At 49.0% G+C, this 55,342-nt stretch carries 57 protein-coding genes, 6 tRNA genes and 1 other annotated feature (1 of these 64 cut by a window edge); of the genes, 33 read left to right on the forward strand and 30 right to left on the reverse strand.

Going from position 1 to position 55,342, the window contains the following annotated elements; all coding sequences use genetic code 11:
- Positions 1 to 868: extracellular solute-binding protein (locus tag QM657_RS10300; RefSeq protein ID WP_415066560.1), on the forward strand; the 868-nt coding region annotated here is incomplete at its 5' end.
- Between the two features lie 25 nt (positions 869 to 893).
- The gene (locus tag QM657_RS10305) at positions 894 to 1,292 is read left to right on the forward strand and encodes a VOC family protein (RefSeq protein ID WP_415066561.1); all 399 of its coding nucleotides are present in this window, start codon (positions 894 to 896) and stop codon (positions 1,290 to 1,292) included.
- Between the two features lie 91 nt (positions 1,293 to 1,383).
- Here QM657_RS10305 and QM657_RS10310 read toward each other — a convergent pair.
- From QM657_RS10310 to QM657_RS10335, 6 genes are all read right to left on the reverse strand, one after another.
- A tRNA-Lys gene (locus QM657_RS10310) sits at positions 1,384 to 1,456 on the reverse strand.
- A gap of 3 nt (positions 1,457 to 1,459) precedes the next feature.
- Positions 1,460 to 1,531 (reverse strand) — tRNA-Gln (locus QM657_RS10315).
- Positions 1,532 to 1,570: 39 nt separating this feature from the next.
- Positions 1,571 to 1,646 (reverse strand) — tRNA-His (locus tag QM657_RS10320).
- 32 nt (positions 1,647 to 1,678) lie between these two features.
- A tRNA-Arg gene (locus QM657_RS10325) sits at positions 1,679 to 1,752 on the reverse strand.
- A gap of 3 nt (positions 1,753 to 1,755) precedes the next feature.
- Positions 1,756 to 1,826 (reverse strand) — tRNA-Gly (locus QM657_RS10330).
- A gap of 43 nt (positions 1,827 to 1,869) precedes the next feature.
- Positions 1,870 to 1,944 (reverse strand) — tRNA-Pro (locus QM657_RS10335).
- A gap of 407 nt (positions 1,945 to 2,351) precedes the next feature.
- On the opposite strand from QM657_RS10335, the gene QM657_RS10340 reads away from it, so the two are divergent.
- Positions 2,352 to 2,819 carry a methylated-DNA--[protein]-cysteine S-methyltransferase gene (locus tag QM657_RS10340; protein WP_415066562.1) on the forward strand — a complete coding sequence of 156 codons (468 nt, stop codon included), beginning with the start codon at positions 2,352 to 2,354 and terminating at the stop codon, positions 2,817 to 2,819.
- A 122-nt stretch (positions 2,820 to 2,941) separates the two neighbouring features.
- Complete coding sequence (locus QM657_RS10345; protein ID WP_415066563.1) at positions 2,942 to 3,649, forward strand: hypothetical protein; 708 nt, start codon at positions 2,942 to 2,944, stop codon at positions 3,647 to 3,649.
- A gap of 60 nt (positions 3,650 to 3,709) precedes the next feature.
- On the opposite strand, the gene QM657_RS10350 is transcribed toward QM657_RS10345, so the two are convergent.
- The 3 genes from QM657_RS10350 to QM657_RS10360 are packed head-to-tail and all read right to left on the reverse strand — an operon-like array spanning position 3,710 to position 6,172.
- On the reverse strand, positions 3,710 to 4,288 hold the full coding sequence (locus QM657_RS10350) for an ATP-binding cassette domain-containing protein (RefSeq protein ID WP_415066564.1): 579 nt from the start codon (positions 4,286 to 4,288) through the stop codon (positions 3,710 to 3,712).
- Between the two features lie 3 nt (positions 4,289 to 4,291).
- Positions 4,292 to 5,065, reverse strand: a complete 774-nt coding sequence (locus tag QM657_RS10355; protein WP_415066565.1) for an ABC transporter permease — start codon at positions 5,063 to 5,065, stop codon at positions 4,292 to 4,294.
- A 36-nt stretch (positions 5,066 to 5,101) separates the two neighbouring features.
- On the reverse strand, positions 5,102 to 6,172 hold the full coding sequence (locus QM657_RS10360; protein WP_415066566.1) for an ABC transporter substrate-binding protein: 1,071 nt from the start codon (positions 6,170 to 6,172) through the stop codon (positions 5,102 to 5,104).
- 159 nt (positions 6,173 to 6,331) lie between these two features.
- On the opposite strand from QM657_RS10360, the gene QM657_RS10365 reads away from it, so the two are divergent.
- The 5 genes from QM657_RS10365 (at position 6,332) to QM657_RS10385 (ending at position 12,196) form a co-directional block, all read left to right on the forward strand.
- The gene (locus QM657_RS10365; RefSeq protein WP_415066567.1) at positions 6,332 to 7,162 is read left to right on the forward strand and encodes a purine-nucleoside phosphorylase; all 831 of its coding nucleotides are present in this window, start codon (positions 6,332 to 6,334) and stop codon (positions 7,160 to 7,162) included.
- A gap of 16 nt (positions 7,163 to 7,178) precedes the next feature.
- Entirely contained in the window at positions 7,179 to 8,951 is a 1,773-nt protein-coding gene (ade, locus tag QM657_RS10370) for an adenine deaminase (protein WP_415066568.1), read from the forward strand.
- Positions 8,952 to 9,039: 88 nt separating this feature from the next.
- Positions 9,040 to 9,279, forward strand: coding sequence for a (2Fe-2S) ferredoxin domain-containing protein (locus QM657_RS10375; RefSeq protein ID WP_415066569.1), 240 nt, complete (start codon positions 9,040 to 9,042; stop codon positions 9,277 to 9,279).
- 2 nt (positions 9,280 to 9,281) lie between these two features.
- Positions 9,282 to 11,015, forward strand: a complete 1,734-nt coding sequence (locus tag QM657_RS10380) for a [Fe-Fe] hydrogenase large subunit C-terminal domain-containing protein (protein ID WP_415066570.1) — start codon at positions 9,282 to 9,284, stop codon at positions 11,013 to 11,015.
- Positions 11,015 to 12,196, forward strand: coding sequence for a SpoIIE family protein phosphatase (locus QM657_RS10385; RefSeq protein WP_415066571.1), 1,182 nt, complete (start codon positions 11,015 to 11,017; stop codon positions 12,194 to 12,196). Before QM657_RS10380 ends, QM657_RS10385 begins: the two co-directional genes overlap by 1 nt.
- A 116-nt stretch (positions 12,197 to 12,312) precedes the next feature.
- On the opposite strand, the gene QM657_RS10390 is transcribed toward QM657_RS10385, so the two are convergent.
- The 7 genes from QM657_RS10390 to QM657_RS10420 all read right to left on the reverse strand — a co-directional run bounded on the left by QM657_RS10390 (position 12,313) and on the right by QM657_RS10420 (position 17,912).
- Positions 12,313 to 12,558 carry a spore coat protein gene (locus QM657_RS10390; protein WP_415066572.1) on the reverse strand — a complete coding sequence of 82 codons (246 nt, stop codon included), beginning with the start codon at positions 12,556 to 12,558 and terminating at the stop codon, positions 12,313 to 12,315.
- Positions 12,559 to 12,571: 13 nt separating this feature from the next.
- Positions 12,572 to 12,745 carry a hypothetical protein gene (locus QM657_RS10395; protein WP_415066574.1) on the reverse strand — a complete coding sequence of 58 codons (174 nt, stop codon included), beginning with the start codon at positions 12,743 to 12,745 and terminating at the stop codon, positions 12,572 to 12,574.
- 137 nt (positions 12,746 to 12,882) lie between these two features.
- On the reverse strand, positions 12,883 to 14,628 hold the full coding sequence (locus tag QM657_RS10400) for an NADH-dependent [FeFe] hydrogenase, group A6 (protein WP_415066575.1): 1,746 nt from the start codon (positions 14,626 to 14,628) through the stop codon (positions 12,883 to 12,885).
- A 17-nt stretch (positions 14,629 to 14,645) separates the two neighbouring features.
- On the reverse strand, positions 14,646 to 16,433 hold the full coding sequence (nuoF, locus tag QM657_RS10405; protein ID WP_415066576.1) for an NADH-quinone oxidoreductase subunit NuoF: 1,788 nt from the start codon (positions 16,431 to 16,433) through the stop codon (positions 14,646 to 14,648).
- 12 nt (positions 16,434 to 16,445) lie between these two features.
- The gene (locus QM657_RS10410; protein ID WP_415066577.1) at positions 16,446 to 16,823 is read right to left on the reverse strand and encodes a (2Fe-2S) ferredoxin domain-containing protein; all 378 of its coding nucleotides are present in this window, start codon (positions 16,821 to 16,823) and stop codon (positions 16,446 to 16,448) included.
- A 24-nt stretch (positions 16,824 to 16,847) separates the two neighbouring features.
- The gene (locus QM657_RS10415) at positions 16,848 to 17,405 is read right to left on the reverse strand and encodes an ATP-binding protein (protein ID WP_415066578.1); all 558 of its coding nucleotides are present in this window, start codon (positions 17,403 to 17,405) and stop codon (positions 16,848 to 16,850) included.
- A 12-nt stretch (positions 17,406 to 17,417) separates the two neighbouring features.
- Entirely contained in the window at positions 17,418 to 17,912 is a 495-nt protein-coding gene (locus QM657_RS10420) for an NAD(P)H-dependent oxidoreductase subunit E (RefSeq protein ID WP_367567355.1), read from the reverse strand.
- 212 nt (positions 17,913 to 18,124) lie between these two features.
- Here QM657_RS10420 and QM657_RS10425 point away from each other — a divergent pair, with 212 nt between their 5' ends.
- The 6 genes from QM657_RS10425 to QM657_RS10450 all read left to right on the forward strand — a co-directional run bounded on the left by QM657_RS10425 (position 18,125) and on the right by QM657_RS10450 (position 22,529).
- Positions 18,125 to 18,472: a DRTGG domain-containing protein gene (locus tag QM657_RS10425; RefSeq protein WP_415066708.1), complete on the forward strand. Its 348-nt coding sequence runs from the start codon at positions 18,125 to 18,127 to the stop codon at positions 18,470 to 18,472.
- A complete protein-coding gene (locus QM657_RS10430; RefSeq protein WP_415066709.1) occupies positions 18,472 to 18,894 on the forward strand; it encodes an ATP-binding protein in 423 nt (140 codons plus the stop codon). The genes QM657_RS10425 and QM657_RS10430 overlap by 1 nt, the downstream gene beginning before the upstream one ends.
- A gap of 192 nt (positions 18,895 to 19,086) precedes the next feature.
- Positions 19,087 to 20,499 carry a [Fe-Fe] hydrogenase large subunit C-terminal domain-containing protein gene (locus QM657_RS10435; protein WP_415066579.1) on the forward strand — a complete coding sequence of 471 codons (1,413 nt, stop codon included), beginning with the start codon at positions 19,087 to 19,089 and terminating at the stop codon, positions 20,497 to 20,499.
- Positions 20,477 to 20,809, forward strand: coding sequence for a hypothetical protein (locus tag QM657_RS10440; RefSeq protein ID WP_415066580.1), 333 nt, complete (start codon positions 20,477 to 20,479; stop codon positions 20,807 to 20,809). The genes QM657_RS10435 and QM657_RS10440 overlap by 23 nt, the downstream gene beginning before the upstream one ends.
- 1 nt (position 20,810) lies before the next feature.
- On the forward strand, positions 20,811 to 21,518 hold the full coding sequence (locus QM657_RS10445) for a PHP domain-containing protein (protein ID WP_415066581.1): 708 nt from the start codon (positions 20,811 to 20,813) through the stop codon (positions 21,516 to 21,518).
- 27 nt (positions 21,519 to 21,545) lie between these two features.
- On the forward strand, positions 21,546 to 22,529 hold the full coding sequence (locus QM657_RS10450; protein WP_415066582.1) for a polysaccharide deacetylase family protein: 984 nt from the start codon (positions 21,546 to 21,548) through the stop codon (positions 22,527 to 22,529).
- A 20-nt stretch (positions 22,530 to 22,549) separates the two neighbouring features.
- On the opposite strand, the gene QM657_RS10455 is transcribed toward QM657_RS10450, so the two are convergent.
- A complete protein-coding gene (locus QM657_RS10455; protein ID WP_415066583.1) occupies positions 22,550 to 22,939 on the reverse strand; it encodes a helix-turn-helix domain-containing protein in 390 nt (129 codons plus the stop codon).
- Positions 22,940 to 23,162: 223 nt separating this feature from the next.
- Between QM657_RS10455 and QM657_RS10460 the strand changes: the two genes are divergently transcribed.
- Both QM657_RS10460 and QM657_RS10465 read left to right on the forward strand, forming a co-directional pair.
- Positions 23,163 to 24,203 carry a diguanylate cyclase gene (locus QM657_RS10460; protein ID WP_415066584.1) on the forward strand — a complete coding sequence of 347 codons (1,041 nt, stop codon included), beginning with the start codon at positions 23,163 to 23,165 and terminating at the stop codon, positions 24,201 to 24,203.
- Between the two features lie 103 nt (positions 24,204 to 24,306).
- Positions 24,307 to 24,927, forward strand: a complete 621-nt coding sequence (locus tag QM657_RS10465; protein ID WP_415066585.1) for a peptidase C39 — start codon at positions 24,307 to 24,309, stop codon at positions 24,925 to 24,927.
- A 41-nt stretch (positions 24,928 to 24,968) separates the two neighbouring features.
- On the opposite strand, the gene QM657_RS10470 is transcribed toward QM657_RS10465, so the two are convergent.
- Positions 24,969 to 25,400: a DUF4430 domain-containing protein gene (locus tag QM657_RS10470; protein WP_415066586.1), complete on the reverse strand. Its 432-nt coding sequence runs from the start codon at positions 25,398 to 25,400 to the stop codon at positions 24,969 to 24,971.
- 148 nt (positions 25,401 to 25,548) lie between these two features.
- On the opposite strand from QM657_RS10470, the gene QM657_RS10475 reads away from it, so the two are divergent.
- The 5 genes from QM657_RS10475 (at position 25,549) to QM657_RS10495 (ending at position 29,175) form a co-directional block, all read left to right on the forward strand.
- Positions 25,549 to 26,166: a hypothetical protein gene (locus QM657_RS10475; protein ID WP_415066588.1), complete on the forward strand. Its 618-nt coding sequence runs from the start codon at positions 25,549 to 25,551 to the stop codon at positions 26,164 to 26,166.
- 71 nt (positions 26,167 to 26,237) lie between these two features.
- Complete coding sequence (gene hisH, locus QM657_RS10480) at positions 26,238 to 26,846, forward strand: imidazole glycerol phosphate synthase subunit HisH (RefSeq protein ID WP_415066589.1); 609 nt, start codon at positions 26,238 to 26,240, stop codon at positions 26,844 to 26,846.
- A gap of 12 nt (positions 26,847 to 26,858) precedes the next feature.
- Positions 26,859 to 27,620, forward strand: coding sequence for an imidazole glycerol phosphate synthase subunit HisF (gene hisF / locus QM657_RS10485; protein WP_415066590.1), 762 nt, complete (start codon positions 26,859 to 26,861; stop codon positions 27,618 to 27,620).
- Between the two features lie 28 nt (positions 27,621 to 27,648).
- Positions 27,649 to 28,323: a uracil-DNA glycosylase gene (locus QM657_RS10490; protein ID WP_415066591.1), complete on the forward strand. Its 675-nt coding sequence runs from the start codon at positions 27,649 to 27,651 to the stop codon at positions 28,321 to 28,323.
- Positions 28,324 to 28,341: 18 nt separating this feature from the next.
- The gene (locus tag QM657_RS10495; protein ID WP_415066592.1) at positions 28,342 to 29,175 is read left to right on the forward strand and encodes an undecaprenyl-diphosphate phosphatase; all 834 of its coding nucleotides are present in this window, start codon (positions 28,342 to 28,344) and stop codon (positions 29,173 to 29,175) included.
- Positions 29,176 to 29,266: 91 nt separating this feature from the next.
- Here QM657_RS10495 and QM657_RS10500 read toward each other — a convergent pair whose 3' ends face one another.
- The 6 genes from QM657_RS10500 to QM657_RS10525 form a co-directional block, all read right to left on the reverse strand.
- Entirely contained in the window at positions 29,267 to 29,512 is a 246-nt protein-coding gene (locus tag QM657_RS10500) for an HPr family phosphocarrier protein (RefSeq protein ID WP_415066593.1), read from the reverse strand.
- A 278-nt stretch (positions 29,513 to 29,790) separates the two neighbouring features.
- Positions 29,791 to 30,771 carry an ABC transporter permease gene (locus tag QM657_RS10505; RefSeq protein ID WP_415066594.1) on the reverse strand — a complete coding sequence of 327 codons (981 nt, stop codon included), beginning with the start codon at positions 30,769 to 30,771 and terminating at the stop codon, positions 29,791 to 29,793.
- Between the two features lie 16 nt (positions 30,772 to 30,787).
- Positions 30,788 to 31,888, reverse strand: a complete 1,101-nt coding sequence (locus QM657_RS10510; RefSeq protein WP_415066595.1) for an ABC transporter permease — start codon at positions 31,886 to 31,888, stop codon at positions 30,788 to 30,790.
- Entirely contained in the window at positions 31,885 to 33,414 is a 1,530-nt protein-coding gene (locus QM657_RS10515) for an ABC transporter ATP-binding protein (protein WP_415066596.1), read from the reverse strand. The genes QM657_RS10510 and QM657_RS10515 overlap by 4 nt, the downstream gene beginning before the upstream one ends.
- Positions 33,415 to 33,501: 87 nt before the next feature.
- Positions 33,502 to 34,785: a BMP family ABC transporter substrate-binding protein gene (locus tag QM657_RS10520; RefSeq protein ID WP_415066597.1), complete on the reverse strand. Its 1,284-nt coding sequence runs from the start codon at positions 34,783 to 34,785 to the stop codon at positions 33,502 to 33,504.
- 180 nt (positions 34,786 to 34,965) lie between these two features.
- Positions 34,966 to 35,994, reverse strand: coding sequence for a 3-deoxy-7-phosphoheptulonate synthase (locus tag QM657_RS10525; RefSeq protein WP_415066598.1), 1,029 nt, complete (start codon positions 35,992 to 35,994; stop codon positions 34,966 to 34,968).
- A gap of 169 nt (positions 35,995 to 36,163) precedes the next feature.
- Here QM657_RS10525 and QM657_RS10530 point away from each other — a divergent pair, with 169 nt between their 5' ends.
- The 5 genes from QM657_RS10530 to tyrS all read left to right on the forward strand — a co-directional run bounded on the left by QM657_RS10530 (position 36,164) and on the right by tyrS (position 42,000).
- The gene (locus QM657_RS10530) at positions 36,164 to 36,454 is read left to right on the forward strand and encodes a hypothetical protein (protein ID WP_415066599.1); all 291 of its coding nucleotides are present in this window, start codon (positions 36,164 to 36,166) and stop codon (positions 36,452 to 36,454) included.
- Between the two features lie 16 nt (positions 36,455 to 36,470).
- Complete coding sequence (locus tag QM657_RS10535) at positions 36,471 to 37,253, forward strand: MurR/RpiR family transcriptional regulator (protein ID WP_415066600.1); 783 nt, start codon at positions 36,471 to 36,473, stop codon at positions 37,251 to 37,253.
- A 189-nt stretch (positions 37,254 to 37,442) separates the two neighbouring features.
- The gene (locus QM657_RS10540) at positions 37,443 to 39,035 is read left to right on the forward strand and encodes a PTS transporter subunit EIIC (RefSeq protein WP_415066602.1); all 1,593 of its coding nucleotides are present in this window, start codon (positions 37,443 to 37,445) and stop codon (positions 39,033 to 39,035) included.
- 28 nt (positions 39,036 to 39,063) lie between these two features.
- Positions 39,064 to 40,389: a 6-phospho-alpha-glucosidase gene (locus QM657_RS10545; RefSeq protein ID WP_415066604.1), complete on the forward strand. Its 1,326-nt coding sequence runs from the start codon at positions 39,064 to 39,066 to the stop codon at positions 40,387 to 40,389.
- Positions 40,390 to 40,472: 83 nt separating this feature from the next.
- Positions 40,473 to 40,728: a binding site (T-box leader), on the forward strand.
- A 48-nt stretch (positions 40,729 to 40,776) separates the two neighbouring features.
- Positions 40,777 to 42,000, forward strand: a complete 1,224-nt coding sequence (gene tyrS / locus QM657_RS10550) for a tyrosine--tRNA ligase (RefSeq protein WP_415066606.1) — start codon at positions 40,777 to 40,779, stop codon at positions 41,998 to 42,000.
- 51 nt (positions 42,001 to 42,051) lie between these two features.
- Here tyrS and QM657_RS10555 read toward each other — a convergent pair whose 3' ends face one another.
- Entirely contained in the window at positions 42,052 to 43,383 is a 1,332-nt protein-coding gene (locus QM657_RS10555) for an HD domain-containing phosphohydrolase (RefSeq protein WP_415066607.1), read from the reverse strand.
- A gap of 294 nt (positions 43,384 to 43,677) precedes the next feature.
- On the opposite strand from QM657_RS10555, the gene QM657_RS10560 reads away from it, so the two are divergent.
- Entirely contained in the window at positions 43,678 to 44,796 is a 1,119-nt protein-coding gene (locus tag QM657_RS10560; protein ID WP_415066608.1) for a hypothetical protein, read from the forward strand.
- Positions 44,797 to 44,810: 14 nt separating this feature from the next.
- Here the strand turns inward: QM657_RS10560 and QM657_RS10565 are convergent, their stop codons facing one another.
- Genes QM657_RS10565 through QM657_RS10575 form a run of 3 tightly spaced genes read right to left on the reverse strand, consistent with a single transcriptional unit; the run spans position 44,811 to position 47,337 of the window.
- Positions 44,811 to 45,371, reverse strand: coding sequence for a manganese efflux pump MntP family protein (locus QM657_RS10565; RefSeq protein ID WP_415066609.1), 561 nt, complete (start codon positions 45,369 to 45,371; stop codon positions 44,811 to 44,813).
- Between the two features lie 53 nt (positions 45,372 to 45,424).
- Positions 45,425 to 45,946, reverse strand: a complete 522-nt coding sequence (locus QM657_RS10570; RefSeq protein ID WP_415066610.1) for an NYN domain-containing protein — start codon at positions 45,944 to 45,946, stop codon at positions 45,425 to 45,427.
- 8 nt (positions 45,947 to 45,954) lie between these two features.
- Positions 45,955 to 47,337, reverse strand: a complete 1,383-nt coding sequence (locus QM657_RS10575; RefSeq protein WP_415066611.1) for an MATE family efflux transporter — start codon at positions 47,335 to 47,337, stop codon at positions 45,955 to 45,957.
- Positions 47,338 to 47,896: 559 nt separating this feature from the next.
- Here QM657_RS10575 and aspS point away from each other — a divergent pair.
- Genes aspS through QM657_RS10600 form a run of 5 tightly spaced genes read left to right on the forward strand, consistent with a single transcriptional unit; the run spans position 47,897 to position 53,816 of the window.
- The gene (aspS, locus tag QM657_RS10580; protein WP_415066612.1) at positions 47,897 to 49,228 is read left to right on the forward strand and encodes an aspartate--tRNA(Asn) ligase; all 1,332 of its coding nucleotides are present in this window, start codon (positions 47,897 to 47,899) and stop codon (positions 49,226 to 49,228) included.
- Between the two features lie 16 nt (positions 49,229 to 49,244).
- Positions 49,245 to 49,538 carry an Asp-tRNA(Asn)/Glu-tRNA(Gln) amidotransferase subunit GatC gene (gatC, locus tag QM657_RS10585; protein ID WP_415066613.1) on the forward strand — a complete coding sequence of 98 codons (294 nt, stop codon included), beginning with the start codon at positions 49,245 to 49,247 and terminating at the stop codon, positions 49,536 to 49,538.
- An 11-nt stretch (positions 49,539 to 49,549) separates the two neighbouring features.
- The gene (gene gatA, locus QM657_RS10590) at positions 49,550 to 51,049 is read left to right on the forward strand and encodes an Asp-tRNA(Asn)/Glu-tRNA(Gln) amidotransferase subunit GatA (protein WP_415066614.1); all 1,500 of its coding nucleotides are present in this window, start codon (positions 49,550 to 49,552) and stop codon (positions 51,047 to 51,049) included.
- A complete protein-coding gene (gene gatB, locus QM657_RS10595; RefSeq protein ID WP_415066615.1) occupies positions 51,050 to 52,495 on the forward strand; it encodes an Asp-tRNA(Asn)/Glu-tRNA(Gln) amidotransferase subunit GatB in 1,446 nt (481 codons plus the stop codon).
- Positions 52,496 to 52,526: 31 nt separating this feature from the next.
- Positions 52,527 to 53,816: an aminotransferase class I/II-fold pyridoxal phosphate-dependent enzyme gene (locus QM657_RS10600; protein WP_415066616.1), complete on the forward strand. Its 1,290-nt coding sequence runs from the start codon at positions 52,527 to 52,529 to the stop codon at positions 53,814 to 53,816.
- A gap of 77 nt (positions 53,817 to 53,893) precedes the next feature.
- On the opposite strand, the gene QM657_RS10605 is transcribed toward QM657_RS10600, so the two are convergent.
- Both QM657_RS10605 and QM657_RS10610 read right to left on the reverse strand, forming a co-directional pair.
- The gene (locus QM657_RS10605) at positions 53,894 to 54,772 is read right to left on the reverse strand and encodes a LysR family transcriptional regulator (RefSeq protein WP_415066617.1); all 879 of its coding nucleotides are present in this window, start codon (positions 54,770 to 54,772) and stop codon (positions 53,894 to 53,896) included.
- 99 nt (positions 54,773 to 54,871) lie between these two features.
- Positions 54,872 to 55,342, reverse strand: the 3' portion of a protein-coding gene (locus QM657_RS10610; protein WP_415066618.1) for an NADP-dependent isocitrate dehydrogenase. It continues 726 nt past the right edge of the window; the window shows 471 of its 1,197 coding nt (coding positions 727-1,197); its start codon lies beyond the right edge, outside the window; its stop codon occupies positions 54,872 to 54,874.

Genomic DNA, 55,342 nt, shown 5'->3' on the forward strand with positions numbered 1-55,342 from the left:
GATATATTCTGTTCCCTACATGATGGACATTCTGATGCTTTGGGTCAATGACAGCTACTTAAAGGAGGCGGGGGTTGAGGATGTGAGCACCCCGGAGCGCCTGCGCCATTTTTTGTCCTATGATTTTGGAGAGGGACGCTATGCCTATGGAGGGGCATGGGAAAAGACATATGTTTACAACGAAATAGGGGAATTTATTAACTTATTCGGCGGGGATTACTACGATTGGAGCAACCCGAAAACGAGAGAAGCCATGGAGTTTTTAAAAAGCTGTGTGGAAAAGGGCTATTCCCCCATGGAGCAGCTGCTGGACCAATATGAGCAGACGGGGGAGAAATTTGTGGACGGGAAGTATGGGCTCGTATTCTTATACAGCGGCACCATGAATACTTTTGCGGACGCAGGAGTCTATGGAAAGGACCGGATTCATCTGACACCCCTTCCCGCCCTGGGGGGCCGCACCACATACGTTGCTACGTGGCAATACGTGCTGAACAAGGCCTCCCATCATAAGGATGCGGCACGAAGGTTTCTGGCCTATGCGGCCAGCCCGGAGGGGAGCAAAAGCTATGCGGAAAAGATGAAACGCATGCCTGCAAGAGAAGATGTAATCTGGGAAGAAAATTTTGACTTCCCGGGATACGAGGAAATGCGGAATTATTTAAGGTCAGCCAGCCTGCAGGCAAGGCCGATCCCTAAAAATCCGATGCAATATATTTCTGATCTGGGCACTCTGTTTCAGCGGTATGTCACCGGAGAAATGGAGCTGGAGGAGTTCTGCCAAAGGATGCAGCAGATGGTGGATGAGAATATGGGAGATGTGAAAGCGGAAAGCGCGGATAAAGAAGCGGCAAATAAGAAGCAGTAAATTAAGGAAGAAAGGGTGTAATGTTATGTCAGAATTATTTAAAAATGTTGATTGTATAGAACTATATGTTTCTGATTTGGATGACGGAATTAAATACTACTGCAACAGCATGGGATTGAAGCTATTGTGGCGGGCTGAAACCTCCGCTGGTCTGGGAATGGAAAACGATGTGGCAGAAATCGTTATACAAACAGACAGGAAAAACATGAATGTTGATTTTAAGGTAGAGTCAGTCGTTGATTCAATTGAAAGGATTAGGGATGCAGGCGGAAAGATAATTTATGGCCCGTTTGATATACCCATTGGAAAGTGTGCGGTAATACAGGATAAATGGGAAAATGAATATGTTATTTTAGATATGACCAAGGGAAAATATGTAACAGACGAATCAGGGAATGTTGTTGGCGTAAGCAAAAATCAATAGCCGGCATGGCAGCCGCCGGACAGCAGAGAGAAAAACAGCACAGAGCACAGCCGGTAATGACTGTGCTCTGTGCTGTTTTTAAATCCATTCATGAGACACCGGGGACTCGAACCCCGGACAACTTGATTAAAAGTCAAGTGCTCTACCACCTGAGCTAGTATCCCATACTGGGCTAGTTGGATTTGAACCAACGAATGCAGGAGTCAAAGTCCTGTGCCTTACCGCTTGGCGATAGCCCAATAAAAAATCCTGATAAAAAAAAATTCCCTAAAAGGGAAAGGTGAGTACAGGGATTCGAACCCTGGGCCTCCAGAGCCACAATCTGGCGCGATAACCAACTTCGCCATACCCACCATAATTTCACACCCTTGGTCTGAGATGTGAAATGAGCCTGAAGGGATTCGAACCCCCGACCCACGGCTTAGAAGGCCGTTGCTCTATCCAACTGAGCTACAGACTCAAGAGCGGGTGATGGGAATCGAACCCACGTATCTAGCTTGGAAGGCTAGTGTTCTACCATTGAACTACACCCGCGCGGAATGTCGAGAGAAATGATTATTAAATAATATTTTCTCAATCGGGGTGACAGGATTCGAACCTGCGACCCCCTGGTCCCAAACCAGGTACTCTAGCCAAACTGAGCCACACCCCGATGAATTGCTTTTCCGCAACGCAAGAGTTATTATATATGATGGATATAGTTTTGTCAACATTATTTTTAGAAAAAATTTCAAGGTTTCTTTCATGGCCTGTTTAAGCCGTTTTATGGGAGGATTAAGCCCTTGAAATGGAGGAACCGGCAGGCCATCAAAGATGTTCCTGCCGGTTTGAGTATGAAAAATAAAAAGTCAATATTAAAAGGGGGGAGTTCCTTACAAGACTTAGTATACGGGAAATTTGTGACGTAAGTTTGACCAGCCCATAAATAATTCATAAATAAAGTAAAAGAATTATGAGGAATTCGGGAAAGATATGGCTCTTTAAAAATTTGATGTGCTATAATGAAAAAACGGATATGACACAGTACAGCAAAACTCAGGAAGAAAGAAGGAATGGAATATGAAATTCTGGGAAACGTGTGAAACAGATATAGGAACACTTACCATAGTATGCAGTGAGGAAGAGCTCTTGGCTGTTGACTTCGGCGCGAGCGAGCCTTTGGACGGGGTCAGAAGGCATACGGAGCTGACGGAGAGGACAGTCGGGCAGTTAAAGGAATATTTCTTAGGAAAGAGACAGGAATTTGACCTTCCCTTAAAACCTGCGGGAACGGAATTTCAAAGAAAGGTATGGGAGGCTTTACGGGCCATTCCCTACGGACAGACCAGAACCTATGGAGAGATTGCGGCATCAATCGGAAATCCCAAGGCATGCCGGGCCGTTGGGATGGCGAATAACCGGAATCCCATTCCCATTATTATCCCCTGCCACAGAGTCATCGGGGCAGGAGGCAGTCTGGTAGGCTATGGCGGAGGCCTTGATAAAAAGGTAAAACTGCTTGAGCTGGAGCAGTCCGGACACGCCTGATTTAATTATTAAGAATTTTTAATGTTTCTTTCAGTTCCTTTAATCCCCTATACATTTCGATTCCAGAATGATATAATCCTCATCGTTACCAGAAATGAATGGCATAAGGAGGAATGGTTTATATGAGAAAAAACAAATTATTGGCAGCAGTGGTTGTTTCGATGGCAGTCATGATGGCGGCATCAGCCTGTGGCTCCAAAGATAATACAAAAGCAGGAACAGAGACAGAGACCTCTACAGAGGCAGGTTCCCAGGGTACAGCCAAAGGGTCTGAGGAAGAGACAGGAACAGAGGTTAGCGGAGAAGAGTCTGAGGGAGAAGACGCAGAGGCTTCTGCAACAGAGGCACCGAAGGGCGCGCCGGAAGCAGGCAGTTTAGATGCAGGCGTATTCACCTCCAAGTCAGGAAAATACCAGATCACACCGCCTCAGGGCTGGATCATTAATGAAGAAAGTGATGAGAATCTGGCAGTCTTTATCTCTCCTAACGACAGTGACTTCCTGGAGGTCACTTATGTGGAAGGCGACGATGCGGGAGATGCCCGTGAAGTTTATCCGGATACCATGGAAGAATATAAAGCGCAGATCAGCCGCGGAGAAGATATGGAGTTTGTCCGTTACAATGTGGAAAACGGCAGCGACGGAAGCCAGACCTTCCGTTATGCTATCCGCTATAAGACTCCTGATGACGGAGTCCGCTATTACGCCATCTCCGGTTCCTATGATGCAGCAGCCAAGAAGTACATCAGCGCAGCAGGAACCATTGAGTCCGAAGGCAGCGACGTAGAGAATCAGATTGAAGCAGCACTTGATTCCTTAAAATTGAAATAAGAAAAGAAAGCCCCTGAAGTTATGGAAACTGGTTTGGTTTCCTGGCTTCAGGGGCTTTTTTTACAGTCTTACCATGACTCCGTTTAAAAGTCCCACATCCTCTTCCTGATGGGTGCTCACAATGACCAGCTTCCCGGCAGACCGGTTTCGCATATACCGGATTACTGAGCCCTTGGTGGTTTCATCGAGGCCGGTAAAGGGTTCATCCATCAGCACCATGTCTGAAGGGGCAGATAAGGCCCTTACAATGGCCACACGGCGCTTCATGCCGCCGCTTAAGGTGGATACGGGCCGGGAAAGAGATTCCTCAGGAAGCAGGCTTAAAAGCTCTTCATAGGCCCCTTTCCGGTTCCGGGAAACAGAGCCGGGTAAAACCATGGCCACGTTGTCCACCGGGCTGAAGGCTTCGCACAGACGGTCCTCCTGGAATACGGCGGAGGCCCTTATACCCTTCAGACCTTCTATGATGCCGGAATCAGCTTCCTCAAGCCCCAGGAGAATCCGCAGGAACGTGGTTTTTCCTGAACCGGAGGGGCCCATAAGGCAGTGGATGGGGCCTGAGGGAAGGGTGAGACTTACCTGGTTTAACACTTCGAGATTTCCAAAGGACTTTGACAGCCCTTTTATCTTAAGCTCCATCCGTCAGACCTCCTTTCTTTTACGGCGTTCCGGCTCCGGGACAGCCAGTCCCAAAAGCCAAAGCACAAATTTTTCAAGAAATGCACTGATTACGATGATCACCAGAGTCCAGGCAAATAAATCCCCGGTACTCAAGTAAATTTTAGCCATATACAGTTTTTCTCCGATGGAATAGCCCGGCACTCCGATGACCTCTGCCGCGACGCCGGATTTCCAGCCCATGCCCAGTGCCGCCCGGCAGCCGCTGATGAGATAGGGTAAGAGAGCGGGGCGGTAGATGAAGAAGAGCTTTTTCCCGGCGGACATGTGAAAGACATTTGCCATTTCAAGGAGTCTGGGATCGGTGCTCATAAACCCTGCCCTGGTATTGATGTAGATCATGGGAAATACCACCAGGAAGGAGATGAAAACCGACAGGTTTTCAGAGCCGGTCCAGATCAGGGCCAGGATGACGAAGGAAGCCACAGGAACCGATTTCATTAAGGATACAGGCGGCTCCAGAAGGTCCTTGAAAAAAGGAAAACGGCAGGAGAGGCCTCCTGCCAGGATTGCTGAGGAAAAAGCCAGGAAAAATCCCAGGCTGATCTTTCCGAAAGAGAGAAATATGGTTTTCCAAAAGCCCGGCATGGCCGCCTGGGTCCATAAGGACTGACCCACCTCCAAGGGGCCCACCAGTATAATGCTGTTGTGCACAGCCAGACTGGCTGCCTGCCATACGATGAGCCAGAAAAGGATGATGACGGCCTTTTTAAAAGGCCGGGCTGTCAGTTTTATCATGGAAGTTTCCTCTTTCTAAATGCGTTTTTATCTGAATTACGGCAGATAATAGAAATCATCAGCCGGAAGTGCTCCTCCCACGGAAGCCGGGTCCATATCGAAGAGAACCTTTAAGTATCCGCTCAACAGGGATTTCATTTCCTCCCCGTCGATGTAGGTGATGCTGCAGTAAGGAATGGCTTTTTCCGCAATGGGGGCCTTTTCAATGATTCCGGCGGCAGCTACCAGGGCGGCGGCTTCGGCTACATTGGAATTGGCATACTGGGCGGAAGCGCTGTGTTCGGCCATAAAGGTTTCAACGGCCTCTTTTTGCTCCTTTAAGACGTCATTGCGGCAGACGGTCACTCCTGTCACCAGGCTTCCGCTGTCTTTGGCTCCGGCGGCATCCCATTCCTTTGTCAGGTCCAGAACGATTTTCAGCCCGTCATTCTGAGCCAGTGCAGCCGTCACAAATGGCTGGGGAAGGATGCCCACGGCGTCCGGTTTTTCTTTTAAAATGGCAGCCACTTCAGCCGCCTCTGATTTATATTCCAGGGTGACATCACTCTCGGTCAGTCCATTGGCCTTTAGCACATGGCGGAAGGCGTAATCCGGTGTGGCTCCTTTTCCGGTTAAATATACGGTCTTTCCCTTTAAATCTCCTGTGGTTTTAATGGTGTCGTCGGAGGACACTCCGTAAAGCACGCCCAGGGTGTTGATGTCAATGACGGTGATTGCCTGATTGGTCTTGCTGTAGATGATGGAAGCCATGTTTGCAGGCACCAGTGCGATGTCCAGCTCACCGGATGCAATTTTTCCCAAGAGTTCATCGGCAGCGGTCACCATGGTGAATTCATAAGAGCCTTTTGCTTCGCCCTTTTCAGACTTGTCCATTAATTCCACAAGGCCCATGGAAGTAGGCCCTTTTAAAGAACCGACTCTCAAGGCTTTGGCTTCTGGAGCCTCTTCTGCCTTGGAAGCTTCTGAAGAAATTTCTGCCGTTGTTACGGGAGCAGAGGTTTCTGTTTCAGCAGAAGCTGCCGTAGTTTCAGCCCCTCCTTTGGCACAGCCGGTTAAAACGGCGGCTGTCATGGCAAGAGCCGTTAATACGGATAATATTTTTTTCATAATTCTCCTCACTTTCTGTCCTTGCGAACAGCCTCAGTATACCATTATTTCCCTGTAATTGTCAAAATATAGATACAGATATGGCCGCAAATGTGGTATACTGAAAACATCTGTATCAGAATCATTTATATATAATTTGAGAAGGGAGAAAAACGGCATATGAATGAGGTATATGCAAAGCTGGAAAACTGCTTGAAAAGTGTAAGGGAAAAGACTGATTTCATCCCGGAAGTGGCTTTGATTCTCGGTTCCGGCCTTGGGGAGTATGCAGAGGAAATTGAAGTGTCTGCTTCCATTGAGTACAAGGATATCGAAGGATTTCCGGTTTCAACGGTTGCCGGGCACAAGGGCAGATTTGTGTTCGGATATGTGAATCACGTTCCGGTGGTGATCATGCAGGGGAGGGTCCACTATTATGAGGGATATCCCATGACAGATGTGGTGCTTCCTGCCAGGCTTATGGGTCTTATGGGGGCTAAGACCCTGTTTTTGACCAATGCGGCAGGAGGGGTCAATAAGGACTTTGATCCGGGAGACTTCATGGTGATCCGGGATCACATCTCCACCTTTGTTCCGTCTCCGCTTTTAGGGACAAACATAGAGGAGCTGGGGCCCAGATTTCCTGATATGAGCCAGGTTTACAGCAGGAGGCTGCAGCAGATCATTAAAAACGCTGCAAAGGAAGAGGGAATCGGTCTCAGGGAAGGCGTTTACATGCAGCTGACAGGGCCTGCTTATGAGTCTCCGTCAGAGGTTTCCATGTGCCGCATTTTAGGGGCAGATGCAGTGGGCATGAGCACGGCCTGCGAAGCGCTTGCAGCAAGACATATGGGCATGGAGGTGTGCGGAATTTCCTGCATCACAAACATGGCCTGCGGTATTTTAGACCAGCCCTTAAGCCATACAGAGGTACAGGAAACGGCGGACAGGGTCGCACCACAGTTTAAACGATTAATTACGGCTTCCATCACAGGATTTGCCGGAAAATAAAAGGAGGATATTTCTTATGGAACGGATGCTGACAGAACGGATACTGGCTGCGTCAGGGGCAAAAAAAGCATCTCTGGTGTTAAAAAATGCAAAGGTGGTCAATGTGTTTACGGCAGAACTGGAAACAGGGGACATTGCCATTGAAGACGGCTATATTGTGGGAATAGGGGATTATGAAGGACAGACAGAGATCGAGCTGGGGGGCCAGATCGTCTGCCCTGGACTGATTGACGGGCACATTCATTTGGAAAGTTCTATGGTGGCTCCTGGGGAGTTTGAAAAGGCCGTTGTGCCTCACGGAACCCAGGCAGTCATTACAGACCCTCATGAGATCGCCAATGTGGCGGGAACGGAAGGAATCCGCTTTATGATGGAACGGACCAAGGGACTCACCCTTGACGTGTATTTTATGCTTCCTTCCTGCGTGCCTGCCACAGGACTTGATGAATCGGGAGCCATATTAAATGCAGAGGCCCTGTCTCCCCTCTATGACGAGGAGCGGGTGCTGGGACTGGCGGAGCTGATGAACTCCTACGGAACCGTAAGGGCTGACGGAGCAATCCTTGACAAGGTGGAGGATGCCAGAAAGAAAAAGATGCTGGTTGACGGCCATGCGCCGGGGCTCTTTGGCAGAGAGTTAAACGCTTATGTGGCTGCCGGAGTGCAGTCTGACCACGAATGCAGCGATGCAGGAGAGGCCATAGAAAAGATCAGAAGGGGCCAGTGGGTCATGATCCGGGAGGGCACTGCGGCCAGAAACTTGGAAGCCCTGCTTCCCTTGTTTAAAGAGCCTTATTACCGCCGCTGCATGCTGGTGACGGATGATAAGCATCCCGGTGATTTGACCAGGCTGGGCCATTTGGATTACATTATCAGGCGGGCCGTGAGTCTGGGGGCTGACCCCATTCACGCAGTCCTTATGGGCTCCTTCCACGCTGCCCAGTACTTCGGACTTTCTGAGGTGGGAGCAATCGCACCGGGATATAAGGCAAATCTTTTAGTGGTTTCTGATTTGGAGAGCTTTGAAGTCAGACAGGTTTATAAAAACGGAAAGCTGGTTGCGGAAAACGGCGCGATGAAGGAAGAAATCCTGGCAGCGGAGAGGCGGAGCGTGGAAACGCCTGCCAGAGTGGGGGACTCTTTCCGGTTAAAGGAAATCAGCCCTGAGGACTTACGCGTGGAGAAAAAGGGCGATACCATCCGGGTTCTCTGCCTGACTCCGGGAGAGCTGACCACCACAGAGCTTTTGGCTCCCTGGACAGAGCAGGAAGGGACTGCCCCCGGTGTCAATGTGGAACAGGACATCGTGAAGATGGCGGTGCTGGAGCGCCACCACAATACAGGCCATATGGGTCTGGGCTTTTTAGGCGGTTACGGATTAAAGCGGGGAGCAGTTGCCACCAGCATTGCCCATGACTCCCACAACCTGATTTTGGCGGGAACCAATGACGCGGATATGGCTCTGGCCGGAAACACTGTGAGAAAGAACCGGGGCGGTCTGGCCATTGTGGCTGACGGAAAGGTCTTAGGAGAGCTTCCTCTGCCCATTGCCGGGCTTATGAGCGAGGAGCCGGCCTGGTGGGTGGATGAAAAGCTGGAGGAGTTAAAATCCCATGCAAGGGACCTTGGAATCGGAGAGAGCATCGATCCCTTTATGACTCTTGCCTTTGCCAGCCTTCCTGTCATTCCCAAGCTGCGTCTCAACACCTACGGACTGATCAATGTGGAGGAGCAGAGGATTGAGGATGTGATGATCACCTGTACTCCAAAAAATACAGGTAATCGATAAAAATATATTGATAAAGATATAACAATGTGCGATAATTGCCCCAAGGGATTACGGAAAGAGTCGGATGTAATTCGGAGGGAGAATATTTATGAAAGTAACGATCTGCATTGGAAGTGCGTGTCATTTAAGGGGGTCCAGGGAAATTATCACCCAGCTTCAAAGCCTCGTAAAGGAGAACCGTCTTGAAGGCCGGGTGGATTTAAACGGGGCATTTTGCAGCGGCAACTGCGTAAACGGTGTCTGTGTTACCCTGGATGAGACGGTTTATTCTTTAAAGCCGGAGGATACAAGGGAGTTTTTTGAAAAAGAAATCGCAGGGAGGCTGTAATCATGGGGATCATTGATTTCAAGTCTATCAAATGCAAACACTGTTACAAATGTGTCCGCAACTGCGAAGTAAAGGCAGTTATGATTAAGGATGAGCGGGCTGAGATCATGGAAGATAAGTGCATTTTATGTGGAAAATGCATGAAGGTCTGTCCTCAGTCCGCCAAAACCCTGATCAGCGATTTGGAGCTGGTCAAGGGCTACATAAAAGCAGGAATTCCAGCGGTCATTTCCCTGGCTCCGTCCTATATGGGGCTGCTGCCCTATGAGTCCATCGGACAGATAAACGGAGCCTTAAGAAAGCTGGGCTTTTTTGATGTCCGGGAGACCGCAGAGGGAGCGGCTCTGGTGACTGCGGAATATGCAGGGCTTTTAAAAGAGGGAAAGATGGAAAACATCATCACCACCTGCTGTCCCAGCGTCAATGACCTGATTGAAATTTATTATCCCAGCCTGATTCCTTATCTGGCTCCGGTAGTATCCCCCATGATCGCCCACGGGAAGATGATCAAGGAGGAAATGGGACCTGAGGTGAAGGTGGTATTTTTAGGCCCCTGCATTGCAAAGAAAAAGGAATCCCAGGATAGCCGTCATGGGGAGTATATCGATGCAGTCCTCAATTTCAATGACATCCTGCGGTGGCTTTCTGAGGAGGACATTTCCATAGAGGATTGTGAGGATATCCCGTTTGCAAGCTTTAATCCCAGAGTCAACCGCCTTTATCCGGTCACCAATGGCGTGGTGAATTCTGTTCTGGCGGGGCAGAAGGAAAAGGATGGATACAGGAAGTTTTATGTTCACGGTTCCAGAAACTGCATTGACTTGTGCGAGAGCATGGTCAGGGGAGATATTCAGGGCTGCTTCATTGAGATGAACATGTGCTCCGGAGGCTGCATCAAGGGGCCTGCGGTGGACACAGGGGGCATCTCCCGGTTTAAGGTGAAGCTGGATATGGAAGAGTCCATCAAGCGGGAGCCGGTGCCGGAAGAAGAGCTTCATGAGGTGATGGAGGCCCTTTCCTTTGGAAAACGGTTTGCAGACCGGGCTCCCAGGGAGAAAAGGCCTACGGAGGTCCAGATTCAGGATATCTTAAAGCAGATCGGAAAGACGAGGCCGGAGGATGAGTTAAACTGCGGCGCCTGCGGCTATTCCACCTGCCGGGAAAAGGCTGTGGCTGTTTTTCAGAAAAAGGCAGAGCTTAACATGTGCATTCCCTTTATGAATGAAAAGGCGGAATCCCTATCCAATCTGGTGATGGAGACCTCTCCTAATATCGTTCTGATTGTGGATAAGGATATGAAGATTCTGGAGTATTCGGCAGTGGGAGAAAAGTATTTCGGAAAGAACAGGCAGGAAGCTCTGGATATGTACTTATATGAACTGATTGATCCTTCCGATTTTCAGTGGGTTTACGACTCCCACCAGAATATCCATGGCAAAAAGGTGACTTACGGGGAATACCGGTTCTCCACCCTCCAAAACATTGTATACATTGAGAAAGAGGATGTGGTGCTGGCTACCTTTATCGATATCACCAGGGCGGAGGAAGAGGCGAGGCAGGAGTATGAAAAGAAGCTGGAGACCATTGAACTGGCCCAGAAGGTCATCCATAAGCAGATGATGGTGGCCCAGGAAATTGCCGGTCTGCTGGGAGAGACAACAGCCGAAACCAAAATCACATTAACGAAGCTTTGCCGGTCCTTATTGGAAGAGGGAAGCGAAAGTGAGGTCAGGTAATGGGAGTTACGGTTGATGTTGCATATAAGAGCTTAAATAAATTCAGTGAAATACTGTGCGGGGACAAGGTGGAAATTTTACATACAGGGGATTCCAACATCATGATCCTTGCCGACGGCATGGGCAGCGGGGTAAAGGCCAATATTCTGTCTACCATGACCTCCAAGATTCTGGGAACCATGTTTTTAAACGGGGCCACTTTAGAGGAGTGTGTGGAAACCATTGTGGAGACCCTTCCGGTGTGCCAGGTGCGCCAGGTGGCTTATTCCACCTTCAGCATCCTCCAGGTGTTTAACAGCGGGGAAGCCTATCTGGTGGAGTTTGACAATCCGGGCTGCATCTTCATCCGAAACGGAAGCCTGGTTTCTATCCCCAGGAATTCCAGGGTCATCCGGGATAAACAGATTAATGAATACCGTTTTCATGTGAAAAAAGGAGACGCTCTCGTCTTGATGAGCGACGGAACCATTCATGCGGGAGTGGGGCAGTTGCTGAACTTCGGCTGGCAGTGGGATGAGCTGGCGGCTTATGCGGTAAAGCAGTACCGTTTGACGGTATCTGCGGTGCGTCTGGCTTCCGCCCTCAGCAGAGCCTGTGATGAGCTCTACCAGTTCAGGCCCGGAGACGATACCACAGTGGCTGTTATGCGGGTCATTGACAGAAAGCCGGTCCATTTGATGACAGGGCCTCCAAAGAGCCAGGACGGCGACGAGGAGATCGTCAGGGATTTCCTTTCCGGAGATGATGGGGTAAAGAGAATTGTCTGCGGAGGGACCAGCGCAAACATCGTATCCAGGATGACCGGAAAGAAACTGGATGTATCCCTGGATTACAATGACCCCGATATCCCGCCCATCGCCTTTATTGACGGCATTGAGCTGGTGACGGAAGGCGTTTTGACTTTAAACAGAGTCTTGCAGCTATTGAAGCGCTATGTGACGAACGAGTCTGTTTCAGAAGAGTTTTTCCTGGAGCTGGACCGGCAAAACGGCGCATCTATGGTGGCTAAGATGATCATAGAGGACTGCACGGAACTCCATTTATATGTGGGAAGAGCCATTAACAGCGCTTATCAGAATCCGGGGCTGCCCTTTGATCTGGGCATCCGGCAGAATCTGGTGGAGCAGTTAAAGCAGACAGCAGGGGAAATGGGGAAAAAGGTCACGGTAGCTTATTATTAAACAGATGTGAGAAGAAGCTCCGGGACATTTAAGAATTTACACGTATGAAACCATAAAAAAAGCTATGGGAAATCCCATAGCTTTTTTGCTTTTTTTGAGTTTAAAGGTGTAATCTCTTACATGCCTGCAAACTGATTTTTTACCTTGGTAATCTTTTGCTGCTCGGCTTGTTCTGTGGTATACCATCCCTTTGCAGACATCTTTTTGTAGATGTCATCCTGCATGCATAAACTGTCATTTAAGGCGTTGTCAAATGCCTGATGCACGTTCATGGTAGGGGACTCAATGGTTCCATGCAGATATAGGTCACACACGCCCTTGGCTGTGTGGAGCAGGTTCTCCATAATACACTTGTCATCCATAGGTGATTCCTCCTTACACTAAGTTATAGAAGTTGTCAAAGATCTGCTGATGCTTTTGTAAAAGCTGCTGTGCGCAGGCCTTTAATTCAGGGTCCTGCAGATTCTGTGCAGCTTCCTGGCATTGGGTCTTTAAAAATTTCTCATGTCCGAGAGCATCCTCGATATAATTTAATTCCTTTGGACTCATGTTTTATCACCTCCTGTTTTAGTATGGATGCTTTCTTCTCTTTTTATCAGCAAACTTTATGGGAAAAATTTATCAACAAAATTTATGGGCAAAATAAAAAATCCCCTCTGCTTTTACGCAGAGGGAACTTTTGGAATTTAAATTTCGTTTATTTTTCTCTTCACATAAGTGGTGTGAAGGAGATGGTGAGATTTTTCACTGCCTGGGGTTCCCAGATAGGTTTCATATAATTCCTTAATGGCCGGATTCTCATGGGATTTTCTGATGGCTTTTCCTGCATCGTCATCATAGAGAACTTTTGCTCTCAGCGCCTTTAAGTCAACCGTATTGCGGATATAACCTGGCTGCTGAGGCATGCCGCCTCCGTTTACGCAGCCGCCCGGACAGCCCATGATCTCGATGAAATGGTAGTCGGAAGCTCCGGATTTCACCCGGTTAAGAAGCTCTCTCGCATTGCCAAGGCCGGAAGCAACAGCTACCTTCACATCCATGCCTGCCACATTGTAAGTGGCTTCCTTGATTCCCTGGGTTCCGCGGACATCCACGAAGTCAGGTTTTTCCAGCTCTTCGCCGGTCAAAGTCTCCACTGCAGTTCTTAAAGCAGCTTCCATAACACCGCCGGTAGCGCCGAAGATGGTGGCAGCACCTGTGCCAAGGCCCAATGGAGTGTCAAAGTCTTCGTTTGGAAGCTCGGTGAAACGGATTCCAGCCTGCTTGATCATTCTGGCAAGCTCTCTGGTGGTCAAGGAATAGTCCACATCCGGAACTCCGTTGGCATCTTCATCATCTCTGCCCACTTCGAATTTCTTGGCAGTACAGGGCATAACGCTGACGGATACGATATCTTCCGGCTTTAAGCCCATCTTTTCTGCATAATAGGACTTAACAACCGCCCCGAACATCTGCTGGGGAGATTTACAGGAAGATAAGTTCTCTGTCATATCCGGGAAATAGTGCTCGCAGTATTTTACCCAGCCTGGAGAACATGAGGTGATCAGAGGAAGAACGCCGCCGTTTTGAACCCTGTGAAGGAATTCATGGGCCTCTTCCATAATGGTTAAGTCAGCGCCGAAGTTGGTGTCAAATACGCGGTCAAAGCCCAGCCTTCTGAGAGCAGCTACCATCTGGCCTTCTGTATTGGTTCCGATGGGATAGTCAAATTCCTCTCCAAGGCCTGCACGGACAGAAGGAGCGGTCTGAACGACCACATGCTTGGTAGGGTCTGCAATGGCTGCTAAAATATCATCGGCATTAGTCTTTTCATAAAGAGCGCCTGTTGGGCAGACTGCAATACACTGGCCGCAGGATACGCAGCTTGTTTCGCCAAGGCCCATGTCAAAGGCAGAACCGATGAAGGTGGCAAATCCGCGGTCATTGGGTCCGATGACGCCGATTTCCTGAATCTTTTCACAGACAGCGGTACAGCGGCGGCATAAGATGCACTTGCTGTTGTCGCGCACCATGTGAACTGCACTTTCATCCAGCTCAGAAGGTGTTTTGGCGCCGTCATAGTAATCTTCCATGTTTACGCCCATTTCCTTGCTCAAGGTCTGGAGCTCGCATTCACCGCTGCGCACGCAGGATAAACAGGAACGGTCGTGGTTGGAAAGGATCAATTGAAGGGTTTTCTTTCTGTAGTCACGCACCTTGGGGGTGTTGGTCTTCACTTCCATGCCCGGATTGATGGGGTATACACAGGCAGGGGCCAGCTTTCCTCCGCCCACTTCCACGGTACAGATGCGGCAGGCGGCGATTTCGTTGATATCCTTTAAAAAGCACAAAGTCGGTATCTCAACATGTGCAAGTCTGGCAGCCTCTAAAATGGTGGAGCCTGCGGGGGCACTTACATCCATGCCGTTGATTTTTATTGTAATATTCTCCATGATACAAGTTCCCTCCATTATCTCTTATAAACAGCGTCAAATTTGCATTTCTCCATACATACGCCGCACTTGATACATGTTTCTGGATCAATGACGTGGGGGTTCTTGACAGAACCGGAGATTGCGTTAACCGGACAGTTTCTGGCGCAGATGGTACAGCCCTTGCACTTCTCAGCATCGATGTGATAGGAGAGCAGAGCCTTGCAGACGCCTGACGGGCAGGTCTTGTCAACGATATGGGCATTGTACTCATCCCGGAAGAACTTTAAGGTGGAAAGAACAGGGTTTGGAGCAGTCTGTCCTAAGCCGCAGGCTGAGTTTTCCTTTATGTAGTAGCACAGCTCTTCCAAACGGTCCAAATCCTCTAATTTTGCATGGCCATTGGTGATCTTTTCAAGGATTTCCAGCATACGCTTCGTTCCGATACGGCATGGAGTACATTTTCCGCAGGATTCTTCTACGGTGAATTCCAGGAAGAACTTGGCAATATCCACCATACAGTCGGTTTCATCCATAACGATCAGACCGCCGGAGCCCATCATGGAGCCGATGGCAAGGAGGTTGTCGTAGTCAATGGGGATATCATAATGCTGTGCCGGAATACAGCCGCCGGAAGGTCCGCCGGTCTGGGCAGCTTTAAACTTTTTACCGTTTGGAATGCCGCCGCCGATCTCTTCGATGATTTCCCGGAGAGTAGTTCCCATGGGAACCTCCACCAGTCCGGTGTTGTGAATCTTTCCGCCTAAAGCGAATACCTTTGTTCCCTTGGATTTTTCTGTACCCATGGAAGCAAACCAGTCAGAGCCGTTTAAAATGATCTGAGGGATATTGGCGTAGGTTTCCACGTTATTTAAGATGGTTGGCTTTCCAAACAGACCTTTTTGAGCCGGGAATGGGGGACGGGGTCTTGGCTCGCCGCGGTTTCCTTCGATGGAAACCATGAGAGCTGTTTCCTCACCGCAGACGAATGCACCTGCACCCAAACGCAGATCAATGTCAAAGGAAAAGCCGCTGCCAAAGATGTCATCGCCTAAAAGCTCCATCTCTCTTGCCTGTCCAATGGCCAGTTTTAAACGTTCTACGGCAATGGGATACTCCGCACGCACGTATATGTAACCCTGAGAAGCGCCGATAGCGTATCCGGCAATGGTCATGGCCTCTAAAAGGGCATGAGGGTCGCCTTCCAGAACGGAACGGTCCATAAATGCACCTGGGTCGCCTTCGTCCGCATTACAACAGACGTACTTCTGATCCGCGTCATTCTGCTTTGCCAGCTTCCACTTTAAGCCTGTGGGGAAGCCTGCGCCGCCTCGTCCTCTTAAACCGCTGTCTAACAGGGTCGTTATGACATCGTCAGGAGTCATCTCTGTGAGAACCTTTCCAAGAGCTGCATATCCGCCTGTACCGATGTATTCTTCGATATTTTCCGGGTTGATGACACCGCAGTTGCGCAGAGCCACACGGTGCTGTTTTTTATAGAAATCTGTATCACTTAAGGACTTGATTCCGGCAGGTGTCACGGTCTCATCGTAGAGCAGGCGCTCGACTGGACGTCCCTTTAATAAGTGCTCGGATACGATTTCCGGAATATCCTCTTCTTTTACCATGGCATAAAAGGCTGCATCGGGATAGATAATCATGATGGGGCCAAGTGCACAAAGACCGTGGCAGCCTGTCTGTACTACGGATATCTCTTCCGCTAAATCCTGTTTTTTTAACTCATCTTTTAATTTGACCATAATCTGCTGGCATCCGGAGGAAGTACATCCTGTTCCGCCGCAAACCAATACATGTGAACGATACATCTGGTTTCCTCCTTATTTAATGTCAGCAGAAGCCAACGTGTAGTTTTGAAGAATGTGACCGCCCAGCAGATGCTCTTTGTAAACTTCTTCTGCCTTCTCCGGTGTCATATTAATATAAGTGATCTTATCCTTGCCGGGCTCTAAGATCTCTACGATTGGTTCGTACTGGCATAAACCGATACAGCCTGTCTGTGTGACGGAAAAACGGTCGTTCATATGGTTTTCCTGAACCAGGTCTGACAATTTACCCAGAACAGGTCTTGCGCCGCTGGCGATGCCGCAGGTTGCCATTCCCACTAAAACCCGTGTGCGCCCATGGTCTTCTTCCCGCATGGTTACCTGATTTTGCATCTTCTCCCGAATTGCTTTCAATTCTTCAAGAGTTTTCATGTTATTCCTCCAATTCCGACGGGCCTATATGGCCGCGCCTCCGTCTGTCTCTGATTTGTTTTCACTGAGATATTCCTTTATGTAAGTCCTCACCTCCGGCATATCAAAGGGGATTCCCCCCAGTATTTCCCGGAAGCTTCTGGTATCCAGTTCAAAAGAACTGTCATTATAGCGATAAATGTAGAGAAAATCTGTATCCGGATGACAGGTGATCAATGTCTCAATGGTGCTGTTAATATCTCCGAGAGGCATCCGGTCAATGTGGGACAGACCGAATACAGCCGTGACCACAGTTCCCTTTCCCGGCTCTGAATCAATGGAAAAGCTGCCTCCTGTGCTTTCCGCTGCATACTTAAAAAACGGAACGCCAAGGCCTACCTTTCTGGTCTTGCGGGTGGTAAAAAAGGGATCAGTCACCTGTTCTGTCTGTTCCCTGGTCATACCGCAGCCATCGTCTTTGATGGTGACTGTCAGTAAGTCGGCGGCAGTATCGGCGGCAACGGAAATGGTGACCAGCGAGGCCCCCGCCCGTGTGGAATTCTCCGCCACATCCAGGATATTTAAAGAAATCTCTGTCATCATATGCTGAAAGTCCTATTCATACTTGGCAAGAATGCCCGGAACATCTTCAGGAGCCAGCCTTCCGTAAACATCGCTGTTTACCATCATGACAGGTGCAAGGCCGCAGGCGCCTACGCAGCGGCAGGAGTCAAGAGAAAACTTGCCGTCAGGAGTGCATTCGCCGTTGGTGATTTTAAGGATGTCTTCAATCTTGTGGAAGATGTCCCCGGAGCCCTTTACATAACAGGCAGTTCCCAGACAAACGGACACCTGGTATTTCCCCTTTGGCTGAAGGGCGAACTGAGAGTAAAAAGTTGCTACGCCGTAGATCTTTTCGAGCGGAATCCCTGTTTCATCAGAAATCATGGTCTGTACTTCGATTGGAAGATAGCCGTAGATTCCCTGGGCCTTCTGCATGATGGGCATAAGAGAGCCCTTTGTGTCTTTAAGCAGAGCAATTGCTTCTTTTAAAGCGTCTTCCTGCTCCTTTGTGCCGTTAAACTGGACACCTTGTTTTTTACAAGCCATTTGATAGCCTCCTTAAAAAAGTGTTTATGCAATGTAACTGATATTTTACCACGTTATTGATAAAAAATCCATAGTTTGAATGAAGGATGACAAAAAAATAACAGGGTTTCATACTGATATTCCTATACCTGCCGGAATATTTATGATATAATTATCAATATTGTCAATAAATGAGGGAGTTTTGAGGAAAAAAAGCGGAGGAGAGTGGTATGATGACTGTAAAAGATGTGAGAGACATACTGGGTGCCAAGGTCCTGGCGGGAGAAAACCATTTAGAGGATGAGGTCCGGAGCGCATGCGGAGCGGATATGATGAGCGATGTTCTGGCCTTTTCCAAGGATCACTCGGTCCTTCTCACCGGACTGTGCAACCCCCAGGTCATCCGGACGGCGGAGATGTTGGACATTGTCTGTATTGTCTTTGTCAGGGGGAAGAATCCGGATGAGTCCATGCTTAAAATGGCGGAGGAGAGAAACTTAATCATCCTCTCCACCGGACATAGGATGTTTTCGGCCTGCGGAATGCTCTATCAGGCGGGGTTAGACGGAGGTGCGGTGTGATGGAGGACATGATCACGTTTCAATATAAGATATCTCCTGAGGATTTTACCAGGGCAGGAGAAGCCAGCAGTGATGTAAAAAGCAAGTTAAAAAGCATGGGAGTCAGCCCGGAGGCAATACGCAAGGTGGCCATTGCCATGTATGAAGGGGAGATCAACATGGTCATCCACGCCCGCGGCGGAGAGATCACGGTCAATGTGACTACAGAAAAAATCGAGATGATTTTAGACGACGTAGGCCCCGGAATCCCTGATGTGGAGCTGGCTATGCAGGCCGGATATTCCACGGCTCCTGATGCCGTGCGGTCCTTAGGATTTGGCGCGGGCATGGGCCTTCCCAATATGAAACGGTATTCGGATGAGATGGATATTAATACGGTTTTAGGGGAAGGAACCACCATCCGGATGGCAGTGAACCTGTGAGTTTGATATGGGTTCAAATGGAAATACCCTTCGGGTATCCCATCATGCCCGGAAAGCGTGGGCAGTAATATGGAAGCACCCTGCGGGTATCCCATCATGCCCGGAAAGCATGGGCAGTAATATGGAAGCACCCTGCGGGTATCCCATCATGCCCAGAAAGCGTGGGCAGTAATATGGAAACGAGGTGACAAGGTGGATAAATTTTATCATTCGGTAAGGCTTGATCCAGACCTGTGCATGGGCTGTATCAACTGCATCAAGCGGTGCCCTACCCAGGCGATCCGGGTGAGAAACGGAAAGGCGCAGATCAACAGCAAATTCTGTATTGACTGCGGGGAATGCATACGGGTCTGTCCCCACCATGCAAAGCTTTCTGTCTATGACAGGATGGAGGACATAAAGCCTTATGAATATACGGTAGCCCTTCCTGCCCCTTCTCTCTACAGCCAGTTCAATAACTTAGATGATGTGAACATCGTTTTAAATGCCCTGCTGTTCATGGGCTTTGACGATGTTTTTGAAGTGAGTGCTGCCGCTGAGTTAGTCAGCGAGGCAACCAGGGAGTACTTAAGCGAAAATCCGGAACGGCTTCCTGTGATCAGCACAGCCTGTCCTTCGGTGGTGCGCCTGATCAGGACAAAGTTTCCCAATCTGATTCCCAACCTTCTGCCTTTGAATCCTCCGGTGGAGGTGGCCGCCATTCTAGCAGCCCAGAAGGCCATGGAAAAGACCGGGCTGGACCGGGAAAAAATCGGGATCATATTCATTTCTCCCTGTCCCTCCAAGGTGACTTATGCCAAGTCCCCTCTGGGAACGGATCACAGCGAGGTGGATAAGGTCCTGGCCATAAAGGATATTTACCCCCAGCTTCTTTCCTGCATGAAGGCGGTGGGAGATGATCCGCCTGAAATCGGAAGCTCCGGAAAGATCGGTATAAGCTGGGGAAGAAGCGGAGGAGAGGCCAGCGGACTTTTTACAGAGGATTATCTGGCTGCCGACGGAATTGAAAATGTCATCAGGGTTTTGGAAGATATGGAGGATCAGAAGTTTACAAACTTGAAGTTTGTGGAGTTAAACGCCTGCAGCGGAGGCTGTGTCGGCGGAGTCCTCACTGTGGAAAATCCCTATGTTGCAGAGGTAAAGTTAAAGCGCCTGCGCAAATACATGCCTGTGGCCAGAAACCACATGCAGATGGATTCGGAGAAACTGGTCAAATGGACCAGCCAGGTTCAGTACGAGCCTGTATTCCACTTAGGCGATACCATGATGGAAAGCTTTGTGCGCTTAAACAAGGCGGAGAGGATTTTAAAGAAGCTGCCCGGCTTAGACTGCGGCTCCTGCGGAGCTCCTTCCTGCAAGGCCCTGGCAGAGGATATTGTGAGGGGAGAGGCAACGGAATCGGACTGCGTTTATTTCTTAAGGGACAATGTTCACAAGCTGTCGGAAGAGGTTTCCAGGCTGGCAGCCGACATCGTGGAAGGAGACCGGGAAAGCTATGAGAAGTTTAAGGTCCTGACAAAATATATCCAGAGGATTTCCGATGAAATCACTCTGCTGGACCGGAAAGAGGGGAGAAAGGGCAATGACGGTAAGGGAACTGATTGACAGCGGATTGTTTGGAGTCATAAACAGAGGAGATGACCTTGACAGGGAGATCACAAAGCCTTTTTGCTGCGATCTTTTGAGCATTGCCATGGGAAGGGCGCCGGAAGGATGTGCGTGGGTTACGGTGATGGGAAATATGAACACCCTTGCAGTGGCAGCCCTTGCAGATGCCGCCTGTCTGGTTATGGCAGAGGGGACGGCCCTCGATGAAACAGCTTTAAAAAAGGCGGGGGATCAGGGAATCACGGTGATGAAGACGGAGCTGCCTGTTTTTGAGGCCGCTTATCTGGTCCGCCAAAGGCTGCCCTGACATGAAGCTGTCTTATGATCTTCACATTCATTCCTGCTTATCACCGTGCGGGGATGGGGATATGACACCGGCCAATATCGCCGGGATGGCGGCTTTAAAGGGCCTTGATGTGATCGCATTGACGGATCACAATTCCTGTAAAAACTGCCCGGCTGTAGACCATTTTGCCAGGGAATACGGGATTTTATTTGTGCCGGGAATGGAGATATGCACCATGGAGGAGGTCCATGCGGTATGCCTGTTTCCGGACCTTGAAAGGGCCATGAAGTTTGATGAATACGTGTATGAACGGCTGATTCCATTTCCCAATAAGGAGGAAATATTTGGAAGGCAGCAGATATATAATAAGGAAGATATGCCATGCGGGACGGTGCCGAACCTTCTCATTAACGGCACCCAGATATCTTTTGACAATTTATGGGAGCTGGTCCGGTCCTATGAAGGGGTCATGTTTCCTGCCCATATTGACAAAGCGGCCAACAGCCTGATTTCCAACTTGGGCTTTGTGCCTCCTGACAGCCGGTTTCAGACGGCGGAGGTGAAGGATATTCGTAAGCTTTCAGAGCTTAAAAAGGCCAATCCCTATCTGGAGGGCTGCCGGATTATAACCAATTCCGATGCCCATTACTTAGAGGATATTCAGGAGCCTTTATTTACCATAGAAGTGGAAGAAAGAACCGTGGAAGGAGTGATCCGGGCGCTGCTTTAAAATTGCCCGGATAGAGGAAAGAGGGATATGAAGAGATTAGTACAATGGAGCTTTGGCCTGATGGCCGGGCTGATTGTGACGTTTGCAGCCTCCTCTGTATTTCCGGCCATGGCAGAGGAGACCAATGCGGATCAGGGACAGACAGAGGTCCGCAGCGGCTGGATTGATGAAAATCTTGGACCGGGTGTGGCCCGGTGGGTGGATGAAAACGGGAATGTTTCAGACCAGCCGGGAACCCAGGGACAGACTGCGGGAGAAGAAGGCCGGCAGGCAGGAGAGGGCCAGGGAGGAGAGGCAGCTCAGGGTGCTCAGGAAACCCAGGGGGAACAGGCAGCCCAGGAAGGGCAGGAAACTCAAGGCGCCCAGGAGTCTCAGGAGCAGGTTCCGGCAGGGCGGCAGATCGATCCTGCAAAGCCTATGGTGGCCCTGACCTTTGATGACGGACCTTATGCTCCGGTGGGCAATCAGATCATGGATTGTCTGGCCCTTTACGGCGGAAAGGCCACATTTTTTGTGGTGGGCAGCAGGGTTTTGGCTTATCAGGCGGAGCTGCAGCGCATGATCGCAGAAGGCCATGAGATAGGCAATCACACCTATGACCATAAATATATAACTAGACTGAGCGGAGAGCAGATCGAGAGCCAGGTAAACCGGTGCAGCGATGCGGTGCAGACGGCAACAGGAGTGCGCCCCACTCTTTTCAGGCCTCCGGGCGGGTATATCAGCAGCGCCTCTCTTGCCCATGTCCAGGCTCCGGCGATTATGTGGAGCATCGATACTCTCGACTGGAAGACGAGAAATGCGCAAAAGACCGTGAATGCGGTTATGAGTAAGGTCCGTGACGGGGATATTGTGCTGATGCACGAGCTGTATTCCCAGTCAGGAGCCGCAGCCCTTGAGATCATACCAAGGCTCGTGGATGCAGGCTATCAGCTTGTTACGGTCAGTGAGATGGCCGCTGCAAGAGGAGGTGCTGTCGCCGGGGGAGTCTATTCTCAGTTCTATCCCTGAAAACAGGAGAAGACCAGGCTTTATGCCTCGGTCTTCTTTTTTGCATGCTTTCCTCTGGTCTCATACCTTTGCTTCAGCTTTTGCAAAAAGACGTATTCCAGCACGGCCCTTCTTCCTGCCATGTTGAGGGACATGACATCGGATAACAGGCTGCCTGCCGTGATGCTGTCGATGATTTTTTGGTTCAGAGCAGAAATTCCCTCCCTGCAGTCGGTTCTGCCCATGAGAAAGTCGGCTGAGACACGGTAATGGTCCGCCAGAATGGACAGGGCCCGAAGAGGAAGTTCGCTTTCGCCTGTTTCATATTTGGAATACTGCTGCTGGGTGGTGCCGATTAAATTGGCAATGTCTGATTGTTTTAAGTCTCTGTCTTCCCGCAGGCCGCGAAGAATTTCTAGTGTGCTTTTCATGTATACGCCTCTTTTTTGTAAAAAATAATATCAAACCAACATAAGATGTATTTACAAAAACTAATATTAGATGTAGAATAAAATAATATACACCTAAAATAATTAAAATAAAAGACTTTAAATTATACAAAATGCATGTGTTTTTGCAGGGCTTTTACTGCGAAGGATAAAACAGGTTTTCCGAAGCTTACAAACGGAAGATTTGTCTGGAGGGGATATGAATATGAGGTTTTTTGTACTGCCTTTTACGCCTGTAATTTCCGTGCAGGCTTACCAGCTTTCACAGTTTTTTTCCACTCATAGGGAATCTGTTTCGAATGCTTTTACTTCTGGCTCTCCGGCTGATCCGGGGCCTTTGTATTATTTTACCGTTGCCGTCTTTTTCCTGGCGGCAGTTCTGATCTACAGGAGCCGCCGCAAAAGCCCTCCTGGCATGGAAGCTCTGGCGCGGGCTCAGGTGGTGGAGGATATGCAGGACGCCTTCATCGTCTGCGACAGCCGGTTCTGCTTTCTGGATGCGAATCAGTCGGCCAGGCTTTTGTTTCCGGAACTCAATGATTTAACGCCGGGAGAGGCCATCAAGGATGGAGAGCGGTTTAAAAAAAGCGGAGAGCTGCGGGTGCTGGCAGGAGGAAAGAGGCGGACTTACGAAGTCACCCATACCCATATCCGCAGGCATGAGGGAGGCAGCGGAATCTGCATCATCCTTCATGACATCACTGAAAGGGAAAAGCTGTTAGAGCAGCTTTATATTCAGGCAGCCGTTGATCCGCTGATGAACATTTATAACAGGGGTGCCTTTTTCCGGATGTCCGCTTTGATGGTGGAGAAGGAAAAGGGCTGTTCTTATGCCCTGCTGATGATTGACGTGGATTATTTTAAAATTGTCAACGATACGTACGGCCATCAATGCGGCGATGCAGTGCTGAAGGTTCTTGGAAGGATGCTCAAGGAAAACTTTGGCGGGGAGAATATCGTGGGCCGCTACGGAGGGGAAGAAATGATCGCTCTTTTAAAAGCTGTTTCCCCGCCCCAGGCCCTTGACGCGGCTGAACGTTTTTGTAAGAACATTGAAAGCGCTCCTGTTTTTTACCGGAACTGCATCATAAGGACCACGGTCAGCATTGGAGTGGGATATTCTCCGTCTGGTAAGGACCATCTGCTTCAGGACATGCTGTTCCAGGCTGATCAGGCATTGTATCAGGCTAAAAACGAGGGCCGCAACCGGGCCTGCCTGTATCAGGCAAAGGAGATACCGCTTTAGAAGAATCCGTATCAACCGCCGTAACCGCTGCAAAATTTATCTGGAAAAAATCATTGAATTGAGATAGAATAGAATGCATATGATTTGAGGAGATAAATACGAGATGAAAAACCCACTGAATTACCAGGTTACGGAATACGACTGCGGTCCCACCACCGTGTTTAATGCGATGAGCTATCTTTTCCGGAGAGAGCAGGTCCCGCCGGATATCATAAAACATATTATGCTTTTTTGTCTGGATTCTTATAACTTAAAAGGGGAGTTTGGAAAAAGCGGAACTTCCCAGATGGCCATGATGTTTTTAAGCAACTGGCTCAACCAGTTCGGGAAGGTGAAAAAATTTCCCATTCAGAGCGAATATCTGACAGGGGAAGAGGTTTATATAGGGGAAAACAGCCGGATCATATATGCCCTGCAGCAGGGGGGCGCTGTGGTAGCCCGCGTCATGTACGGCTGCTGGCATTACGTGCTTTTGACAGGAGCTGATCAGGAACACGTCTATTTGTTTGATCCCTATTTCAGAAAAAAGCCTTTTAAGCAGAAGGAGATAGAGCTGGTTACGGATATGCCTTACAGCAGGAACCGCTGTGTGCGCTGGGAAATGTTCAACAGCACGGGAAAGGAGCCTTATGCGCTGGGCCCGAAGGAAATGAGGGAAGCCACCATTATCTTTAACAAGGATACCCAGAAGAAGGCATCTGATACCATTGAATATTTTATCTGACAAAAAACGAAGAGCCGTCATCTGCGGCTCCTTTTTTGCTTTTAAGTCTTGTCTGACTTTTTCTGGATTTTCGTATATTGAAAGGTGTAGACTTCCCCGTCTTTAATGGCCTGCATGGAGACTCCATAGCTGGCTGGCTCTCCATCGCATAGAAGTTCCCAGTAAGCTTCCCCTTTTTGAATATCTGCTTCCCTGCCGTTTACGGAAGTGACCAAAAGCCCTTCTTCCTCTGAGGCGGTTCCTTCTATCTTCAGACTGGGAATGGATTTAATGGCGTCTGAGAGAAATTGGGCCTCCGTGGTGATCTGGTAATGGTCCTTGGACCCGTCTTCATATACCACGTCAATGGATATACTTTTGGTTCCTGCCATGGGAACCGGTCCTGTTACGGAATAAATCACCAGCAGCAGCGCCAGGACTGCAATTGCGGCGCAGGCCCCGATGAGGGGGGAGCGCCTTTTCCATTTGTTCATGGTACGCGACTTCCTTTTTTGTTATTAGAATGTATGGATAAGTATAGCATAAACCGGGAGCCTGCCGCAAGGGAAGAATTTTTATCTTTTCATTAAGAGTTTCCTGTCTTATAATAAAGGAGAATTGGAAAAAAGAAGGTGGAAGACCATGGTTGAAAAGAATCGTATGCTGGAAGAAGTGGCAGCTTGTGACAAGCTTTTAATTGGAATCGGAGAAGAGTGGAAAAAGGAAGCAGCGCCGGACATCGGCAGCCTTTATGAAAAAATGGGAAGGCTGATAGAGGGAAAGGATTATTTTATCATCACCACAGTCACAGACGGGGAGATATTAAACTCCTCCCTGGAGCCGGGCCGGATCACCGCTCCCTGCGGAAATGTGACCTGGAGGCAGTGTTCCAAATCCTGCACCAAAAATATCTGGGAGCAGGGAGAAGTGGCTGATGATATCTGCCCTTACTGCAAGGCGCCTATGACCGGCAACACCATTGAGGCGGAAAACTACATCGAAGAGGGGTACCTGCCCCAGTGGAATGCATATACAGGCTGGCTGGCGGGAACGCTTAACAAAAAACTGCTGATTCTGGAGCTGGGAGTGGGCTTTAAAACGCCTACGGTCATCCGATGGCCATTTGAGAAGACCATATCCGTCAACAGAAAATCCCGCATGTATCGCATTCACGGAAAATTCGCCCAGCTTCCGGAGGAAATTAAGGAGCAGGCAGAGGGGATTTCGGAAAATTCTGCGGAATTCTTTCGTTGTTTATAAGGAGGTTTTCCGTTGTGAATTGTCAGAACCTGTGTTAAAATGTTGGAAAAAGGCGTAAAGAGGTGGAGCCCATGATAGCGATAATTGACTACGATGCTGGAAACTTAAAAAGTGTGGAAAAAGCCCTGACCGCATTGGGGGAAAATCCGGTGGTGAGCCGGGATAAGGAAACCATCCTTTCCGCGGACAAGGTGATTTTGCCGGGCGTGGGGAACTTTGGCGCCTCCATGGAAAAGCTTCATCAGTATGGACTGGCAGAGGTGATCCGCCAGGTGGCTGAAAAGGGGACGCCTCTTCTTGGAATCTGCGTGGGATTTCAGCTTTTCTTTGAGGGAAGTACGGAGAGTCCGGGGGTGAAGGGGCTTTCTCTGTTTCCGGGGGAGTTTGTGAGATTTCCTGATGCCTCAGGGCTTAAGGTGCCTCACATGGGCTGGAACAATCTGGATATCAGACACGGTGCAAGACTTTTTAAAGGGCTGGAATCAGGGGCATATGTCTATTTTGTCCATTCATATTATTTAGAAGCAGGCCGGGAATCCGATGTGGCAGCATCGGCAGAATACGGTGTTAAGTTCGTCGCCTCCGTGGAGCGGGAAAATGTATTTGCCTGCCAGTTCCATCCGGAAAAGAGTGGTGACACAGGTTTGAAAATATTGAAAAATTTCATCGAACTGACATAAAGGAGGGGCCGGATGCTGACAAAGAGAATTATTCCATGCCTGGATGTGCATAACGGAAGGGTAGTGAAGGGCGTTAATTTTGTGAATTTACAGGATGCAGGCGACCCGGTAGAAATCGGAGCCGCTTACGATAAGGCAGGAGCCGATGAGCTGGTATTTCTGGATATCACCGCTTCCTCTGACAACCGCAATACGGTGGTGGATATGGTGCGCCGGGTGGCGGAACGGGTGTTTATCCCCTTTACCGTAGGCGGCGGAATCCGCACAGTAGAAGATTTTAAGATGCTTCTCAGAGAAGGAGCCGATAAAATATCCATCAATTCCTCTGCCATCAATACGCCCCGCCTGATTTCCGATGCAGCGGATAAGTTTGGACGCCAGTGCGTGGTGGTGGCCATTGATGCCAGACGAAGGGCTGACGGCAAGGGCTGGAACGTGTTTAAAAACGGCGGCCGGGTGGACACGGGTCTTGATGCGGTGGAGTGGGCAGCAGAAGCTGACCGCCTGGGAGCGGGGGAAATCCTGCTGACCAGCATGGACTGTGACGGAACAAAGGCCGGATATGACGATGAGTTAAACCGCACCATTGCAGACCTGGTTTCCGTTCCTGTCATCGCATCGGGAGGAGCCGGGACCATGGAGCATTTCCGCCACGCCTTGACGGAAGGGAAGGCAGACGCAGCTCTGGCAGCTTCCCTGTTTCATTACAAGGAATTGGAAATTATGGAACTGAAGCGTTATTTGAGCGGTGAAGGTGTACCGGTGAGGCTTTAGAAGCATTTAGAAACAAAGGAGAGATATCATGGGAGCAATACAGAACGATTGGCTTGAGCCCTTAAGCGGGGAGTTTAAAAAGCCGTATTACAGGGAACTTTATCAGAAGGTGAAGCATGAATATGAAACCTCTACCGTTTTTCCGGAGCCGGATGACATATTCAATGCCTTTGAGGTCACTCCTCTTTCCAGGGTCAAGGTGGTGATTCTGGGCCAGGACCCTTACCATAACAACGGGCAGGCCCATGGCATGTGCTTTTCCGTAAAACCGGAGGTGGACACTCCGCCTTCCCTGGTGAATATTTATCAGGAGCTTCGGGATGATTTAGGATGTGAGATACCCAACAACGGGTATTTGAAGAAATGGGCGGACCAGGGTGTCATGCTCTTAAACACGGTTCTCACCGTACGGGCCCATGCGGCCAATTCCCATCAGGGAATCGGATGGGAGAAGTTTACGGATGCGGCCATCCAAATTCTCAATGAACAGGACCGTCCCATGGTATTTCTTTTGTGGGGGCGTCCGGCTCAAAACAAGAAGACCATGCTGACCAATCCCAAACATCTGATTTTAGAGGCCCCCCATCCCAGCCCCCTTTCCGCATACAGAGGATTTTTCGGCTGCAAGCATTTCAGCAAGACCAACGCCTATTTAGAGGCCAACGGGCTGGAGCCCATTGACTGGCAGATTGAAAATATTTAAGAAGACAGGGGAAACACAATGAATTTTGTTGAGATTTTAAAGGTGATTGTTCTGGGAATCGTAGAGGGATTTACGGAATGGCTTCCCATCAGCAGCACAGGACATATGATTCTGGTGGATGAGATCATCCATTTAAACCAGCCCTCTGATTTTAAAAACATGTTTCTTGTAGTCATTCAGCTGGGAGCCATACTGGCGGTGGTGGTCTTATACTTTGACAAGTTAAATCCCTTTTCACGGGGGAAAAAGCCGGCCCAGAAACAGGCAACCCTGGTTTTGTGGTCCAAGATCGTTCTGGCCTGCATTCCGGCGGCAGTGATCGGATTTCTGGTGGATGATATCCTGGAAGAAGATCTGATGAACGGGTATGTGGTGGCAGCCACCTTGATTATCTACGGCGTTTTGTTTCTGGTCATTGAAAACAGGAACCAGTACAAAAGCTTTGAGGTGAAGAAAACAGCGGATATTTCCTATCAGACGGCCCTTTCCATCGGTTTGTTCCAGCTTCTGTCCCTGATTCCGGGAACCTCCCGGTCAGGAGCCACTATTTTAGGAGCCATGATCTTAGGCTGTTCCAGAGCGGCTTCCGCGGAATTTTCCTTTTTCCTGGGGATTCCCATCATGTTCGGCGCCAGCTTTTTAAAGATCATCAAATACGGCCTGAACTTTACCGGTTCCCAGGTATTTTATCTTCTTCTGGGCATGGTCATCGCCTTTGTGGTCTCTGTTTATGCCATCCGTTTCCTGATGGAATATATCAGACACCATGATTTTAAATTCTTTGGGTATTACCGGATTGTTTTGGGAGCAGTGGTATTTTTATATTTTATCATCACAGCCCTTGTGGGTTAGGGCACAGGTAAAAAGAGAGTTGGCAGCCAGCATGTTTCTGGTGTCAACTCTCTTTTGATTGATGCATCATATTCAGTTCCTTTCTGACCGATCATGGTTGAAATAGCATCCCGATCCGTCCTTCCGCGGCCTGTTCGTCAATGCCGTCGAAAGAAAATTGTAAGTTCCGGTTCTGCGTGTTAAGCCCTTTTTTCATCTCGGCGTAGTCCTTGACGTTTACTTTTGTTAAGCCATAATCAATATAGATTTCACAATCAAAAGAATTGGCCGTGTTGATCAAAAGCGCCAGAGGAATAGGGGTACAACGCAGCATGATATCGACTTCCTTTGTCCGCATATGCATGCCTCCTTTTCCTGATGTCCGGATAAAACCCGGTGTGAACGTTTGTCTGCAACTGCATGAGGGGTTCGCTTGGCATCAACAGGATGAGAATCAGGTAACTGATTCTATCTCTATTCTACCATTAATTATTAGAAAAACAAGAGAAAAAAGAAAAAAAGTTAAAAAAATGTCCTTGCAATCCATTTGTGAACAGAAATGTCCTGGTAGTCCTTGCAAGGACATTATATTTAAGAAGGGATGAATTTATGCGTATTCCGCCGTTATACTGCTGTTTACCGCTCTTCCCGGAAGTAGGGCTGGCCTAAGCTGGCCGGAGGCTGGTGCTCCCTTTTCTTTCGCAGGCTGGTGATGATGAGCACGATGACGGTGACTGCGTAGGGAAGAGCCTTGAATATTTCCTGGGCTCCCCGGTTCAGTCCCGGAATGTAAAGATAGAGAATGTAAAGGCCTCCAAAGAGGAGGGACCCCCAGATTGCGTTTACCGGTTTCCAGAGAGCGAAGATGACTAAAGCGATGGCCAGCCAGCCCCTGTCCCCAAATCCGTTGTTGGTCCAGGTTCCCCCGGAGTATTCCATGACGAAATACAGGCCGCCCAGGCCGCTGATTCCGCCTCCGATGCAGGTTGCCAGATATTTGCAGGCGGTTACGTGGATTCCCGCCGCATCAGCAGTAGCAGGGCTTTCGCCCACGGCCTTTAAGTTTAAGCCCTTCCTGGTCTTGCTTAAGAATAAGGACAGGAGTATAGCCAGCACAATGGCCAGATAGGTCAAAAAGCCATAGGAAAACAGCATCTGGCCCACAGGCCCCAGCTTTGACAGCATGGGAACGGGCGTTTTAAATGCCGCGCCCGTCACAGCCACGGAAATCTGTCCCACGCCTCCGGCCAGCTTTGCCAGAGAGCCTCCGAAAAAGTTTCCAAAGCCCACGCCAAAGGTGGTCAGGGCAAGGCCCGTTACGTTCTGGTTGGCCCGCAGGGTGATGGTCAGGACGCTGTAGACCAGACCTCCCAGCGCGGCGCAGAAAAAGGCGCAGAGGAAAGAAATCACCATCCCGGTTAAGCCCCTCGGAGAAGCCACGGAATTTTCGTATAAAAATGCGCCGATGAGTCCGGCAATGCCTCCCATATACATCATGCCGGGAATTCCCAGATTCAAGTTCCCTGATTTTTCTGTCAGGATTTCCCCCAGAGCCCCGTACAGGATGCCGATGCCCTGACCGATGGCCTTTTGAATGAATATTACCAAAAATCCCATGATTTTTATCTCCTCTCTAATTTGCCGAAGGGTGTTTCCTGCCCCGGAGGTTCACCTGATAATCAATAAAAAATTCACAGCCTAAAATAAAGAACAGAATAATGCCTGTGATGACATCAGAAGCGTTTTCATTTAGATTAAACTGAGAAGCGATCTGCCCTGCCCCTTTTTGCATGAACACCAGGAAAAAAGAAACCAGAATCATGGCAAAGGTGTTGAATTTGCTGAGCCAGGATACGATGATGGCCGTAAAGCCCCGTCCCCCGGCAGTGCTGGTTGAAATAGTATGGCTGGCGCCGCTGACGATAATGAAGCCAGCAATTCCGCAGAGAGCTCCGGAAAGGGCCATGGTGCGCAGTATGACTTTTTTGACGTGGATTCCCGCATAGCGGGCCGTGTTCTCGCTTTCGCCCACCACGGAAATCTCATATCCGTGCTTGCTGTACTTTAAGTAAATGAACATGGCCGCAGTTAAGATCAGGACGATCACCAGATTCCAGCCGTATTCCATGCCGAATACTTTGGGAAGCCAGCCGCTTTTCGTGGCTGAGTTGATGGTTCCTACAGAATTGGAGCCCTTGGGATTTTCCCAGAAGATGATTCCAAAGGTGACCACCTGCATGGCCACGTAATTCATCATCAGGGTGAACAGCGTTTCATTGGTGTTCCAGTAAGCCTTAAAAAAGGCGGGAATAAAAGCCCAGACAAGGGCGGCAGCGGCGCTTCCCAGAAACATGAGGGGAAAGAGCACCAGAGGAGGAAGGGTATTTCCCAGATAGATCATCATGGCTGCGGAGGCAATGCCGCCCATGAGCACCTGTCCCTCGGCTCCTATGTTCCAGAACTTCATTTTAAAGGCCGGGGTGATGCCCACGGCAATGCACAAAAGCACCAGGGTATCCCTGACCGTCATCCAGGCCCTTCTCTTTGTTCCCACAGCCCCGTCCAGAATGCTTTTGTAAACTTCTATGGGGTTGAGCCCGGTGAGGGCGATGATCACTGCCCCGCAGACGATTAAGGACAAAAGGACGGCTGCGATCCGTATGGACCACGCCTTCCAGGGCTCTATGGATTCCCGTTTTGACATGTGGAAAAATGGTTCTCTCATCCTGCTCATGGGTTTTCACCTCCTGCTTTTGTCATCAGCCTTCCGATCTCTTCCTTGAGGGCAGTTCTTCCGTCCACAATGCCGGTGATTTTTCCGCCGCACATGACGAGAATCCGGTCACACAGCTCCATGAGCACATCTAAGTCCTCCCCCACGCACAGGATGGCGGTTCCCTGCTTCTTCTGTTCATTGAGCAGGCCGTAAATGGTGTAGGAGGAATGGATGTCAAGTCCCCTGACGGGATAGGCCACTAAGAGAACGGCAGGAGAGGAGGATATCTCCCTTCCAACCAGCACCTTTTGTACATTTCCGCCTGAAAGCTTCCGCACAGGGGTAGAAGTGCCGGGGGCAGCAATTTCAAGCTCATCGATCAGTTTTTCCGCCAGGGCCCTCGGCTCTTTGCGGTCTGTAAAAAAGGAGCGCCCCTTTTGATAGCTTCTGAGCATGACGTTATCCGTTAAGTCCATGGACCCTATCAGCCCCATGCCCAGCCGGTCTTCCGGAACAAAGGAAAGCCTCACCCCGGCTCTGGCTATTTCAGCAGCCGGCATAACCGTCAGTTCCATCTCTTCCCCTTCCGGAGGAAAATACGTAATGGAACCGGAAACCGCAGGGATGAGCCCGGCGATGGATTCCAAAAGTTCCTTCTGGCCGCTTCCCGCCACGCCTGCAATGCCCAGAATCTCACCGCTAAAGGCAGTAAAAGAAGCTTCTTCCAGCGCTTTCGTTCCCTCCCTTCCCAGGCAGGTTAAGCCTTTTATCTCCAGACGCTTTTGAGGCGCCTCCGGCTGGGGGCGCTCTATGTTTAAAACCACTTTTTTCCCCACCATCATTTCCGTCAGGGATTCTTCCGTGGCCTTTGCAGTCTCCACGGTTCCGATATACTGTCCCTTGCGGAGTACGGATACCCGGTCAGAGAGCTCCAGGACCTCATGGAGTTTGTGGGTGATGATGATGATGGAATGGCCTGCCTCACGCATGTTGCGAAGGACGGCAAAGAGCCGCTGGGCCTCCTGAGGAGTTAAGACGGCTGTCGGTTCATCGAGGATCAGGATGTCCACGCCCCGGTACAGCATCTTGACGATCTCCACAGTCTGCTTCTGGGAGACCGACATGGTGTATATCTTCTGGTCAGGGTCTAACTCAAAGCCGTATCTGGCGGTAAGGCTGTTGATCTTGTCCGCAATGGCCCTCCGGTTTAAAAGCTCTTTGCCGGGCAGGCCCAGAATGATGTTTTCTGCTGCGCTCAGCACCTCTACCAGCTTAAAATGCTGGTGGATCATGCCTATCCCCAAGTCAAAGGAATCCCTTGGGGAGCAGATGGTGACCTCTGTTCCGTTGACGGTGATCTGGCCTTCATCGGGGTAATAGATTCCGGAAATCATATTCATGAGCGTCGTCTTTCCGCTTCCGTTTTCCCCTAAAATGGACAAAATCTCCCCTCTTTTTACAGACAGGCAGACCTTGTCGCTGGCGATTACTTTTCCGAACCGCTTGGTGATATTTTTCAGTTCAATGGCATACTTCTCGTTCACCCGTTCACCTCCGTATTCATTATTAACAGTAAAAAGCGGGCCAGGAGATCTGGCGCCGCTTTCTGGCCCGATTCATTTTCTTCGGTCTTAATTGTCAATGGTCGTGATTCCGTCGATCAGTATGTCAAATGCCGGTGCGGAACCGTATACGGATTCGTGGAAATATCCGTCTGAGATATATTCCACATCAATTCCATCTTTTTTATAAGTATCCAGCTTCTGTCCTCCTACGGTAAAGGTGGAAGTGTCGAATACGTGGAGAGTTCCTGCGGTGATTGCGCTCTCCACTTCCTTCACCTTTTCTTCCGTTTTGGGAGCGATCACAGCCTGATTGAGCTCTGTAATGGAGTTTGCCCCTTCCTTGTAGCCCTGGCACCAGTCCGTCTCAAAGGCTTTGCCGTCTATGACGCTCTGTACCGCATAGGTCACATATGGAGCCCAGTCAATGGCTGCGGAGGTCAAGGCCGTATCAGGAGCAGTGGCGATCATGGAAATGTTATAGCCCACACATGGAACTCCTGCAGCCTCAGCAGCAGTAGGGGCGCCGGTGGTATCTGCATGCTGGCTTATGAGTACGCAGCCGTTGGAGATCAGGGCATCGGCAGCCTCTTTTTCCAAGTCAAAGCTGGACCAGCTGTTGGTGTACTTCACTTCCATAACAGCCTCCGGGCATACGGAGCGCACACCCAAGAAAAAGGAGGTGTAGCCGCTGATAACCTCGGCAAAAGGATAAGCGCCCACGTATCCCACCTTTACGGCATCCTTGCTCACCTTGCCTTCTTCGATCATCTGGTTCAGTTTAAGCCCTGCCACAACTCCCGATACGTAGCGGGATTCGTAAACATTGGTGAAATAGTTATGCATATTGCTCAGTCCGCTTAAAGCAGCCTGATATCCGGTGGCATGGCAGAACTGCACATCCGGGTATTCCTTGGCAGCTTCCAGAATATACGATTCATGGCCGAAGCTGTTGGCGAAAATGATGTTGCAGCCCTGATCAGCCAGGTCCATGGCCGCATCCCCGGCGGTTTCATCCTCCGGAACATTCCATTTTATGATGACCTGATCATCGGATAAGCCAAGAGCTGCCTTCATATCCATGGCTCCCTTGTAATGGGCAGCCGTATAGCCTTCATTTTCATCTCCGATGTAGATAAATCCCACCTTTAAATCTTCTTTTGCTGCCGGCTTCACGTCTCCGGCTGCCTGGGCCTGTCCGCCTGCCGTTGTGGTCGCTGCTTCTGATGACTTGGCTGCTGCCGTTTCCCCGCTTCCGGATGAGGCGCTTGAGTCTGCGGCGCCTCCGCACGCCGACAGGGCCAGGGCAGTGAGCCCCGCTAAGGCCAGGACTGTCAACTTCTTCAATTTCATAACTGTTCCTCCTTGACAAATATGTTTTTAAAAATCAAAAAGCGCCGGGCTGCCGTGTAGACATGCCTGACGCTTTTGTCATTTTTTGAATATGGATTAGTATATCATCCTCTTCTTTATTGTCAATATGAATCCTGTACTTCCTAATATTCGAACTGAAACAGTTATTTTTATTAGTTTTTATACGCTTTCAGCGATTTCATAGATCAAACGCTCAGAGTCCTCCCAGCCCAGACACGGGTCTGTGATGGATTTTCCGTAGCAGTGCTCGCCTACCTTCTGGCTTCCCGGCTCAATATAGCTTTCGATCATCAGTCCCTTTACCAGGGCATAAATTTCAGGGGAATGCTTCCTGCTGTGAAGAACTTCCTTGGAAATACGGATCTGCTCCATGTATTTTTTGTTGGAATTGGAGTGGTTGGCATCTACGATACAGGCCGGATTCACCAGGTCGCGTTCGCTGTACATCTCGTGAAGGAGGAATAAGTCCTCAAAATGGTAGTTGGGGATGCACTGGCCGTGTTTGTTGACCGCACCTCTTAAGATGGTGTGGGCCAGGGGATTTCCCTTGCTCCTCACTTCCCAGCCTCTATAGGTGAAATCGTGGTGATTCTGTGCGGCCACAACGGAGTTGAGCATAACGGACAAGTCGCCGCTGGTGGGGTTTTTCATGCCCACGGCAACGTCGCATGCGCTGGCGGTCAGACGGTGCTGCTGGTTTTCCACAGAACGGGCTCCGATGGCGATGTAGGACATGATATCGTCAAGGTATCCTAAGTTTTCCGGATAAAGCATCTCGTCGGCTGTGGATAAGCCGGTTTCTACGAGAACCTTCATGTGCATCTTGCGGATAGCGATAAGCCCTTCCCGCAGGTCCGGTTTTTTCTCAGGATCAGGCTGGTGAAGCATTCCTTTATAGCCCTCACCGGTTGTCCTGGGTTTGTTGGTATAGATGCGGGGAACGATGATCAGACGGTCCTTTGTCTTCTCCTGTACTTTTATGAGACGGTTTGCATAATCAGAAACAGAATCCTCATTGTCAGCAGAGCAGGGTCCGACGATAACAAGGAATTTATCACTTTTTCCGGTGAGCACATCACTGATGGCCTGATCCCGTTCTGCTTTTTGTGCTGCTGACTCTGCCGGCAGCGGGAATTGTTCCTTGATTTCTTCCGGGCTTGGCAGATTATTAATATATTGAAATCCCATAATGTCCTCCTCTGTATGTTTCCGATTTATTTTTTGTTGATTATATAACAGAACACAGGAAAAATCCAGCATTCCTTAAAAATTTGGCAATGTGCTTCCCTTAGGTGTTCCTTTTTACGGAAAAATGGTGTATGATTGCAGAGAATGACAAAAGGAAGGGTGTATTTCTATGGAAAGATATTGGAATTGGGAAGGAAACTATATCGGTGTAAGACAGAGAGATTATCTGGCTGCCTGCGACGGGATAATTCTTGGAAAATTCTATGGGAAGGAAATTTATGACAGAAACGGAAATTACATCGGAGAAATAGGAAAAAATAACAGGCTGATTAAAAATAAAACAAAAGAAAGCTTTCGCCGTCCGGGTTTCAGCTCTTATGTGAAAGGGACCATAACAGCACCGTTTAAAAGCTGTGACCCTTATCCCATGATTCCGGGCTACGAAGACTTTTTGCGATAAAAGGGAGGAGAAGCTGATGGCAGGGGTGGTGGATTTAAGCAAGCTGACAGCGGGAAAAAATTTGACGGAGGTGGAGGAGGGCGTTCTCCGCTACATCATTGAGCACATCGATTCCATGCTTAAAATGGGAGTGCGGGGCGTTGCAAAGGAAAATTTCACCTCTACCTCCACCATTATGCGTCTGACAAAAAAGCTGGGATACGGCGGGTTTGTGGATATGTATTACAAACTGCTGCCCCTTGTAAACCGGGTCCAGGACAATGAGGACACGGGAATGCATTTTATCAGCAGCTTTTGCAGCAATTCTCTTTTAAAATACAATTCTTATGAAGATATCCAGGAATTTGCCGGGCGTATCCTGGGGCTGGAGGGAGGATACGTGTTTTTGTATGCAACAGGATTTTCTGCCATCCCTGTTGAATATATGACAAAAAAGCTTCTGGTTCTGGGGATTAAATGCATTTGCTCCAATGGAATGGATTCCATCGGCGTTTTTGAGAACAATCTGGAGAATATGAAGATGCTGATCGTGGTTTCCAGGTCCGGAGAAACGGGCTGGGTGGCAGACCGGGTGAAAACCGCCAGGGAGAACGGCATTTTTACCGTATCTTTTACCAATGAGGCGAGAAACCGGGTCAGCTCCATGACGGATATGCAGTTTTGCATTGAGGACAGCAATAAGCTGGATGACAGGAATATGATGGCAAACACATTCTTCCCCAATGTGATTATGCTGATGGAGCTTTTGATTTATGAGTACCACAAAGTGCTCCAGAATGAAGGCAAAAAAGAAGAATAGAGGTTCCGGATGCGTCTGAAAGGGCGTCTCCGGGGCCTTTTTTGTGAAACTGGTTACTACCTGGGATAACAAGTTCCTATCCCCTTCCAAAGTATATACAAAGGCCGGGGCGGCGTCTATAATACGGATATGAATTTCACGTGGAATGAAAAAAGAAGTAATGAAACATTCATATTGGAGGAAAAGACAATGAAAGAGAAAGTGATGGATCAATTACAGCGCTTTTCAAAGGCCATGTTCATCCCGGTTTTGATTCTGCCTATCGCAGGTATTTTAATCGCTGTCGGAAACTTATTTACCAATGCAAAGCTGCTGGAGCTTCTGCCCTTTTTGGACAATCCGGTGACAAAGGGCTTTGGCACCATTTTATCCGGTTCCCTGGTGGCTATTTTAAACAACCTGGGGCTGATTTTTTGTGTGGGTCTCGCTGCCGGACTTGCGGGAAAGAAAAAGTATGAGGCAGGATTTACGGCTCTTTTGGGATTTCTGGTGTTCATCAATGCCATGAATAAGTTCATGACCCTGACAGGAATCATGTTTACGGGAGAATCCTTAAGGGGAACGGGTCAGGCCATGGTCCTGGGCGTACAGATTCTGGACATGGGGGTGTTCCTGGGAATCATTCTCGGCATTGTCACTGCCATCGTCCATAACAGATTCTGTGAAACAGAATTCCAGAATGCCTTCCAGATTTACGGAGGCTCCAGATTCGTATTCATCGTATTGATCCCTGTAACGGTTCTTCTGGCAGTTGTGCTGACCTATGTCTGGCCTTTTGTCCAGCTTGGAATTACGAGCCTGGGCGGATTTATCAACCGTTCCGGAAACTTTGGAATCTTTATTTACGGCGCCCTGGAACGTCTTCTCATCCCTACAGGCCTTCATCATCTGGTTTATACCCCGTTTTTATACACCTCTCTGGGAGGCGTTGAAACCATTGGAGGACAGGTGTTTGAAGGGGCCAGAAACATTTATTATGCGGAAATCGCAGACCCTGCTGTGGAAGTCCTGTCTAAGTCCGTAATCTGGGATGCCAGGGGAATTTCTAAGATGTTCGGCTTAATGGGCGCCTGCCTTGCCATGTACCATACGGCCAGACCGGAAAACCGCAATAAGATAAGGGCCATTTTGATTCCAGCCGCATTTACTTCTTTTATTGCAGGCGTTACAGAGCCCATTGAATTCTCCTTTATGTTCGTGGCTCCCATCCTGTTTGCCGTTCATGCCGCTTTAAGCGGACTGAGCATGGCGGTTCTCAATATCTTAAATGTCCGAGCCATCGGCCCCAACGGTTTTCTGGATTTCCTGCTTTTTAACGTGCCTTTAGGAGTCCACAAAACAGGCTGGCCCATGTACATCGTGACAGGACTTGGATTTTTTGCGGCTTACTACGTTATATTCCGCACCCTCATCACAAAGCTGAATTTAAAGACCCTGGGACGTGAAACGGAAGGCATGGAAATGAAGCTTCATTCCAAAGCAGAATATAAAGAAAAAGTGGCGTCCGGGAAAGATGGAAAAGCCGGGGAAGATGTGGATGCAGCCTTGATTGTGGAGGCATTAGGCGGCGCCGGAAATATCGAAAAGGTGGACAACTGCTTTACCCGCCTGCGTCTGATTCTCACAAATCCGGACCTGGTTCAGGATGAAGTTTTAAAAAATGAAACCGGAGCCAACGGTGTGGTAAAAAAGGGAAATAACGTTCAGGTCATATACGGCTTAAGAGTGACTGCTGTGAGAAAAGCTGTCGATGAAGAATTAGGGAACAGTGAAAATAGCTGATGAATCAAGGAAAGGGAGGTAAATCATCATGAAGAAATTTTCAGTCGTAATCGCCGGAGGCGGAAGCACTTATACACCCGGCATTGTAATGATGCTGATGGATAATTTAGACCGGTTTCCCATCCGCTCTTTAAAGCTCTACGACAATGACAAAGAGCGTCAGGAAACTCTTGCAAAGGCCATAGAAATCCTCATGAGAGAGATTGCGCCGGAGGTGAAGTTTTCCTACACTACAGACCCTGAGGAAGCCTTCACTGATGTGGATTTCTGCATGGCCCATATCCGGGTAGGCAAGTACGCCATGCGGGAGCTGGATGAAAAAATCCCCTTAAAGTACCGCGTGGTAGGCCAGGAAACCTGCGGCCCCGGCGGCATTGCATACGGAATGCGTAGCATCGGCGGCATGATGGAGCTGATTGACTATATGGAACAGTATTCTCCTGACTGCTGGATGCTCAATTATTCCAACCCGGCTTCCATCGTGGCTGAAGCCTGCCGTGTATTAAGGCCCAATTCCAAGGTCTTGAATATCTGCGATATGCCTGTGGGAACCAAACGCCGCATGGGATTCATTGTGGGCAGGGACCCTAAGGACATGGATGTGAAATACTTCGGGCTGAATCACTTTGGCTGGTGGACCAGCGTAAAGGATAAGGATGGAACCGACCTGATGCCTCAGCTTTTGGAGTATGTGTCCAAAAACGGATATCTGACGGAAAAAGCCGTGGAAACCCAGCACATGGATGAAAGCTGGCAGCAGACCCATAAAAAAGCAGCCGATTTATTAAAGCTGGAGCCCAATTTTCTGCCCAATACGTATTTGAAATATTACCTTTACCCGGATTATGCAGTGGAGCATTCCGATCCCGGCCATACCAGGGCCAACGAGGTCATGGAGGGAAGGGAAAAAGAGGTATTCGGCGCTGCAAAGGCCATTGTACAGGCCAACACGGCAAAAGGCGGAGAGTTCACCATTGACAACCACGCTTCTTTCATTGTTGACCTGGCCTGCGCCATCGCCTATAATACCAGGGAGCAGATGCTCTGTATCGTGGAAAATAAGGGAGCTATCGCCAATTTTGACCCTACCGCAATGGTAGAAGTGCCCTGTCTGGTGGGAAATGAAGGCCCGGAACCTTTATGCCAGGGAAATATCCCCACTTTTGAAAAGGGAATGATGGAGGAGCAGCTTGCAGTAGAGCGTCTGGTGGTGGAAGCCTGGATAGAAGGAAGCTATTTAAAGCTGTGGCAGGCCCTGACTCTGTCAAAGACCGTGCCCAGCGCTTCCGTAGCCAAACAGATTTTAGATGACCTCATAGAAGCCAACAAGGGATACTGGCCGGAATTAAAATAAGGCTTTTCCAGCCCCGCCGGATAAAAAAGCCTCTTGACAAAAGGGAAAAAACCTCATATACTAATCAATAATTTCATAACCAAAGAAAAGCTTTGATAAGAACAAGTAGCAATGCAGGGACCATACAGAAAGCAGCCGGCAGATGAGAGGCGCATGGAAAGCGGATTGTGAATACATCTTTGAGCTTCACACCAAACGGCAGAACTGCCCAGTAGGCTGTGACGGATTCCCGCACCCGTTATTGTGCTAGAGTATCCCATGAGGTACTCAAAGAGGTAAGCAGCGCGAGCTGTTTATAAACTTAAGGTGGTAACACGAGACTTTGGCCTCGTCCTTTTGATAGGACGGGGCTTATTTTTGTCCCAGAAAGAGAAAAGGAGAAGCAGCATGAAGATCTATGAAGAGTTAAAAGCCAGGGGGCTGATCGCCCAGGTGACTAATGAAGAAGAGATCAGCAAAATGGTCAATGATGGGAAAGCCATATTTTATATCGGCTTTGACCCCACGGCAGACAGCCTCCACGTAGGGCACTTTATGGCATTGTGCCTGATGAAGCGCCTTCAGGAAGCAGGCAACAAGCCCATCGCCTTAATCGGCGGCGGAACCGGCATGGTGGGCGACCCTTCCGGACGCAGCGATATGCGCCAGATGATGACAGAGGAAATTATCCAGCACAACTGTGACTGCTTTAAGGAGCAGATGAGCCGTTTCATTGACTTTTCCGAAGGAAAGGCCATGATGGTCAACAACGCAGACTGGCTCATGGAATTAAATTACGTTGATTTTCTCCGGGAAATAGGCCCCCATTTTTCCGTTAACCGGATGCTGACGGCTGAGTGCTATAAGCAGCGTATGGAAAAGGGCTTAAGCTTTTTGGAGTTCAACTACATGATCATGCAGAGCTATGATTTCTATGAGTTATTCAAGCGCTACGGCTGCAACATGCAGTTCGGCGGCGATGACCAGTGGAGCAACATGCTTGGCGGAACCGAACTGATCCGAAGGAAGTTAGGCAAGGACGCCCACGCCATGACCATCACCCTGCTGTTAAACTCCGAAGGCAAGAAGATGGGAAAGACCCAGTCAGGAGCCGTGTGGCTTGATCCCGAAAAGACCTCTCCCTTTGATTTCTACCAGTACTGGAGAAATATCGGTGATGCTGATGTGTTAAAATGCCTGCGCATGCTGACATTCCTTCCCATCGAGCAGATCGATGAAATGGACCAGTGGGAGGGCAGCCAGTTAAACCAGGCAAAGGAAATCCTGGCATATGAGCTGACCAAGCTGGTTCACGGGGAAGAAGAGGCCGAAAAGGCACAAAAGAGCGCAAGAGAGCTCTTTGCCGGCGGCAATGCGGAGAACATGCCTACCTGTGAGATGGAAGAAGCGGATTTTAACGAGGGAACCGTGGACATTCTGACCCTCCTTCAAAAATCCGGTCTGGCTCCCACCCGTTCTGAAGCGAGGAGAAACGTAGAGCAGGGCGGCGTGACTGTGGAAGGAGAGGCTGTTTCCGATATCAAGGCTTCCTTTACGAGAGAGCAGTTATCCGGCCAGGGCCTTGTGGTAAAACGGGGAAAGAAGAAATTTGTAAGAGTGACTGTAAAATAAACAGGGACACAGATATGGCTGCCGCAAGTCCACTTTGCGGCAGCCATTTTTTTAAGGCCACACCGGTTCTAATTCCGGGTCCTGGAGGGAAAGGATGAATTGCAGCTTTTCCTCCGTATTATGTAATTGGTGAAGAGATTCGTACTCTTCATTGAGCCTGGCGTACACGTCCAGTATGGGCTTACAGCGGTCGGCTGTAGCGTCGAGAATCATATCCAGGTTTTCTATGGTCAAGTCCACGATGGAAGAATCCAGAAGACTGGCGTTTTTCATATTGGTGAGAATGGTTGTGATTTTTTCCTTTGGGAAGGAATCCTTATAGCTCCTTTTTCCGGTTAAGGCGCTGATGATATCGGCAATGGCAACGAGGCGCTCCATCACGGTAAGCTCCCTGGCAGTGAGCCCCCTTGGATAGCCGGAGCCGTCTAACTTCTCATGGTGGCGCAGGGAAATCCGCTGAATGGTCTCATCAATGGCGCCCCCGAATATTTCTTCGGTAAGGTCTACATGGGTCATCATGATGGACATGGCCTGAGAGCTCAGTTTTCCCGGAAATTCAAGGATTTCCATAGGAATGGCTATTTTCCCCAGGTCGTGAAGCAGGGAACCGCAGAGAATCTGGTTGATCTGGGATTCAGGAAGGTCCAGCAAAAGGCCCAGCTCATAGCTGATACTGGTGGTAGTTATGGTGTGGGTTGCGGTGTAGGAACTTCGAAAGTCTATGAGAAATACCAGCATTTTCAGATAGTCTGTAGTCTCTTCCGTGGAAAGGGGGATGCTGGTCAAAAAGTCAAAATAATCCGGGTCTACTCGCTGTTCTTCTTCGATGGGCTGGGTGAGGTCCAGCTTTACGGCTAAATCCACCAGATGAGGGGCGTAAGCGGTCCCTCTTCCTTTGATCAGTGAATCCCTGGTATCCTTCCAGGACTTTCCTTCCACTGACATGGATACATCGATCCGGTCTGCAATGTGTATGATCTGGGCAGTATCCTTGATGGAAGAAGTCAGCTCTGCCTGTCCTTCCAGAGAGTTCCAGGCTGAATGGTGAAAGAGGATTGCGGGAGCCAGCTTCTTCAGCGGAGAAAAGTACCGGATAAACAGATAACCGTAGGAACAGTGTCCCCAGACGTTTTGCGTTTCAAATTGAAGCATTCTGGAGATTTCTTCGGTTTTGTATGCTCCGATATCGTGGATGTGAGCGAGAAGGCAGAGGTCCCGCAGGTCCATGGCGGAGCAGAATCCTGCTTTGTGAAGCATTCGGAAAACGATATAGGCTACCCTTGAACCGTGTTCCGTAAGACGGGGCTCTATGTTGCTGCAAAAGCGGCGCATGATGCCTATAATACTTTTATTATTTAAAGTATTAGTATATTGCATTCTCATCTGTGAATCCTCCCGGTGAAATCACCATTTTGACATTATAATTAAGCTACATCATACCATATTTTGACAGAAAAATACAGTTTTTTCTAATAAATACGATAAAATTCGTTTTTTTATACAAGGATATGTATTTATATGGCGTTTTTTGAAAATAAAAGGCCTTTTGGGCTCTGGTTACAGAAAAATAAATGAGATGGAATGATAATGTTACAAAGGACTTTATATTTTATAAAATATGCCGATATGAAATATAAGAAGTGTTATGCAGAAAAATAAAGGAGAGGGGGAGGTATTATGAACCGGACGCAGATGGTCAGAGGAAATACGCAGGCTTTGTGGGACAGTGTCCGTTCCGGCAAAAGTGCAGAAGAAACCGGAGGGGATTTAAGCGGTATCATAACGGGGCAGACAAGGAAGGACCAGGTAAATCTTTCCGAAGGATGGCAGTCAGGGGACTGGAAGGAAATGATAAAAAAGACCATTGACCAGTTAAAGGCCCAGTACCCCTCTCTTCATATTGTCATAGATGAGAAGGAAAGCGCCGGCAGCCTAAACCGCCTGGCAGCAGAGCTTGGCTCAGGAACCCATCTTGTCATTTCTTCCAAGTTCCTGGCCCGCATGGGAAGCAGCCCGGAGGAATTTGCCAGATGCAGTTCCGTGCTGACCGGCACCGCCATGCAGCTTGCAAAGGGCAGTGCCAATGGCCGGGCCTCCGGAGCCTATGTGGGGCAGTCCGCGGTTTCCTCCTGGAGAACACAGGCGGAGCCGGAGGCTTCTGTCAACGGTCAGACCGCTGTCCGCAGTTTTCTGGAGCATTCGGGAAAGCTTGACAAGACTTCGGATACGAAAAACAGTGCTGTGAAGAAAAATACGAAAAAAAGCATGATTTCCGTATCCCGCCACTATACCGGTATGGCAGCCGCCCGTTCCAAGGGGCAGGTGCAGGCGGTTATGGCGAATATTCAACGAAGCATCGGAGATTTGCAGATGACGGCTGTCTATGGAGAGGACGAGGAACGGGTCAAAGCCGGGAGAGCTCTTCGCTCCTTAAAAAAGCTTTTATCCAAAGGAGGCCGCAAGCTGAGGCGGCTGAATCAGGAAGAGCTGGCAGCCATCAGAAAAAGAAATGCTGAAAAGCAGCAGGAAAAAAGAAAGGCAGAGCAGGCCAGACTGGAAAAGGAGCAGCACCAAAGGGGGCGGTCCAGTTCAGACCGGGCACTTGAAATGGAGGGAAGGTCGGAAGAGTCTTATGTCAGAGGATACCGGCATTACCGCCAGCTAAAAGAAGAGTTTGAGATAAGAACGGCAGATAATATAAATACAGCGCCTGCAGGAACCCCTGTTGACGGGGGCTTCTCAGGCGCTGAGGAAAGAGGAGGCCAGATCGTGGTCACGGATACGGTTTCGTTCTGAGCCTCCTGACTTATTTAAGCTCCCATCAGATGACTGGACAGGATTCTGGCTCCCATGAGAATCAGGGTGACGCCTCCTGCCATTTCCGCCTTTGATTTATACCGGGTTCCAAAGGCATTTCCGACTTTTACACCCAGAACGGACAGCACAAAGGTTATGCTTCCTATAAAAGAGATGGCCGGAACGATCTGAACCTGTAAAAATGCAAAGGTAACACCCACTGCCAGGGCGTCAATGCTGGTTGCAACAGCCAGAAGGCACATGCTCTTGGGATCGATGGAACAGACGGGACATGATTCTTCTTTGCTGAAGGCTTCTTTTATCATGTTGAGGCCGATGGCCGCCAGCAGCACAAATGCAATCCAGTGATCAAAGGCAGCGATGGAATCCTTAAACTGAGATCCCAGAAGATAGCCTATGAGAGGCATTCCGCCCTGAAAGCCTCCAAAGTACAGGCCGACGATGATTCCGTGCTTCCAGTTCATTTTTGGCATGCAAAGACCTTTGCAGATGGCAACGGCAAAGGCATCCATGGATAAGCCTGCCGCAATGATAAAAAGTTCAATGAGTGACATGTGATATTCCTCCTGTGGTTAGTAAATATATGCAGTGAAAAACAGAATCATTTCTAATCCTTTTGATTCAGTCTGATCTTTTCCAGATAAGCGTACAGCTCCGGATCGACGTTGTCAAATAAGCGGTTTTTCTTTGAGGGGATACGTTCCAGATGTTCTTTCTGAATTTCGGAATTGGTCTCCTCAATTTCTTTTTTCAAATCCCTGGCGGAAAGGCGTGTACAGCCTTTTCCTAAAATAATAATCTGTTCCAGCTTGTCCGAGGTAGCAACCCGCACTTGATACTGCCTGCCGATCTGCTGGGAAACTTTTTCAATGTATTGGTCAGCCGTTTCGGCTTCCTTGGTGAAAATGACGTGGATGTTATGGTATTTTATGACTGTGCCCGGATTTCCCTTGACCTTATAGCCGTCAAAGACGAGAACTACATTGCATTTTTTATATCCCTGATAATTGCATAAAATATCCTGAAGCTTGATTCTGGCAGAATCCATGTTGACTTCGGCCAATTCCTTCAGATCAGGCCAGGCAAATATGATGTTGTATCCATCCACTAAAAGATAATCAGAACTCATGTGCCACCTCAATCCGAAGCCGAAAGATGCTTGATGCGTTTTACGTAGATCCGCCTGAGAAGGAAGGTGCTTAAGGTCACGGACATGATTTCAGACAGGGGAAATGCGTACCAGACCGCATGAAGACCAAATAATTTCGCGAAAATATATGCAATTGGCAAAATACAGATGAGCTGTCTGGCCACTGATATGATCAGGCTGTAAACACCGTTTCCAAGAGCCTGGAATGCAGACCCGACTACAATGCAGTATCCTGCAAAAATAAAGCTGATGCTGATGATCCGAAGCGCCGGTACGCCGATGGACAGCATATTTTCCGAAGCATCAAAGAAGGAGAAAAGCTGTTCGGGAAATATCTGGAAGATGGCAAGTCCGGCCAGCATAATGGATACAGCACCTATGATACTGGATTTTAATGTCTTTATGATACGGTTTTTATTTCCGGCCCCATAATTATAGGCGATAATGGGAACCATACCATTATTGAGTCCAAATACAGGCATAAAAATAAAGCTTTGCAGCTTAAAGTAAATTCCAAACACGGAAACTGCGGTTTCGGAAAACAAAAGAAGAATTTTGTTTACCCCAAAGGTCATGACGGAGCCGATGGACTGCATTAAAATAGAAGGAAGCCCTACCCGGTAAATATTGACAATGGTTTCCTTATGAGGGCGGAAGCCTTTCATATTCAGGTCCACATCCGGATTTCTGGTCAGGTTGAAATACAGCAGAAGCATCATGGCCAGGATTTGCCCGATGACTGTGGCTGCCGCTGCTCCGGCAGTTCCCATGGCAGGAAAGCCGAACAATCCGAATATCATGATGGGGTCCAGAATGATGTTGGTGATGGCTCCAAGTCCCTGAGTGATCATATTGTAAATAGTCCGACCTGTGGACTGCATGATCCGTTCCAGGGCAATCTGCAGAAACACTCCAAAGGAAAATATGGTGCAGATGGAAAGATAGGACGTTCCCTGACTTATGATTTCTTCGTTGTCAGTCAGTGCAGAAAAATAAAAACGGGAGAAAAAGATTCCAAACAGGGCAAAGGCCAGGGAACTGAGAAGGAAAAGAAAGATTCCGTTGACAGCGGCCAGATTTGCCGCCTTCTGGTTCTTTTCTCCGAGGGAGCGGGAGAGTAAGGCATTGACTCCGACACCGGTTCCTGCTGCGACTGCGATGAGCAGGTTCTGGATGGGGAATGCCAGGGACACGGCGGCCAGGGCCGATTCTCCCAGTCTCGCTACAAAAACGCTGTCCACCACATTATAAAGAGCCTGGATCAGCATGGATAAGACCATAGGAAGGGACATGGTGAGGAGAAGCCTGTTTACGGGCATGGTTCCCATCTTGTTTTCCTTGGGCTGTAAGGCGCCCATGGTTTCAGACATAAGAAAACCTCCTTAACATTAGTAAGCGTGGCTATTATTGTAACCTTTCCCGCATGAAAAGTCAACATTGTGAGGTTTTTTAAATTTGTGAAAAATAAATATTGCGCTGTAAAAAAGATTATGTTAATATAAGTGCAATTCATTGTAATAAAGCGATGAATTGTTATATTGAAAAAGGCAGAGAAGGAGACTCTGGCCTACTGGACCTCAACAGGAAGATGGCGTCACCGACTGAGAGCGCTGTCACGTGGGACTTGGCTAAGGGAACACTCCGGAGCCGGTATGTCGAAGCGGCCCATATGGCGAAAGCCATCGGGTGTCATGAGTAGACATATCCGTATGCATGCGTTAAATGCTTGAGTGGGGACATTTGCCCCTCTGTCTGTCATATCTGCGGATAGAGGAAAGGGATTTGTCTCAATGCGGGTGGTACCGCGGGAAATTATTGTATATAAATCCCGTCCCGGAATATGTAACTGTATTCCGGGGCGGGATATTTTATTGTAAAAATCTGCTGCCGGAGTCGAAACAATTACATTCAGGTAAGGAGAATACAGATATGGAATTCATCAGTGGTGTAACAGAAAAAGACATGCCGGGAATCAGGGAAATTTGTGCCGGTGAGTATGAAGGAAAGACCGTTGCCATGGAAGGCTGCGTCCATACCATCCGTGATATGGGAGAGGTGGCCTTTGTGATCCTCAGAAAAGCAGAAGGTCTGGTGCAGTGCGTCTACGAGGAAGGAAAGACGGATTTTGACGTAAGCCTGTTAAAAGAGGAATCAGCCCTCCGGGTTACGGGAACAGTATCAAAGGAGGAGCGGGCGCCTCATGGATTTGAAATCCGCCTTTTAACGGTTGAAGTCCTGTCCCAGCCTGCAGAGGCTCCGCCCATCGCCATCGGCAAATGGAAGCTGAACACTTCTTTGGAGACAAAGCTGGCTCTTCGGCCCATTTCTTTAAGAAATCCCATGGAACGGGCAAAGTTTCGCATTCAGGAAGGAATTGTGAGAGGCTTTCGGGACTTTCTTCATTCCCAGAGCTTTACGGAAATCCGCACGCCGAAGATCGTGGCGCGGGGAGCAGAAGGCGGTTCCAATGTGTTCCGGCTGGACTATTTTAATAAGAAGGCAGAGCTGGGGCAGAGCCCTCAGTTTTACAAACAGACCATGGTAGGGGTCTATGACCGGGTATTTGAAGTCGCCCCCGTTTTCCGGGCGGAAAAGCACAATACTGTCAGGCATTTAAACGAATACACCAGCATGGACTTTGAGATGGGATATATTGACAGCTTTGAAGAAGTCATGGGAATGGAAACAGCCATGCTGCAGTACACCTTTTCCCTGCTTTCCAGGGAATATGAGGCGGAGCTTAAGATGCTGAAGGTGGAACTTCCCGACGTATCCCGCATTCCAACCGTGCGCTTTGACAAGGCAAAGGAACTGGTGGCAGAAAAATACAGCCGCAAGATCAAAAATCCTTATGACCTGGAGCCGGAAGAGGAAGCCTTAATCGGACGCTATTTTAAGGAAGAGTGCGGCAGCGATTTCGTATTCGTCACCCATTACCCTTCCAAGAAACGTCCCTTTTACGCCATGGAAGACCCGGAAAATCCCACTTTTACCTTGAGCTTTGACTTGCTGTTTAAGGGCCTGGAGATCACCACCGGGGGACAGAGAATTCATGATTACGATACGATCATTAAAAAAATGGAGTCCAGAGGCATGGACCCGGAGGATATTTCTTCCTATTTAATGATATTCAAATACGGAATGCCGCCTCACGGAGGTCTTGGCATCGGCTTAGAGCGTCTCACCATGAGACTTCTCGATGAAGCAAACGTGAGAGAAACCACCTTGTTTCCGAGAGATGTGACAAGACTGGAACCATAGAAGGAGGCCGGAGAAAATGGCAAATATCATCGATGATGAAACAATTGAATATGTAGGAATTCTGGCAAAGCTGGATTTGGATGAGTCAGAAAAAGAAGCAGCCAAAAAGGATATGGGCCGTATGCTGGACTATATTGATAAGTTAAATGAGCTGGACACAGAAGGCGTGGAGCCCATGTCCCACGTATTCCCCATACACAATGTTTTCCGAGAAGATGTGGTGGAAAACGGCGATGACAGAGAAAATATCTTAAAGAATGCCCCTGAAAGCAAGGATGGAGCCTTTAAGGTGCCAAAGACAGTGGAATAGGGGGAAGAAAGATGACAGCAAAAGAAATTTTATCCCTTACGGCAGTGGAGCTGGGAAAAAAGATAAAAGCAAAGGAAGTGACTTGCCTGGAGGCGGCCAAAGCGGTGCTGGGCCAGATCAAAGCCATGGAGCCTGTCCTCAACAGCTATGTGACTGTTGCTCAGGAGGAAGACGTATTAAAACAGGCAGAAGAGATTCAGAAACGGATCGACAGCGGAGAGCTGACCGGCCCTCTGGCCGGGGTTCCGGCTGCGGTGAAGGATAACATCTGCATGGAAAACATGAAAACCACATGCAGCTCCAAAATCCTTTCCAACTTCGTTCCCACCTATACGGCTGAGGCTGTGGAGAACTTGAAAAAAGCAGGAGCAGTGATCATTGGAAAGACCAACATGGATGAATTTGCCATGGGAAGCACCACGGAAACGTCTGCCTATGGGCCTACGAGAAATCCCTGGAACCCGGACCATGTGCCCGGCGGCTCCTCAGGCGGTTCCTGCAGCGCGGTGGCAGCGGCAGAATGTTTCTTTGCCCTGGGCTCTGATACAGGCGGCTCCATCAGACAGCCCGCATCCTTTTGCGGAGTGACAGGCTTAAAGCCTACGTATGGAACTGTTTCCCGGTACGGGCTCATCGCTTACGGTTCTTCTTTGGATCAGATCGGTCCGGTGGCAAAGGATGTGACGGACTGCGCAGCCATTTTAGAGGTGCTGGCTTCTCATGACGGAAAGGACAGCACGTCTGTGGAGCGGAAGGATTGCGATTTTACATCGGCTTTAAAGGACGATGTGACAGGAATGCGCATCGGTATTCCGGCGGACTATCTGGGAGAAGGCCTGGACCTGGAAGTGAAGGAGGCTGTTTTAAAGGCAGCCGAAGTGCTGAGGGAAAAAGGGGCAGTTGTGGAGACCTTTGACTTGAGTCTGGTGGAATACGCCATTCCGGCCTATTACGTCATCGCATCGGCGGAGGCCAGCTCCAACTTATCCCGGTTTGACGGCGTGAAGTTCGGCTACCGGGCAAAGGAGTACCAGGGACTTCACGGCATGTATAAAAAGAGCCGTTCCCAGGGCTTTGGACCTGAGGTGAAGCGCCGCATTATGCTGGGTTCCTTTGTCCTCAGCTCCGGTTATTACGACGCTTATTATTTAAAGGCTTTGAGAACAAAGGCTCTCATTAAAAAGGCGTTTGATGAAGCATTTTCAAAATACGATGTGATTTTAGGGCCTGCGGCTCCTACGACGGCACCTAAGCTTGGGGAGAGCTTAAAGGACCCATTAAAGATGTATCTGGGCGATATCTATACCATTTCCGTAAACCTTGCAGGGCTTCCCGGACTTACGGTTCCAGGGGGGAAAGATAAAAACGGACTCCCCATTGGAATCCAGTTTATCGGAGACTGTTTTAAGGAAAAGAACATTTTACAGGCAGGCTATGCTTTTGAACAGAGCAGAGGCTATGAGATGCCAGGGCTGGCGGCAGAGGCTGCCGACGGGAAGGAGGAGAGGTAAATGAGCAGACAGTATGAAACCGTCATCGGCCTGGAGGTCCATGTGGAGCTGGCGACAAAAACGAAGATTTTCTGCTCCTGTTCCACGGAATTCGGCGGAGCGCCCAACACCCACACCTGTCCGGTCTGCACCGGAATGCCCGGTTCCCTTCCTGTTCTCAATAAGCAGGTGGTGGAATACGCCCTGGCAGTGGGCCTTGCAGCCAACTGTGAGATCAACCAGTACTGCAAATTTGACCGGAAGAATTATTTTTATCCCGACAACCCTCAGAACTACCAGATTTCCCAGCTCTATCTGCCCATCTGCCACGACGGCTATGTGGAGATCGATACGGCTTCCGGAAAGAAAAAAGTCAGGATTCATGAAATCCACATGGAAGAGGACGCAGGAAAGCTGATTCACGACGAATGGGAGGACTGCTCTTTGGTGGACTTTAACCGGAGCGGCGTTCCGCTGATCGAGATTGTATCAGAGCCTGATATGAGAAGCGGGGAAGAAGTGATCGCTTACTTAGAGAAGTTAAGGCTCATCATCCAGTATTTAGGTGCATCAGACTGCAAGCTCCAGGAAGGTTCCATGAGAGCTGACGTCAACTTGTCAGTCAGGGAAGCGGGAGCTTTGGAATTTGGAACCAGAACGGAAATGAAGAACTTAAACTCCTTTAAAGCCATTGCACGTGCCATTGAAGGGGAGAGAAAGCGCCAGATTGAGCTGATTGAAGACGGAAAGGCCGTCGTTCAGGAGACGAGGCGGTGGGATGACAACAAGGAATCCTCTTATGCCATGCGTTCCAAAGAGGATGCCATGGATTACCGCTACTTCCCGGACCCGGACCTGCCGCCTGTTTTCATAGAACAGCAGTGGCTGGACCGGATCAGGGCGCAGCAGCCGGAGCTTCGGACGGAAAAAATGGCCCGGTATCAGGAGGAATACAACCTTTCTGAATACGATGCGGACATTATCACAGGCTCCAAGCACATGGCAGATTTATTTGAAGCGGTGACTGCTATCTGCCAAAAGCCCAAGGAAGCGGCTAACTGGCTCATGGTAGAAGCCATGCGCCTTTTAAAAGAACAGGAAATGGAACCTGAAAATATGACATTTTCCCCGGAAAACCTTGCAAAATTAATTGAATTGGTGGATAATGGTACCATTAACCGCACCGTGGGCAAGGAAGTCTTTGAACAGATTTTTAAGGAAGATGTGGACCCTGAGCAGTATGTGGAAGAAAAGGGGCTTAAAATTGTCAATGACGAGGGAGAACTGCGCACGGTGATTGAGGAGATTGTTGCAGCCAATCCCCAGTCTGTAGAGGATTACCGAAACGGAAAGGAAAAGGCCATGGGCTTTTTAATGGGTAAGACCATGAGGGCCATGTCCGGCAAAGCTGATCCGGGGGCTGTCAGCAGGATACTGAAGGAAGTGCTTGGCAGCACCCAGGGTTAAGGAGTCTATATTGAGGAGGAGAAAAAAATCTATGAAGCCGTATGTTGAAATGACGAAGGAAGAGTTACAGGAACTGAGGAAACAGCTTTCCGCCCAGTACAAAAGTTTTCAGGGAAAGGATTTAAGGCTTGACATGTCCAGAGGAAAGCCCAGCGCAGAGCAGCTTGACATTTCCATGGGACTGATGGAGGTGTTGTGCGGCGGGGAGGATTTGACCTGTGAAGATGGAACAGACTGCCGCAATTACGGAGTGCTGGATGGAATCAAAGAGGCAAAGGAACTGCTGGCAGATATGATGGAGGTTTCTCCAAGCCAGGTCATCATCTATGGAAACTCCAGCTTAAATGTGATGTATGACACGGTTTCCCGCTCCATGACTCACGGCGTTATGGGCAATACACCCTGGTGCAAGCTGGATAAGGTGAAGTTTTTATGCCCGGTGCCCGGATATGACAGACATTTCTCCATCACAGAATATTTTGGAATTGAGATGATAAACGTGCCAATGACTCCTGCCGGTCCTGATATGGATATGGTGGAGGAGCTGGTGGCACAGGATGATTCCATCAAAGGAATCTGGTGTGTTCCCAAATACTCCAATCCTCAGGGAATTTCCTATTCTGACGATACAGTCCGCCGTTTTGCACGGTTAAAACCGGCTGCAAAGGACTTCAGAATCTACTGGGACAATGCTTACACCATTCACCACTTATACGACAACGACCAGGATCACTTAATCGAGATTCTTGCCGAGTGCAAGAGAGCCGGAAATCCGGATATGGTCTATAAATTTGCTTCCACCTCAAAGGTCAGCTTCCCCGGCTCAGGAATCGCTTCCATCGCGGCCAGCCAGAACAACTTAGAGGATATCATGAAGCAGCTTAAGATTCAGACCATCGGCCACGACAAGGTAAACCAGCTTCGCCATGTGCGCTACTTTGGCGACATTCACGGCATGGTAGAGCATATGAGAAAGCATGCGGATATCATGAGGCCTAAGTTTGAGGCAGTGATTGAGACTCTGGAAAGAGAGCTGGGAGGACTTGAAATCGGAGAGTGGACCGCTCCCAAGGGAGGCTATTTCATTTCCTTTGACTCCATGGATGGCTGCGCGAAATCCATCGTGGCAAGATGCAAGAAGGCAGGACTGGTGATGACCGGAGCGGGAGCTACCTATCCTTATGGAAAGGACCCTCATGATAACAACATCCGGATCGCTCCTTCCTATCCGACCTTGCCTGATTTAATTCTCGCCATGGAACTGTTTGCCGTGTGCGTGAAGATCGTCACCATTGATAAGCTTTTGGCCGGAATGAAATAATAAAATAATGAAAAAGAGCTTTGACCACGGTTTTATAACCGGTCAAAGCTCTTTTTTATGGGCAGTTTTAAAGGTCATCAGTCAAATAAGACGAGATTGATAAATGCCTGAAATGCCTCTGTCTGGAATTTATCCTTTTGAAAGACCACGTGATTCATACAGCTTATGTCTAAGTTCTGGACCTCGATTTCAACCACATCTCCCCGCTTTACGGAATCGTCAGCAAAGATTCTGGGAATTACCCCGATTCCGATGTTTTCCTTTACTGCCTGTAAGATCACATCAGAATTGGTGCTGGACCAGAGGGGGTCGGCGGATAAGTTATTTAAGGAAAGGGCGGAGTCAAAGGTATCCCGCAAGGTGCAGCCCTGCTCCCTCAAAAGAAGAGGCTCCTCGATGAGCCGGTCCAATGTGACGGGCTGGGCGGAGCGCTTGGCAAAGGGGTGTCCGGGGGCGCAGATCACAGCCATGGGATAGGAGGAAAAAGGGATTTTCTCCAGCCTATCTTCTGAGATAACGCCTTCCACCAGGCCGATGTCCAGTTCATTTTTTAAAAGCTTATTGATGACCTCCCTGGAATTGTCTATGGTGACTTTTAATGTGGTATCGGGATTGGAAAGGGAAAAACGGGATACGGCCTGGGGGAGTAAGTAGCTTCCCAGGGTGACGCAGGAGCCTATCCGCAGAGGGGCCTGAAAATGAAGGGAGCCCGAATAGCTTTCCAGATCCTGATACAATTCCAGAAGGGGGATGACTTTTGATAAATAAAATTTTCCGTTTTCATTGATGACCACTTTGCGGGAAACCCGGTCAAAGAGGGGAGAGCCAACAGATTCTTCCAGTTCATTGATGGCGTGTGAGATGGCAGGCTGAGTCATGGACAGGGTCTTGGCGGCCCCGGTGATGCTGCCTTCCTCACACACCGTTTTAAAGATCGTGAGATGTCTTAAGTTCATGTCAGAAGTCCTTCCATTACCAATGGTTCATGTGATAATCTACATTATATCATTTTGATAATAGTATGAACAGATATTTTGAAAAAAATGTCGAAATACTTAGAGACGTTTTGCAATGGCTTTGATAAAATCTTCGCTGTTTAATACGGTGGGGTTGGGAATGGCGGTGATGAGAGCCAGGTCTTTGGTCATTTCTCCGGCTTCGATGGTGTCTAAGGCAGCCTGTTCCAGCCTGTCTGCAAAATCAGCCAGTTCCTGATTTTTGTCCAGCTCTCCCCGCTTTCTTAAAGCCCCTGACCAGGCAAATATGGTGGCCATGGAATTGGTGGAGGTTTCCTGACCCTTTAAGTGCTGGTAGTAGTGGCGCTGTACGGTTCCGTGGGCAGCCTCATATTCATAATCTCCGTCAGGGGATACTAAAACAGAGGTCATCATGGCGAGAGAGCCAAAGGCAGAGGATACCATATCGCTCATCACGTCTCCGTCGTAGTTCTTACATGCCCAGATAAATCCGCCGTCCGCCTTCATCACACGGGCCACCGCATCGTCGATGAGGGTGTAGAAATAGGA

Origin of the sequence: Lacrimispora sp., assembly GCF_047605665.1 — a bacterium.
In the GTDB taxonomy this organism is placed as follows: Bacteria; Bacillota; Clostridia; order Lachnospirales; family Lachnospiraceae; genus Lacrimispora.

Excerpts from the sequence above, each read along its gene's own strand:
- QM657_RS10305 (WP_415066561.1), top strand. The coding sequence starts at position 894 with ATGTCAGAATTATTTAAAAATGTTGATTGTATAGAACTATATGTTTCT.
- QM657_RS10340 (WP_415066562.1), top strand. The coding sequence starts at position 2,352 with ATGAAATTCTGGGAAACGTGTGAAACAGATATAGGAACACTTACCATA.
- QM657_RS10345 (WP_415066563.1), top strand. The coding sequence starts at position 2,942 with ATGAGAAAAAACAAATTATTGGCAGCAGTGGTTGTTTCGATGGCAGTC.
- QM657_RS10350 (WP_415066564.1), bottom strand. The coding sequence starts at position 4,288 with ATGGAGCTTAAGATAAAAGGGCTGTCAAAGTCCTTTGGAAATCTCGAA.
- QM657_RS10355 (WP_415066565.1), bottom strand. The coding sequence starts at position 5,065 with ATGATAAAACTGACAGCCCGGCCTTTTAAAAAGGCCGTCATCATCCTT.
- QM657_RS10360 (WP_415066566.1), bottom strand. The coding sequence starts at position 6,172 with ATGAAAAAAATATTATCCGTATTAACGGCTCTTGCCATGACAGCCGCC.
- QM657_RS10365 (WP_415066567.1), top strand. The coding sequence starts at position 6,332 with ATGAATGAGGTATATGCAAAGCTGGAAAACTGCTTGAAAAGTGTAAGG.
- ade (WP_415066568.1), top strand. The coding sequence starts at position 7,179 with ATGGAACGGATGCTGACAGAACGGATACTGGCTGCGTCAGGGGCAAAA.
- QM657_RS10375 (WP_415066569.1), top strand. The coding sequence starts at position 9,040 with ATGAAAGTAACGATCTGCATTGGAAGTGCGTGTCATTTAAGGGGGTCC.
- QM657_RS10380 (WP_415066570.1), top strand. The coding sequence starts at position 9,282 with ATGGGGATCATTGATTTCAAGTCTATCAAATGCAAACACTGTTACAAA.
- QM657_RS10385 (WP_415066571.1), top strand. The coding sequence starts at position 11,015 with ATGGGAGTTACGGTTGATGTTGCATATAAGAGCTTAAATAAATTCAGT.
- QM657_RS10390 (WP_415066572.1), bottom strand. The coding sequence starts at position 12,558 with ATGGATGACAAGTGTATTATGGAGAACCTGCTCCACACAGCCAAGGGC.
- QM657_RS10395 (WP_415066574.1), bottom strand. The coding sequence starts at position 12,745 with ATGAGTCCAAAGGAATTAAATTATATCGAGGATGCTCTCGGACATGAG.
- QM657_RS10400 (WP_415066575.1), bottom strand. The coding sequence starts at position 14,628 with ATGGAGAATATTACAATAAAAATCAACGGCATGGATGTAAGTGCCCCC.
- nuoF (WP_415066576.1), bottom strand. The coding sequence starts at position 16,433 with ATGTATCGTTCACATGTATTGGTTTGCGGCGGAACAGGATGTACTTCC.
- QM657_RS10410 (WP_415066577.1), bottom strand. The coding sequence starts at position 16,823 with ATGAAAACTCTTGAAGAATTGAAAGCAATTCGGGAGAAGATGCAAAAT.
- QM657_RS10415 (WP_415066578.1), bottom strand. The coding sequence starts at position 17,405 with ATGATGACAGAGATTTCTTTAAATATCCTGGATGTGGCGGAGAATTCC.
- QM657_RS10420 (WP_367567355.1), bottom strand. The coding sequence starts at position 17,912 with ATGGCTTGTAAAAAACAAGGTGTCCAGTTTAACGGCACAAAGGAGCAG.
- QM657_RS10425 (WP_415066708.1), top strand. The coding sequence starts at position 18,125 with ATGACTGTAAAAGATGTGAGAGACATACTGGGTGCCAAGGTCCTGGCG.
- QM657_RS10430 (WP_415066709.1), top strand. The coding sequence starts at position 18,472 with ATGGAGGACATGATCACGTTTCAATATAAGATATCTCCTGAGGATTTT.
- QM657_RS10440 (WP_415066580.1), top strand. The coding sequence starts at position 20,477 with ATGACGGTAAGGGAACTGATTGACAGCGGATTGTTTGGAGTCATAAAC.
- QM657_RS10445 (WP_415066581.1), top strand. The coding sequence starts at position 20,811 with ATGAAGCTGTCTTATGATCTTCACATTCATTCCTGCTTATCACCGTGC.
- QM657_RS10450 (WP_415066582.1), top strand. The coding sequence starts at position 21,546 with ATGAAGAGATTAGTACAATGGAGCTTTGGCCTGATGGCCGGGCTGATT.
- QM657_RS10455 (WP_415066583.1), bottom strand. The coding sequence starts at position 22,939 with ATGAAAAGCACACTAGAAATTCTTCGCGGCCTGCGGGAAGACAGAGAC.
- QM657_RS10460 (WP_415066584.1), top strand. The coding sequence starts at position 23,163 with ATGAGGTTTTTTGTACTGCCTTTTACGCCTGTAATTTCCGTGCAGGCT.
- QM657_RS10465 (WP_415066585.1), top strand. The coding sequence starts at position 24,307 with ATGAAAAACCCACTGAATTACCAGGTTACGGAATACGACTGCGGTCCC.
- QM657_RS10470 (WP_415066586.1), bottom strand. The coding sequence starts at position 25,400 with ATGAACAAATGGAAAAGGCGCTCCCCCCTCATCGGGGCCTGCGCCGCA.
- QM657_RS10475 (WP_415066588.1), top strand. The coding sequence starts at position 25,549 with ATGGTTGAAAAGAATCGTATGCTGGAAGAAGTGGCAGCTTGTGACAAG.
- hisH (WP_415066589.1), top strand. The coding sequence starts at position 26,238 with ATGATAGCGATAATTGACTACGATGCTGGAAACTTAAAAAGTGTGGAA.
- hisF (WP_415066590.1), top strand. The coding sequence starts at position 26,859 with ATGCTGACAAAGAGAATTATTCCATGCCTGGATGTGCATAACGGAAGG.
- QM657_RS10490 (WP_415066591.1), top strand. The coding sequence starts at position 27,649 with ATGGGAGCAATACAGAACGATTGGCTTGAGCCCTTAAGCGGGGAGTTT.
- QM657_RS10495 (WP_415066592.1), top strand. The coding sequence starts at position 28,342 with ATGAATTTTGTTGAGATTTTAAAGGTGATTGTTCTGGGAATCGTAGAG.
- QM657_RS10500 (WP_415066593.1), bottom strand. The coding sequence starts at position 29,512 with ATGCGGACAAAGGAAGTCGATATCATGCTGCGTTGTACCCCTATTCCT.
- QM657_RS10505 (WP_415066594.1), bottom strand. The coding sequence starts at position 30,771 with ATGGGATTTTTGGTAATATTCATTCAAAAGGCCATCGGTCAGGGCATC.
- QM657_RS10510 (WP_415066595.1), bottom strand. The coding sequence starts at position 31,888 with ATGAGCAGGATGAGAGAACCATTTTTCCACATGTCAAAACGGGAATCC.
- QM657_RS10520 (WP_415066597.1), bottom strand. The coding sequence starts at position 34,785 with ATGAAATTGAAGAAGTTGACAGTCCTGGCCTTAGCGGGGCTCACTGCC.
- QM657_RS10525 (WP_415066598.1), bottom strand. The coding sequence starts at position 35,994 with ATGGGATTTCAATATATTAATAATCTGCCAAGCCCGGAAGAAATCAAG.
- QM657_RS10530 (WP_415066599.1), top strand. The coding sequence starts at position 36,164 with ATGGAAAGATATTGGAATTGGGAAGGAAACTATATCGGTGTAAGACAG.
- QM657_RS10535 (WP_415066600.1), top strand. The coding sequence starts at position 36,471 with ATGGCAGGGGTGGTGGATTTAAGCAAGCTGACAGCGGGAAAAAATTTG.
- QM657_RS10540 (WP_415066602.1), top strand. The coding sequence starts at position 37,443 with ATGAAAGAGAAAGTGATGGATCAATTACAGCGCTTTTCAAAGGCCATG.
- QM657_RS10545 (WP_415066604.1), top strand. The coding sequence starts at position 39,064 with ATGAAGAAATTTTCAGTCGTAATCGCCGGAGGCGGAAGCACTTATACA.
- tyrS (WP_415066606.1), top strand. The coding sequence starts at position 40,777 with ATGAAGATCTATGAAGAGTTAAAAGCCAGGGGGCTGATCGCCCAGGTG.
- QM657_RS10555 (WP_415066607.1), bottom strand. The coding sequence starts at position 43,383 with ATGAGAATGCAATATACTAATACTTTAAATAATAAAAGTATTATAGGC.
- QM657_RS10560 (WP_415066608.1), top strand. The coding sequence starts at position 43,678 with ATGAACCGGACGCAGATGGTCAGAGGAAATACGCAGGCTTTGTGGGAC.
- QM657_RS10565 (WP_415066609.1), bottom strand. The coding sequence starts at position 45,371 with ATGTCACTCATTGAACTTTTTATCATTGCGGCAGGCTTATCCATGGAT.
- QM657_RS10570 (WP_415066610.1), bottom strand. The coding sequence starts at position 45,946 with ATGAGTTCTGATTATCTTTTAGTGGATGGATACAACATCATATTTGCC.
- QM657_RS10575 (WP_415066611.1), bottom strand. The coding sequence starts at position 47,337 with ATGTCTGAAACCATGGGCGCCTTACAGCCCAAGGAAAACAAGATGGGA.
- aspS (WP_415066612.1), top strand. The coding sequence starts at position 47,897 with ATGGAATTCATCAGTGGTGTAACAGAAAAAGACATGCCGGGAATCAGG.
- gatC (WP_415066613.1), top strand. The coding sequence starts at position 49,245 with ATGGCAAATATCATCGATGATGAAACAATTGAATATGTAGGAATTCTG.
- gatA (WP_415066614.1), top strand. The coding sequence starts at position 49,550 with ATGACAGCAAAAGAAATTTTATCCCTTACGGCAGTGGAGCTGGGAAAA.
- gatB (WP_415066615.1), top strand. The coding sequence starts at position 51,050 with ATGAGCAGACAGTATGAAACCGTCATCGGCCTGGAGGTCCATGTGGAG.
- QM657_RS10600 (WP_415066616.1), top strand. The coding sequence starts at position 52,527 with ATGAAGCCGTATGTTGAAATGACGAAGGAAGAGTTACAGGAACTGAGG.
- QM657_RS10605 (WP_415066617.1), bottom strand. The coding sequence starts at position 54,772 with ATGAACTTAAGACATCTCACGATCTTTAAAACGGTGTGTGAGGAAGGC.